Genomic DNA, 46291 nt, shown 5'->3' on the forward strand with positions numbered 1-46291 from the left:
TGGCCAGCACCGCACGCGGCGTGAAGCGCTGACGGCCCAGCAGCACCGACATCACCAGCACGATGGTCGGGCCGAGGTAGAGGATCAGCCGCTCCAGGCTGGCGCTGATGTAGGCCAGGCCCATGAAGTCCAGCAGGCTGGCCAAGTAGTAGCCGGAAAAACCCAGGCCAACGATGGACAGCCAGTCGCGCAGACCCAGCGCGGGTTTGCCGCGCCCGGCCCACCACGACAGCAACAGGAAAAATGGCAGCGCAAACAACATGCGCAGCATGATCAGCGTGACCGCGTCCACGCCGTGCCGATAGGCCAGCTTGACGATGATGGCCTTGCCGGAAAACGCGATGGCGCCGGCAAAGGCCAGCGGCAGGCCGGTGCGCAGCGGGTGCGGCTGGGCCACGCCCGCAGCTGAAGGGGTCGCCGCGCCGCTCATGCCGAAGCTCCTTCAAGGGCTGGCCCGCCGTCGTCCGGCGGCCGGCGCTGCAGCGCCCAATCCCGGTCGAAGCCCTGGAAGCCGACGGAGCGGTAGATGCCAATCGCCACATCGTCCGGGTCGGCCTTCATCAGCAGGCTCTGCAGTTGCCACTGCGCGAAACCCCATTCGCAGACCGCCGCGACCAGCGTGCGGCACAGGCCGCGGCGGCGCCAGTCGGGGTGCGTCTCGACGTGCTGGAAGCGGCCGACTTCGCCGTCGCGCAGCAAGCCGCAGTCGGCCGCCAAAACGCCATCGCACCAGGCGCCAAACCACTCGGCTTCGCCGCGGCGCTGCATCGCGGCGTAGCGCGCCATCTGGCGCTCGCGGAAGCGGCGGTAGCCGGCTGGCGCGTGGCCGTCGGTGTCGGCACATTGCAGGTTCACCAACGCCGGCAGGTCGCGGGCCCAGTCGATGGGCTGCACGACGACCTCGCCGCGCGGCGCCGTCGGCACCTGCAACTCACCGCGGTGCAGCGCCAGCACCTCGCTGTCGTAGCGCTCGAAGCCTGCGGTGCGCCAGCTCGGCAGCGCGTCTGGCGGCGGTGCGTCACTGTTGAAGGCGAAGGCCACATGGCGCACCTCGGGCCGGCCGGCCGCCACCTCCTGCTCGAAACGCTTCAGCCAATGCGCCAGGTCCGCATCGGCCGGTGTGTACGGCAGCGCGAGGAAATTGCCCCAGTAGAAATTGGGATTGGCGGAGGTGCGCACGACCAGGCAGTCGTCGCGTTCGATCAGTTCGGCGTCGAAGCGGTGGAGGATGAAGTCGGTGCGCCACGCAGGGCGCAAGTCGTCAAAAGTCATGGTGTCCTAGAAGCCGACCGCTGCGCCATCGCGGCGCGGGTCGCCGGCGGCCACAAAGCCGTCAACCGCGGGGTCGCCAAGCCGCCAGATGAACTGGCCGGCGCCGAAGTCCTGGTAGCTGTCGTTGATCTGCTCGATCTGGTGGCCGCGCTCGCGCAGGCCGGACAGCACGGCGGGCGCGATGTGCGCCTCGACGTTCAGCGACAGGCCCTGGTTGTAGCGCCAGCGCGGCGCGTCGCAGGCGGCCTGCGGGTTCTGGCCGTGGGCCAGCATGCGCACCAGCGTCTGCAAATGGCCTTGCGGCTGCATGTTGGCGCCCATCACGCCAAAGCTCATCACCGGCTGGCCGTCCTTCGTCAGGAAGGCCGGGATGATGGTGTGGAACGGGCGCTTGCCCGGCGCCACCACATTCGCGCTCGCTGGGTCCAGCGAAAAACCGTGGCCGCGGTTCTGCAGGCTGAGGCCCCATTCGGGCAGCACCACGCCGGAGCCGAAGCCCATGTAGTTGCTCTGGATGAAACTGACCATGCGGCCCTCTTCGTCGGCCGCGGTCAGGTAGATGGTGCCGCCCTTGACGGGATTGCCGGCGCCGAAGTCCTGCGCCTTCGCAGGGTCGATCAGCTTGGCGCGCTCCGCGAGGTAGGCCGGGTCCAACAGTTGCTCGGCGGTGACGGTCATCGCGGCCGGCTCGGCAACGAAGCGGTACACGTCCGCAAAGGCCAGCTTCATCGCCTCGATCTGCAGGTGCTGGGCCTCGGCGCTGTCGATGGGCAGCGATGCGTGGTCCCGCTGCTTCAGGATGCCCAGCGCGATCAGCGCGGCAATGCCCTGCCCGTTCGGCGGGATCTCGTGCAGCCGGTGGCCGAGGTAGTCCATGCCTATGGGCGTGACCCACTCGGGCTGGTAGCCGGCCAGGTCGGCCACCGTCATCGCGCCGCCTTGCGCCTTCGCTGCTGCGGCCAGCGCTTCGGCGACCTCGCCTTCATAGAACGCCCGGCCGCGGGTTTCGCCAATGGCGCGCAGGGTGCGGGCAGCGCCAGGCATGGCGAAACGTTCGCCGACCGCCGGCGCCCGGCCCTTGGGCAGGAAAACCTCGGCAAAGCCGGGCTGGCGGGTGAGTTCGGGCAGCGCGGCGGCGGCGGCCCATTTTTGTTGCACGACGACAGGCACCGCGTAGCCACGCTCGGCGATCTCGGCGGCCGGCGCCAGCGCCTGGGCCAACGGCAGGCGGCCGAAACGCTCGCTGAGTGCGACCCAGGCGGCCACCGCGCCGGGCACTGTCGCAGCATCCCAGCCGCGCACCGGCGGTGTGGTGCGGCCGTCGCCATATTTCTGCCGGAAGTAGCCGGGCGACCAGGCGGCAGGCGCGCGGCCCGAGGCGTTCAGGCCGTGCAGTTGCTGGCCGTCCCAGAGGATGCAGAACGCGTCGGAGCCCAGGCCGTTGCTGCAGGGCTCCAGCACCGTCATCGCGGCGGCGGCCGCAATGGCGGCGTCCACCGCATTGCCGCCCTGCGCCAGCAGCTTCAGCCCGGCCTGCCCGGCCAGCGGGTGCGAGGTGGCGACGACGTTGCGCGCGAACACCGGCAGGCGGACGCTGGGGTAAGGATTGGCGTAGTCAAACATGGCAGGGTGGGCGGGTGGCCGGTCAAGAGCCTGGATCTTCGCAGCCTGGCCGTGCCGATGCGCGCGCCGGGCTTCTCGGCTGTACAAGCCTGGCTTCGCGGCCGCGCCTAAAGCGTGGCCTGCTCGGCCACGTAGCGCCGCACTTCCGGGTCGCGCGAGCCGAGGTGAAAGGCCAGGCGCTGCGTGCGCAGGCCGGCATCGGCGGCCGTGAAACGTTCCTGCCGGCGCAAGTGCTCGAGCCAGCTTTCGTCGACGAAATATTCGACGTAGCGGCCCACCCGCTCGCTGTCACGGAACAAGCCCCAGGACAAGGCACCCTGCCGCAGCCGGGCCCGCTTGGTGTCCTGCATCACCCGCGCGAATTCGGCAGCGCGCGCAGGGTCGATCAGGTACTCGACCGTGACCATCACAGGGCCTTCGTCGGCGTCGATCTCGATGGCCGGGTTAGGGGCGCTGGATGGCTTCGCGCGGCTGTGGTCCTCGGCCGCGCTGGGCAGCTCGCGCTTGCGCACCACCGCCAGCACCGCCAGGCCGAACAGCGCCGAAGCGGTGAGGCTCCAGCGCACGCCCACATGCTCGGCCACCTGGCCCCACAGCGCCGAGCCGGCCGCAGTGCCGCCCATCAGCGCCATCTGGTAGATCGCCATGCCGCGGGCGCGCACCCAGTCGGGCAGTGCCATCTGGGCGGCCACCGTCAGCGTGTTGGCGGTCGAGATCCAGGCCATGCCGGCCACGAACATGGCCAGCATCGCCACCGCCGGGTGCGGCGCCACCACCACGAGCAAGGTGGCCCCGGCATGCGCGGCAGGGCCCCAGGTGATGAAGCGCGAGGCGTCGAAGCGGGCCCGCCAGCGCGGGAACAGCATCACCGCCGTGATCGCGCCCGCGCCCTGGCAGGCCAGCAACGCGGTGAACAAGTGCGCGCCGCCACCCAGCAGCCGGGCGATCAGCGGCAGCATGGACAGCAACGCGGCCGAATGCAGGAAGAACAGGAAGATGCGGGTGAGCACGCCGCGCAGCCGAGGCGACTGCCAGACGTGCTGCGCGCCCACGCGCATCGCGCCGACGAAGCGCTCGCCCGGCAGCGCGCTCTGGCGCTTCTGCTGTGACTGCCAGCGCAGGATGATGCCAAACGCCACCAGCGACAGCAGCGTGTTGGTGACGAACACCCAGGCGCTGCCGAACGAGGCCAGCAGCACCCCGGCGACGATGGGGCCGATGATGCGCGACAGGTTCATTGCCACGCCGTTGAGCGCCAGCGCACCGGCCAAGTGATGCGGCGGCACGACCTCCGGCACGATGGCCGCGAACACCGGCCAGCGCAGCGCCAGGCCAATGCCGTTGGTGAAGGTCAGCAGCAGCAGCAGGCCGGCGTTCATGCCGTCCGCCAGTGCCACCACGGCCAGCACCGCGGCGTTCAGTCCGACCCACAGCTGCGTGGCAGCGAAGTAGCGGCGGCGGTCCAGCAGGTCGGCCAGCGCACCGCTGGGCAGGCCCAGCAGGAAAACCGGCAAGGTGGACGCAGCCTGCACCAGCGCGACCATGGTGGTGCTGGTGCTCAGCGTGGTCATCAGCCAGCCCGCCGCCACGTCGTTCATCCACATGGTCACGTTGGCCGCCAGCCAGGCCAGCCACAGCATGCGGAAGACCGGCACCTCCAGCGGCGCCAGCGCCGAGTTGCGCATGGCCACCGGTGGCGCGGCTTGCTGCGGCAGCACCGGCCCGGATTCGCCTGTCGCGGCCTCGGCTTCCAACTCGGCTTCGAGTTCGGCCGGCACTGGCGAGGCCGCCACTTCAGGCGCAATCGCGGCGGCCTCCACGGCCGCTTCTACCGGGCCCGGCAACTCGGCCTCGGTGCCAAGCGGCAGCCTGGCCTGGGGATCGCCGTCATCTGGCGGAGGAACTTCACGCATGGGCACACGCAATCATCGCGGAACGACCGCCAGAACGAAAAAGCCCCGCCGAGCGTAAGGCTTGGCAGGGCTGTCAGAGGTACGTGTCATCACGCACCTCGGGGCGGCGTCAGTCCTCCTGGAAGGCTTCTTCGCGCTTGTTCTTGATGGACGGCAGCATCACCACCACGATCATCAGCGCCGCGGCGATCAGCAGGCCGGCCGACAGCGGACGCGTCATGAAGGTGGCCCAGTCGCCACGCGACAGCAGCAACGCACGGCGCAGGTTCTCTTCCATCATCGGTCCGAGGATGAAACCCAGCAGCAGCGGCGCAGGCTCGCAGCCCAGCTTGTAGAACAGGTAGCCGATGAAGCCGAACCCGACCGCCATGTAGACGTCGAAGGTGTTGTTGTTCAGCGTGTACAGGCCAATGCAGCAGAAGGTCAGGATGGCCGGGAACAGCAGGCGGTAAGGCACCGTCAGCAGCTTGATCCACATGCCGATCAGCGGCAGGTTCAGGATCACCAGCATCAGGTTGCCGATCCACATCGAGGCGATCAGGCCCCAGAACAACTCCGGGTTGCTGGTCATCACCTGCGGGCCGGGCTGGATGCCCTTGATGGTCATCGCACCGACCATCAGCGCCATCACCGCGTTGGGCGGAATGCCCAGCGTCAGCATCGGGATGAAGCTGGTCTGCGCGCCGGCGTTGTTGGCCGACTCGGGGCCTGCCACGCCGCGGATGTTGCCCTGGCCGAACGGCACTTCGCCCTTGCGGCCGCGGGTCTTCTTCTCCAGCGTGTAGGCCGCGAACGAGGCCAGCAAGGCACCACCACCCGGCAGCACGCCGAGGATGGAGCCCAGTGCCGTGCCGCGCAGCACGGCGGGCCAGGCGTCCATGAAGTCCTGCTTGGTCGGCCACAGGCCCTTCACGTCCTTGGTGAAGACCTCGCGGTGCTCGGCTGGCTGGCCGAGGTTGGCGATGATTTCACCGAAGCCGAACACGCCCATCGCGATGGTCACGAAGTTGATGCCGTCCGTCAGCTCGGCAATGTCGAAGCTGTAGCGCGGCGTGCCGGAGATCACGTCGGTGTTGATCTGGCCGAGCAGCAGGCCCAAGAGGATCATGCAGATCGCCTTGACCAGCGAGCCCGAGGCCAGCACCACCGCGCCGATCAGGCCCAGCACCATCAGCGAGAAGTACTCGGCCGGGCCGAACTTGAAGGCCAGCTCGGTCAAGGGCGGCGCGAAGGCCGCGATGATGACGGTGCCCACGCAACCGGCGAAGAACGAGCCCAGGCCTGCCGCGGCCAGTGCCGCGCCGGCGCGTCCCTTTCGGGCCATCTGGTAGCCGTCGATGGCGGTGACCACCGAGCTCGATTCACCCGGCACGTTGATCAGGATGGCAGTGGTCGAGCCACCGTACTGCGCGCCGTAGTAGATGCCGGCCAGCATGATCAGCGCCGGGGTGGCGTCCAGCGAATAGATGGACGGCAACAGCATCGCGATGGTCGCGACCGGGCCCAGGCCGGGCAGCACGCCGATCAGCGTGCCCAGGATCGCGCCGAAAAACGCGTAGGCCAGGTTCGTCAGCGTGAAGGCCGTGTGAAAGCCGATGCCGAGGTTTGAAATCAGGTCCATGACTGCAACTGCCCTTTCAGCCGCCCAGGCCGAACACGGTCGGCCACAGCGGAATGATCAACTTGAGGCCGAGCACGAAAACGGCCCAGGACATCGCGGTCAGCACCACGGCGTTCAGGATGGCGGCACGCCAGCTGAACTCTTCACTGGCCAGGCTGGAGATGATCACCAGCAGCGGCAGCGAGATGAACATGCCCAGGCGCTCCAGCGTCAGGCCGAAGACAAACACCGCGGCCAGGATGATGAGCAGCGGCCGCCAGGCGAAGCTGCCGACCGGATCGCCGTCGGCCGACTCGATGGTCAGCGCCTTGAACAGCACCACGCCGCCCAGCACTGCCATCAGGATGCCAAGGCCAAACGGGAAGTAGCCGGGGCCCGGGCGAGCCGAACTGCCGAAGCTGTATTCGGTGGCGCCCCAGGCGAAGGCAATGCCCACCGCCACGAACATCAGGCCGGACCAGAAGTCCTTCTGATTCTTTATCTTCACGAGATCTCCTCCAATGACAGGTTCTCGACAGATTCTAGGCAGCGCGCCATCGCAGGCCGCTGTGGAATACACGTAAGCCCAATGCCTAGACCGGGACCCTTCGACAAGCTCAGGGCGCACGGTGTGGCGGCGCCAGACGAGTCACTTTCCCCGTCCGGGCTGAGCCACCTTTCCCGTTCGGGCTGAGCTTGTCGAAGCCTTGTCAGGTCATCGCGTGCGGGCCCTTCGACAGGGCGAACGGATTCGCTGAGGGGCTCAATGCTCCCAGCGAGGCGTGGAGCGCAGTACTTCTTCCAGTGTGGTGACGCCCTGGGCGACCTTGTTCAGCCCAGCCAGCCGCAGCGGCTGCAGGCCTTTTTCCAGCGCACGCTGGCGCAGCAGCGAGGGCTCCAGGCGCGGATGGATGGCCTCCTGGTGGGCCTGCTCCATCACCATCAGTTCGTACAAGGACGAGCGGCCGCGGTAGCCGGTGCCGCGGCAGACCTGGCAGCCCACGGCCTTGTGCGGGCGCAGCGGGCCGGCCAGCTTGAAAGGCTTGGCCTGGTCCTGCAGCATCTCGGGCGTGACCAGCGGGTCCGGCACGGCGCAGGCCTTGCACAGCGTGCGCGCCAGGCGCTGGGCCAGCACGCCAACCACGGTGGCCGAGATCAGGTACGGCGGCACGCCGAGGTCCACCATGCGGGTGATGGCCGAGGGTGCGTCGTTGGTGTGCAGCGTCGAGAAGACCAGGTGGCCGGTGAGCGCGGCCTGGATCGCCATCTCGGCCGTTTCCAGGTCGCGGATTTCGCCGACCATGATGATGTCCGGGTCCTGCCGCATCAGCGCCCGCAGGCCTTCGGCAAAACCCAGGTCCACCGAGGGCTGCACCTGCGTCTGGTTGAAGCTGGGCTCGATCATTTCGATCGGGTCTTCGACGGTGCAGACGTTGACCTCGTCGGTCGCCAGCTTCTTCAGCGTGGCGTACAGCGTGGTCGTCTTGCCGGAGCCGGTCGGACCGGTGACCAGGATGATGCCGTGCGGCCGCTCGATCAGGCCGCGCCAGCGGCTGGCCTCGTCGGCCGAGAAGCCCAGTGCGTCGAAGGGCTTGTTGGCGGCGGTCGGGTCGAAGATCCGCATCACCACCTTCTCGCCGAAGGCCGTGGGCAGCGTCGACAGCCGCATTTCGACCTCGCCCTGCCCGTCCGGCCGGCGGGTCTTGATGCGGCCGTCCTGCGGGCGGCGGCGCTCGATCACGTCCATGCGGCCCAGCAGCTTGATGCGCGCGGTCATCGCCGCCATCACCGTCTGTGGCACCTGGTGCACCGTGTGCAACACACCGTCGATGCGAAAGCGCACCGCGCCGGTGTCGCGCCGCGGCTCCAGGTGGATGTCGCTGGCGCGCTGCTCGAAGGCGTATTGCCACAGCCAGTCGACGATCTGGATTACGCCCTGGTCGTTGGCGTCCAGCGTGTCCTTGGACTTGAGGTCGACCAGGGCCTCGAAGTTGTTCGAGGCGCCACTGTCTGCGCTGCTCTTGCGTGCCACGCGCACGCTTTGCGCGAGCTGGTAGAACTCGGCGGTGAAGCGTGCCACTTCGTCGGGCGAGGTCAGCACCAGGCGGATCTTGCGCTTGGTGTGGGCCTCGATCTCGGCCACCCAGTCGACCGCAAACGGCTCGCAGGTGGCGATGGTGATCTCGGTTGGCCCCACTGCCACCGGCAGTGCGCGCCGGCTCTCGGCATAGGCTTGCGACATGACCTCCTGCACCCGGCTGGCTTCGACGCGCAGCGGGTCGATCTTCAGCACCGGCAGGTTGAAACGCAGGCCCAGCCAGGCGGTGAGCGTCTCGACGGTCAGCTGCTGCTGGTTGCGCGCGTCCACCAGGCCGGCGCCGCCCAGGCGCAGCAGCGGATGCAGGCTGGAGCCTGCCTGGCCGAAGCGCCGCACCAGGCGCTCGGCCTCCTCGGTGCTGAGCGCGCCGTCGTCGCGCAACCACTTGAGCAGGTGGCGCATGTCCAGCGGGCCGCGCGGGGCGGCAGCGGGACGGTCAGCGGCGCGGATCGGAGCGTTCATCGATGGCTGGCGGGCAAGGACTTCATCATCAGCTGGCAGGCCCGGCCAGCACGGCCGGGTCGAGTGGCCGCACCATGCGCAGCCACTTGCGCGCCGGCAGGCCGAAACGGCTTTCGATGTTAGCGGCGCGCGCCGTCAGGGTCTCGCGGTCCGGCACCTTTACATGCCGCGCCGCGACGACCACCGTGTTGCCCTCCTGCGTGGGTCGCAGGCTCCAGACCTGGTCCAGCCCGAACACGCGGGCAATGCGCGCGGCGCTGCGCTGGAAGCTGGCGTGGCGGCCGAACAGGTTGACCGTCATCAGTCCGCCTTCGTCCAGCACGTCGCGGCAGGCGGCGTAGAAGGGCTCGTCGTCCAGCACCGGCTCGGCGGCGTCGTGGTCGTAGAGGTCCACGTTCAGCACCTGGGCGGTGTGGCGGTTGGCGGCGTCCAGCACCCAGCGAGCGGCGTTCTGGTTGACCACGCTGAGCTTGCCGTCGTCGTCCGGCAGGCGGAACCAGAGCCGGCAGGCCTGGATGACGGACGGGTTGATCTCCACCGCGGTCGTCTGCATGCGCAGCACCTTGTGCGTGAAACGGGTGATGGCTGCGGCGCCCAGGCCCAATTGCACACAGTGGCCGTCGGTCACCTCCTCTTCCGGCCGCCACAGCAGCCAGGCCATCATGCGCTGGATGTACTCCAGCTCCAGCTGGTTGGGCTTGGCAATGCGCATGGCGCCCTGGATCCAGATGGAATCCAGGTGCAGGAAGCGCACGCCGTCGTATTCGGACATCGTGGCGCCGACCATCTCGGGCTCGGCTGCAGTGTTGGTTTTCTTGGAGGGCATGGGAACTAAGGTTCGATCAGGCCGCATTCGGCAAACACCAGCCGCCAGGCGGCCAGCTTGCGTTCGAACGACCAGGAGGCATTCGCCGGGCTGGTGGACGGCAGCTTGAACACCGGCACGCCGAAGCTGGCAGTGAAGCGCCGCGCGCGGGCTGATTCGCCGCCGTTGTGCGCAATGCCACGCAGCAGCGGCAGCGTGGGAATGAGGCTGGCGAAGTCGTTGAACTCGGCTTGCTGGATCGCACTGTCCAGGCTGCCTTCGCGCTCGCAGGCGGCGTACACATCCCAGATGCCCAGCCCGCGCTCGCGCACCGCAGCCAGCCGGTCCTCATAGGCCATGGCCTTCAGGTCCAGCCCCAGCAACTGGCCAACGATGGGCCAGAAATGGTTGCGCGGATGGGCGTAGTACTGGGCCTCTTCCAGCGAGGCCACGCCGGGAAAGCTGCCCAGCACCAGCAAGCGGGTGCGGGCGTCGGTCACGGGAGCAAAGCCAGCCAGCATCGCGGCATTGTCCATGCTGTGGGCCGCGGCAACCTCAAGCTGCCATCAGGCGGGCCAGCCGGGGCAAGGCGGCAAAAGCGTTGGCACGGGTCTGTGCGGCGGTGTGCTCGTGCGACCAGCCACGCAGCTCGGCCAGCGTCTGCGCAATGCGCGGCAGCTCGGCCGGCTCGTTGCGGCCGGTGGTCTCACCTGCGGCGCGCTGCTCCGCGGTGCGGTAAAGCCAGTGCGGCGGAATGTCCGGCGCATCGGTTTCCATCACCGGTGCGGTCTCGGGCACGGCCACCAGCCGCTCGCGGATCTGGTGCGCGCGCTCGAAGGTCATCGCGCCGCCAAAGCCCAGCCGAAGGCCGCGTTTGACGAACTCGTCCGCCTGTTGGGCGCTGCCGTTGAACGCATGCGCAATGCCGCCCACGCCCTCGTGGCGCCGCAGGCCCTTGAGCACCGCGTCTGCCGAACGGCGCACATGCAGCAGCACCGGCAGGCCTGCCGCACGCGCCAGCTTCAGCTGCGCCCAGTAGAAGCGCTCCTGCTTCTCCCGGTCCAGGCCCGCCACGAAATGGTCCAGCCCGATCTCGCCCACGGCCACCAGCCGCGGGTCGTCAGCATGCGCCTTCAGCGCCGCGGCCAGCGTGTTCAGGTCCGCGTCAGCCGCCCCGTCCACGCACAGCGGGTGGATGCCCAGTGCGTAGCTCAGCTGGTGCTGGTGCGCCAACTCGCGCACGGTGTCGAAATTGAAGACCGCCACTGCCGGCAGCACCAGCATGTCGACCCCGGCCGCCTTGGCGCGGGCCACCACCGCGTCACGGTCCGCGTCGAATTCCGGTGCGTCCAGGTGGCAGTGGGTGTCGATCCACATCGCGGGCACGTCAGCCCCTCGTCCGATGAGTACGTCGGCCGATCCCCCGAGGGGATGCGGGCCGGCTTGGGAGCGGCCCGGCGCTCGGCCCGCGCAGGTGTCTCATGCGGCTTCGGTGGCAGGCACCAGCAAGCGCCCGGCTTCCATGCGCAGGCTGCGGTCGCAGCGCGCCGCGAGCGCCGCATCGTGCGTTACCAGCACAAAGGCCAGGCCACGTTCGCGGGCGCGTTGCAGCATCAGCGCAAAGACCTTGTCGGCTGTGTCGCGGTCCAGGTTGCCGGTGGGCTCGTCGGCCAGCACGCAGGCCGGCTGGCTCACCAGCGCCCGTGCCAGCGCCACGCGCTGCCGCTCGCCGCCAGACAGCTCCGAAGGCCGGTGCAGCACCCTCTCGCCCAGGCCCACCTCGGTGAGCGCCGCACGTGCCGCGTCCCGGGCTTCTGGTGTCGCCATGCGGCGGATGCGCAGCGGCATCGCCACGTTGTCCAGCGCGCTGAACTCGGGCAGCAGGTGGTGGAACTGGTAGACAAAGCCCAGGTGCTGGTTGCGCCAGCGGCCCTGCTGCGCGGCGTTCATCGCGTCGAAGCGCTCGCCCATCAGCGTCACGCTGCCGCCGGTCGGCGCATCCAGTCCGCCAAGCAAATGCAGCAGCGTGCTCTTGCCGGAACCGGAAGCGCCAACGATGGCCAGCGTCTCGCCGGCGCGCACCTGCAGGTCAACGCCGCGCAGCACCTGCACGTCCAGCGGGCCTTCGACAAAACGCTTCTTGAGGCCAGCGCACTGCAGCGCCACATCACCTGGCCGGACTGCCATCTTGGGTTCATTCATAACGCAGGGCCTCGGCAGGATTCACGCGGCTGGCGCGATAGCTCGGGTACAGCGTGGCCAGGAAGGACAGCACCAGCGAGATGGCACCGATGGGCATGATGTCGGCCCACTGCGGGTCGCTGGGCATGCGGCTGATCAGGTAGATGCTGCCGGGCAGGAAGCTCACGCCCAGCAGGTGCTCGATGAAGGGCACGATCACGTCGACGTTGAAGGCCACCAGCAACCCCAGGCTGACGCCGGCAAAGGTGCCGATCACGCCGGCCGCCGCGCCCTGCACGACGAAGATGCCCATGATGGATCCCGGGCTCGCGCCCAGCGTGCGCAGGATGGCGATGTCGGCCCGCTTGTCGGTCACCGTCATCACCAGCGTGGACACCAGGTTGAACGCCGCCACCGCAACGATCAGCGTCAGGATGATGGCCATCATGCGTTTCTCGATCTGCACCGCGTCGTACCAGGCGGCGTTGGTGCGCGTCCAGTCGCGCACCAGCACCTGCGGTCCCAGCAGGCTGGACAGCTGCACGCCGACTTCGCGGGCCTTGTGCACGTCGTTCAGCCGCAGCTGCACACCGGTCGGCCCGTCCCGGCGGTAGAGCTTGGCCGCATCGTCGAGGTGCACCAGCGCCAGCCCGCTGTCGTACTCGTAGTGGCCCACGCTGAACTCGCCCGCCACGGTGAACTGCTTGAACCGAGGCGCCACGCCAGCCGGCGTGACCTGGGCGCCCGGCGCGATCAGCGTCACCGAGTCGCCCACGCGCACGCCCAGCAAGCGCGCCAGTTCAGCCCCAAGGATGATGCGCCAGGCGCCCGGCTGCAGCTGGTCCAGCGTGCCGTCCTTTTTCAGCTGCGAGGCCAGGTCGGTCACGCCGCCCTCGTCGGCCGGCGACACACCACGCACCACCACGCCGCGCATGTCCTCGCCACGCGCCAGCAGCGACTGCGCAGCGATGAACGGTGCTGCAGCTTTCACCTCCGGCAGCGTCTTCGCCTTGTCGGCCAGCACATGCCAGTCCGGCAGCGCATTGTCAGTCGCCGAATTCAGCTCCACATGCGGAATGGCCGCCAGCATGCGGTCCCGCACCTCCTTCTGGAAGCCGTTCATCACGCTGAGCACGATGATCAACGCCGCCACGCCCAGCGCAATGCCGATGACGGAGACAAACGAGATGAAGGAAATGAAGCCATTGCGGCGCCCGGCACGCCCGGCCCGCGTGTAGCGCCAGCCAACCTGCCATTCATACGGCCAGGCCGACCCGGAAAAAGGTGAACTCATGGGGCGAATGCTACCCGGAGCCACCGTCGCTGGCCTGTAGGCCGGGGACCCAAGCCGAGCCGATCGACTCCCGGCGTTCAGGACGGCCGCCAGATCACCAAGCTGACGGGGATGTCGATCGGTGTCACCTGAGGTGCATCCAGCTTGACCGTGATGCTGGCTTGGTAGATCGTCAGCGGCAACAGCCCGGCGGTGTCCATCGTGAATTCGTAGTCGTCGTTGCCGACGGCATGCAATCCCTGGATCAGACCATCAGCACTGGGCGTCAGCACGGGGACCCCATCGGTCCACGTCGGTCGCTGAAGGTGAAATCTGTAGACCTGCCGGTCTCCCATGGCGAGCATGCCTCGAACCGAGCCCGGCTCCACCGCCATTCGTTTCTCGCCGCCCTCTGGTGGATCGACCACGTAGGTCACGTCAATCGCAGTGCGATAGCGCGCATCGCGGATGCTGCTGACTGTCGCAGTGACGTGGTAGCTGCCGGCCGGCAGTTGCAAGGTGCGGATCTCCAGCACGCCCGCAGCCAACGCCACGCTGAACAGTTCCGGGTTGGCGCCGGTCAGCTCCAAGGCAAGCTCTCCCGCGGCGGGGTCCGGGTTCAGTGCCAGGGACCGTACCGGGGCCGCTTCGCCGCCAGTCCGATGCAGCGTGACCGTCGCCTGAGCCTCGAGATTGGGCGCGACCACGAGATGCAAGGGATAGATGAATGGCCCGCCATCGACGGGCTGGGTGCATGCCTCGTCATGGCAAGCGTCGAGCTGCAAGTCGCTGTCGTAGGTGCCGGCGGTCAAGGTCGGGCGCGTCTTCAGTACCGCCGTCAAGGATTCGCCTGCGGCTTGCAAAGTGCCGGAAGAGATCAGATCTTTGTGGTCCGTCAGACGCAGGTAGAGCGTGTCGTGCCCGGTGTAGGTCAATTTCCCGTGCAGCGTGAACTCGGTTTCGTAACCTGCCAGCGCCTGTGCGTTGAGCTGCGGGGTGGCAAAAGTGACTGACACCTTGGCGCTCTCCTCGCTGCCACCGTCCCCGCCGCCGCCGCATGCGGCGACGAGCAAAGCCACCAGCCCTGCTGCGACGCCGTACATCCAGGCGTGCCTGTCCCACGGCCCACGCGCCGTCCCTCCCCTCGCTCCCATTCACCTCTCCTCGTTTGAAGCCGGCATTGTGCCGCTCACGTCACCGCGGCAGACCGACGAAGCTGCGACGCTTGGCGACTTGGCCGGCACCGCGATAATCCCGCCCATGCATCTCGTGCTTCCCTTCGCCAGCGCCCTGACGCCGCCAGCCCAGCACGCGATTTCCACGCTGGCCTTGCCGAACCTGGAGCGGCTGCTGGCGCGGCTGCAGCCCACCGGCCCGGCGCTCAGCGCCGAGCCCGGGGAAGACGAAGAGCTTTCGCTGAGTGCGCCGCACGAGCAGGTGCTGGCCGCCGCCTGGGGTTGGCCGGCCGGGCCGGCGCAGGACGGGTTGTTGCCGATGGCGGCAGTGGCTGCCCAGCGCGACGGGCTGGCGCCGGTGAGCGACGAACTCGGCTGGGGGCTGCTGAGCCCGACGCACTGGCATGTGGGCACCGATCAGGTGTCCCTGACCGACCCGGCCACGCTGGGGCTTGACGAGGCGATGTCGCGCACGCTGTTCGATGCGCTGCGCCCGCTGTTCGAGGAAGACGGCTGGCGGCTGCAGTGGGGCGCGCCCACGCGCTGGTACGCCACGCACCCCAGCCTGCGCAACCTGCCGACGGCGGCGCTGGACCGGGTGATCGGCCGCAACGTGGACCTGTGGCTGAACACACACCCGCAGGCCCGGCTGATCCGCCGGCTGCAGGCGGAGGTGCAGATGCTGCTCTACAACCATCCGGCCAACGACGAGCGCGAAGCCCGCGGCCTGCTGCCGGTCAACTCTTTCTGGCTCAGCGGCACCGGGCCGACGCAGCCGATGCCGCGCGTTGATGCCGGCATCGTGCACGACGACCGCTTGCGCGCACCCGCACTCGCTGGCGACTGGACCACATGGGCCGAGGCCTGGGCCGCGCTGGACGCCGGCCCGCTGGCCGAGGCGCTGGCCAACGTGACGGCCGGCCAGGCTTTCACGCTCAGCCTCTGCGGCGAACGCCGTGCGCAGACCTACACGCCGCGCCCGCTGGGCTGGTGGCAACGCGGCCCGCTGGCGCCCGGCCGCGTGCATGCGGCACCGCTGCTGGCCTCTCTTTGATTTCCTGCAGGACCCGATGACAAGCAGCCCTTCCCTGCACCTGCGCGACGTGCCACCGCGCGCCGCCTACGCGTTGGAGCAAAGCGGCGTGCATCCGCTGCTGGCGCGCCTGTACGCCGCCCGCGGCGTGCGCGAGCCCGCCGAGCTGGACGACGGCCTGGCGCACCTGCTGTCGCCCTCGCTGCTCAAGGGCACCGAAGCCGCGGCCAAGCTGCTGGCCGACACGATTGCCAGCGGCGCCCGCATCTGCGTGGTGGCCGACTACGACTGCGACGGCGCGACCGCCTGCGCCGTGGCGTTGCGCGGCCTGGCGATGCTGGGCGCACAGCCCCCGCAGCTGCACTACGTGGTGCCGGACCGCGCGGTGCACGGCTACGGCCTCACGCCCACCATCGTCGACCTGGCCATGGCGCAATGCCAGCCGCAGCTGCTGCTGACCGTGGACAACGGCATTGCCAGCCAGGCCGGCGTGGCCCATGCCCGCGCGCTGGGCATGCAGGTGCTGGTGACCGACCATCACTTGCCCGCATTGGTGGACGGCGAAGTGCTGCTGCCGGATGCCAACGTCATCGTGAACCCCAGCCAGCCCGGCTGCGAGTTCCCCAGCAAGGCGCTGGCCGGCGTGGGCGTGATGTTCTACACCCTGCTCGCGCTGCGCGCCGAACTGCGCCAGCGCGGCGTATACCAGGGCCCCGAGGCCGACGACAAGCGTCGTCCGCCCCCCGAGGGGGTGACAAAACTCGGGAGCGCCCCTTCGTTTTCTCATGAGCCGCCGCCGCAACCCAAGCTGGACGCGCTGCTGGACCTGGTGGCGCTGGGCACCGTGGCCGACGTGGTGAAGCTGGACGGCAACAACCGCCGCCTGGTGGCGCAAGGCCTGCGCCGCATCCGCGCCGGCCGCATGCAGCCGGGCGTGGCGGCGCTGTTTGCCGCGGCCTCGCGCCAGCCCGCCAAGGCCAGCGCCTTCGACTTCGGCTTCGCGCTGGGCCCACGCATCAATGCCGCGGGCCGGCTGTCGGACATGACGCTGGGCATCGAATGCCTGACCACCGACGACCCCGGCCGCGCCATCGAACTTGCGCAGCAGCTGGACGCGATCAACCGCGAGCGGCGCGACGTGGAAGCCGGCATGCGCGAACAGGCCGAGCTGCTGCTGGACTCCCTGATGCCCGAAGGCCAGCCGCCCACCGCCGTGGTGCTGTTCGACCCGGATTTCCACGAAGGCGTGGTCGGCATCGTGGCCGGCCGCATGAAGGACAGGCTGCACCGGCCGACCTTCGTCTTTGCGCTGGGCGCAGACGGCTTCCTCAAGGGCTCCGGCCGCTCCATCCCCGGTTTCCACCTGCGCGACGCGCTGGACCTGGTGACCAAGCGCCACCCCGGCGTGCTGAAGAAGTTCGGCGGCCATGCGATGGCCGCCGGCTGCACCTTGGCCGAAGAAGACTTCGAGACCTTCGACCAGGCGCTGCAGCAGGTCGCCCAGGAATGGCTGCTGCCCGAAGCGCTGGCCCGCAAACTGGCAACCGACGGGCCGCTGGCACCGGAATACTTCAACCCCGAAACCGTTGCCAAGCTGGACGCCGTGGTCTGGGGCCAGGGTTTTGAGGCACCTGTTTTCTGCGACGAGGTGACCATCGTGCAGCAAAAGCTGGTCGGCGAAAAACACCTGAAGCTGCGCGTGCGCCACGGCGGCCCCAAAGGCACGCTGCGCGACGCGATCTGGTTCGGCCACGCCGAGCCGGTGGCTGAAACGGTGCGACTGGCGTACCGGCTCAGCGTGGACGAGTTCCAGGGGCAGGTCCGCGTGCAGATGGTGGTGGAGGCGGCTGTCTGATGGCCCGCTGGATCGCCCTCTTCCGCGGCATCAACGTCGGCAAGGCCAAGCGCATTGCGATGGCGGAGCTGCGCACGCTGCTGGAAACCGAGCTGGGCCACAGCGAGGTGAGCACCTTGCTCAACAGCGGCAATGTCGTATTCAGCGCGAGCGGCCGGCCCACTGCGTCTAAGCTGGCCACGGCCATCGAGGCGGCCATTCATCAACACCTGGGCGTACAGAGCAAAACCACGGTGATCTCGGCCGCGCAGCTGGACGCGATGCTCGCGGCCATGCCCTGGGACGACGCGGACGAGATTGCCTCGCGCCTGCTGGTGGCGGTGCTGCGCGAGCCAGGCAGCGAGGCCACGGCCGCTGCGCTGAAGCAGCTGGGCGAGAAGGACTGGGCGCCCGATGGCTTTGCCGTCGGCCCCGGCGTGGCCTATCTGCGCTGCGAGCCAGGCATCCTGGACAGCAAGCTGGCGCCGGCCTTCGAGAAGCTGTTCAAGGACCGCGCGACCAGCCGCAACTGGGCGACGATGAAGAAGCTGCAGGCGCTGGCGAACGGGTAAGGCGATGGTGGGATCTCGTTTTGCCGCCTGCTGGTGCCTGGCCGCGCCGTTGGTGATGGCCAGCGCCCTGGCCGCCGAGCCGCCGCCGGCCGATGCCGAGCTGTTCCAGTTCCCTGCCGAGCGCAACGTGGCGGTCAACCTGCAGCTCTGGCCACTGGGCCTGAAGAGCGGGCGCGACAGCCCCGTCTTCCACAACTTCATGGCCCAGCTGCGCTTTTCCGGCGAGCCGGACGTGCTGACCTGCGCACTGCGGCTGTACGAGCCCGAGGGCCAGTTGAACCCTGGCCAGGCGCAGGACCTGGCGATCCGCTGCCTGCAGCCGTTCCGCGTGAAAGCCAAGCAGCCGGACTTCCAGGTCTTTGCCGCCGGACGCCCCATCGGCAAGGGCCAGCTGCGCTCGGCCGCGCTGGCGCAGGTGATGGGCGAATCGGGCATGAGCACCAACGCAGCCAGCGCACCGCCATGAGCGAAGCCGAGTATTTCGCCACGCCAGCCCAGCTGCGCGCGTGGTTCAAGCGCCACCATGCCACGGCGACCGAGCTGCTGCTGGGCTACTGGAAAGTCGGCAGCGGCCAGCCCAGCGTGACCTGGCCCGAGTCGGTGGACGAGGCGCTTTGCGTGGGCTGGATCGACGGTGTGCGCCGGCGCATCGACGACGAGCGCTACAGCATCCGCTTCACACCGCGCCGGCCCGGCAGCGTGTGGAGCATGGTCAACGTGCAGCGCGTGCCGCTGTTGCAAGCAGAGGGCCGCATGCGGCCGGAGGGGCTGGCGGTGTTCGAGGCGCGCAAGGCCGAGCACCAGACCGGCTACACCTTTGCCGCGCGGCCGGAGGAATTGCCGCCTGAAATGGCGGCGCAATTGCACGCGCTGCCCGAAGCCCTGGCCTTCTTCCTGGCCCAGCCGCCCGGCTACCGGCGCACGGCGGTGCACTGGGTCACCAGCCCCAAGCTGGCCGCCACGCAGGCGAAACGCCTGGCCGAGCTGCTGGCCTGCTGCGCCCGCGGTGAGCGGCTCGGGCATACGCAGAAATACCGCTAGCTGTCGCGTGCTTTGCGACGAACGGGGAGCCACGTTCAAGGGGATTGCGGACAGAAAAACGACAGCGCGGCTGGTGTCAAATCACCGTCACCATCGCTCCCTGTCCAGGACCGTTCATGTTGTTTTCGACTCCCTTGCGTGCGCTGGCCCATGCGGCCGCCATGCTGTGCCTGCTCACCGCTGCTACCTCAGCCTCAGCAGCCTCGGCCGCCACACCATCCGCGGCCAGCACCAACCCGGCCCTGGGCCCGCTGCAAGACCCGCTGTGGATGCGCTACCCGGCCATCTCACCCGACGGCAGCCAGATCGCCTTCAGCTTCCAGGGCAACCTCTTTGTCGTGCCGGCCGAGGGCGGCGTGGCGCGGCTGCTGGTGGCCAACGGCCAGAGCAACTCGCGCGCAGTGTGGTCGCCGGACGGCCGCAGCATCGCCTACGCGGCCAACCTCTATGGCAACTACGACGTGTTCCTGGTCTCGGCCGACGGCGGCCCTTCGCGCCGGCTGACGACACACTCGGCCAACGAGACGCCGCTGAGCTTCACGCCGGACGGCAAGGAAGTGCTGTTCTCCGGCACCCGCATGGATGCGCGCGGCAACCTGATGTTCCCCTCGGGTCAGGCCAGCGAGCTGTACAAGGTCGGCATCGAGGCCGGCCGGCGCCCGGTGCAGGTGCTGAGCACCCCTGCCCTGTCGGCCCAGCTGAACAAGGCTGGCACGCAGATGCTGTACGAGGACTGGAAGGGCTACGAGAACCTGTGGCGCAAGCACCATGTCTCGCCGGTGGCGCATGACATCTGGCTCTACGACACCAAGACCGGCCAGCACCGCCAGCTGACCACCTTCGGCGGCGAGGACCGCAACCCGGTCTGGTCGCCCGATGAGCAGACGGTGTATTTCCTCAGCGAGCGCAGCGGCTCGTTCAACGTCTGGAAGATGCCGCTGAACCAGCCCGAAGCGGCGGTGCAGGTCACCAGCTTCAAGACCAACCCGGTGCGCTTCCTCAGCATGGCGGGCAACGGCACGCTGAGCTTCGGCTACGACGGCGAGCTCTACCGCCTGGCCCCGGGCGCCAGCGCGCCAACCAAGGTCGCCGTGCAGATCGCTGCGGACACCCGCACCCGCGGCACCGAGCTGCAGCGCCTGTCGCAGGGCGCGACCGAGATGTCGCCCAGCCCCAGTGGCAACGAAGTGGCCTTCGTGATTCGCGGCGAGGTGTTTGTCGCCTCGTCCGAATTCGGCGACACCAAGCGCATCACCGACACGCCCACGCAGGAACGCTCGGTCAGCTTCAGCCCGGACGGGCGGCGGCTGCTGTTTGCCGGCGAGCGCGATGGCGCCTGGAGCCTCTACGAAGCCAGCCTGCCCGGCAACAAGAAGGAATCGCCGAACTTCTACAGCGCCGGCAAGGTGCAGATCAAGACGCTGCTGAGCAACGGCAAGGACAACTTCCAGCCGCGCTACTCGCCGGACGGCAAGGAAGTGGCCTACCTCGAAAACCGCAACACGCTGAAGGTGCTGAACCTGGCCAGCGGCCAGACACGCACCGTGCTGCCGGCCGAATGGAACTACTCCTACGCCGACGGCGACCAGTGGTTCGACTGGTCGCCAGATGGCCGCTCGCTGCTCACGCAATTCGTGGACCGCAACCGCTGGGGTGCCGAGGTCGGCCTGATCGACGCCCAGGGCAAGCACCCGCTGGTCAACCTGACCCAGAGCGGCTATGACGACTTCTCGCCACAGTGGGCACGCAACGGCCAGATGATGGTCTGGCTGACCGACCGCACCGGCATGCACGGTGCCTCGGGCTCGTCGCAGAAGGACGTCTACGCGATGTTCTTCACCCGCGAAGCCTTCGACCGCTTCAACCTCGACAAGGGCGAATACGCCGCGCTGCTGAAGAAGGAAGAAGAGGAAAAGAAGGAAAAGGACAAAGCGAAAGAAGCGAAGGAAACCAAGACCGACAAAAAAGGCGGCAAGGACAAGGACGATGACGCCATCACCCTGCCCGAGCCGGTCAAGCTGGAACTGGACCAGGTCGAGGACCGCGTCGTGCGGCTCACGCCAAACGCCGGCAATGTGCGCTCAGCCGTGCTGTCGGAAGATGGCGAAGCCCTGGTCTACCTGCTGGAAACGGCCGACGGCATCGAGCTGTGGGTGAACCGCCTGCGCAGCAAGGAGAACAAGAAGGTCGGCGGCTTCCCGGCCGGCAAGGGCGGCCACGGCGACCCGCTGCCGGTGGACCTGCAGCTGGACGCCAAGGGCGAAAACGTCTTCGTGCTGGCCGACGGCGGCATCCAGAAATTCAAGCTGCCCAAGGAAGACGGCCCCGTCAAGCCTGAGCCGGTCAAGTTCGCCGCCGAGCTGAACCTGGACCTGCGCGCCGAACGGACCTACATGTTCGACCACGTCTGGCGCCAGACCCAGGCCAAGCTTTACGTGGCCGACATGAACGGCGTGGACTGGGCCGGCTACCGCAAGGTCTACGAACGCCAGCTGCCCTACATCGCCAACGGCGAGGACTTTGCCGAGCTGCTGAGCGAGATGCTGGGCGAGTTGAACGTCTCGCACACCGGCTCGGGCTACACCGGCAAGCCTGGCGCAGGCGATGCCACCGCCCAGTTGGGCGTGTTCTTCGAACCTGCCTTCACCGGTGCCGGCCTGAAGGTGGCCGAGATCATCGACGGCAGCCCGCTGCAGGCCGGTGATGCGCGCATCCAGCCCGGCATGGTGATCGAGAAGATCGACGGCGTCGCGATTGCCGCCGGCGCTGAATTCGACTCGCTGCTGAACCAGAAGGCCGGCAAGCGCGTGCTGCTGTCGGTCTTAGACCCGGCCGCCAACAAGCGCTTCGACCAGACCGTCAAGCCCATCTCGCTGGGCGAACAGGGCGAGCTGCTCTACAGCCGCTGGATCAAGGCCGAGCGCGATGCGGTGGACAAGCTCTCCGGCGGACGCCTGGGCTATGTGCACGTGCGCGGCATGGACGACGAGAGCTACCGCGACGTCTACGCCGAGGTGCTGGGCCGCCACAGCGGCAAGGAGGCGCTGATCGTCGATACCCGCTTCAACGGCGGCGGCAACCTGCACGACGAACTGGCCACGCTGCTCAGCGGCCGCCGCTACCTGGAGTTCCTGCCGCGCGGCCAGTCGCTGGGCTGGGAGCCCACCGGCAAGTGGACCAAGCCCTCACTGGTGCTGATCAGCGAGAGCAACTACTCCGACGCCCACCTCTTCCCCTGGGTCTACCGCCATCAAGGCATAGGCAAGCTGCTGGGCATGCCGGTGGCCGGCACCGGCACGGCCGTCTGGTGGGAGAACCAGCAGGACACCACCATCACCTTCGGCATCCCCGAGGTCGGCTTCCGCGACGAGAAGGGCAACTTCATGGAGAAGGCCTTGATCGAGCCGGACATCCTGGTGCCCAACGATCCGGCCAAGGTGGGAGCAGGTGTGGATCAGCAGCTGGAGCGCGCGGTGCAGGAGCTGCTCAAGCGCTGACGCGCAGCCTACTGCGACGCGGCCAGCGCCGGCGCCGGCGCCGACGCCGCGTCGGCATGGCCGCCGCTGACGTCGTGCTTCTCGCCGCCCATGTCGATCTTGTCGCCGGCTTTGGACAGCAGCCACAAGCCGACGGCGGCGAAGAGGATGAATCCCACGAGCAGCTTCCACATGTTCAAGTCTCCTGTCATCGAGTTGGTGAAGTCGCGGCCGCTTTCGGCGGCGGTGGCGACACCATAGGAGACGTGGCTGACAGGGCCCCTACACGGCCTGGCCGAGACGAAAAAAAGCGGCCCGGAGGCCGCTTTTTTTCATCGGAGATGAACGAAGCGATCAGTCGTTCGCGTAGATGTTCACGTCCTTGGTTTCCTTCACGAATAGCAGGCCGATCACGAAGCACACCGCGGCGATCACGATCGGGTACCACAGGCCGTGGTACATGTTGCCGTTCTGCGCCACCATCGCGAAGGTGATGGACGGCAGCAGCCCGCCGAACCAGCCGTTGCCGATGTGGTACGGCAGGCTCATCGAGGTGTAGCGGATGCGCGTCGGGAAGAGCTCCACCAGCATCGCGGCGATCGGGCCGTAGACCATGGTGACGTAGATCACCAGGACGGTCAGCAGCGCGACCACGTTCCACCACTGGCCGCTCATGAAGCCGATGGGCTGCGCCTTGGGCGGGTAGCCCGCCGCCTTCAGCGACTCGCTCACGTCCTTCTTGAAGGCGGCCACCGAGGCGGCGGAAGCTTCGTCGAACTTGTGGCCGCCGGGCAGCACGGCCGCGGTCGGCGGCGTGATCTGCTTGTCACCGATCTTGATCGTGGTGGGCGTGCCGGCCGGTGCGGCGACGTTTTCATACGAAGCCGAGTTCTGCGTCAGTGCGCGCTTGGCGATGTCGCAGCCGGAGGTGAAGTCCACCTCGCGGGCCACCGGGCTGCCCTGGAACGAGCAGGTCGCCGGGTCGGCGCTGACGGTGATCTGGGCCGTCGCCTGGGCCTGGGCCAGCGCCGGGTTGGCGGCCTGGGTCAGCGCCTTGAAGATCGGGAAGTAGGTCAGCACCGCGAGCGCCAGGCCGGCCAGGATGATGGGCTTGCGGCCGATCTTGTCCGACAGCGTGCCGAAGATGACGAAGAACGGCGTGCCGATGATCAGCGAGACGGCGATCAGCACGTTGGCGGTGCCGGCATCGACCTTCAACACGCTGGTCAGGAAGAACAGCGCATAGAACTGCCCCGTGTACCAGACCACGCCCTGGCCCATCACCAGGCCGAACAGCGCCAGCAGCACGATCTTCAGGTTCTTCCACTGGCCGAAGGACTCGGACAGCGGGGCCTTGGAGGTCTTGCCTTCGTCCTTCATCTTCTTGAAGGCCGGCGATTCGTTCATCGACAGGCGAATCCACACGCTGATGGCCAGCAGGGCGATCGAGAGGATGAACGGCACGCGCCAGCCCCAGTCGGCAAAGGCCTGCTCGCCCAGCGCGGTGCGCACGCCCAGGATCACCATCAGCGAGAGCATCAGGCCCAGCGTGGCGGTGGTCTGAATCCACGAGGTGTAGGCACCGCGCTTGCCGTGCGGCGCGTGCTCGGCCACGTAGGTGGCGGCACCGCCGTACTCGCCGCCCAGCGCCAGGCCCTGCAGGATGCGCAGGCCCACCAGGATGATGGGCGCGGCCATGCCGATGGTGGCGTAGTTGGGCAGGATACCGACGATGAAGGTCGACAGGCCCATGATCAGGATGGTCACCAGGAAGGTGTACTTGCGCCCGATCATGTCGCCCAGCCGGCCGAACACCAGTGCGCCGAACGGCCGCACGATGAAGCCGGCGGCAAAGGCCAGCAGCGAGGCGATGAACTGCGCCGTCGGGTCCAGCGCCGCGAAGAACTGCTTGCCGATGATGGCGGCCAGCGAGCCGTAGAGATAAAAGTCGTACCACTCGAACACGGTGCCGAGCGAGGAGGCGAAGATGACCTTCTTCTCCTCTTTCGTCATCGACGTGCTCGCTGCCGGCATCGGTGCGCGTTTTGCTTCCGCCATGGCCATGGGATGTCTCCTGATTGAACCGCATCTCGCTGCCCCCTCGGCAGCGTGTGAGGCGGACTATCTGCCCCGGCTCTGACCGGGTTCTGACGCGAGCCTGAACCGAAGCTGACAACCCAAGGGGCAACCCGCAGAGTTGATTTCACGATGCGAGATGGCAGTCGTTACTGCGGGTAACTCCCGGGGCGCCACGGCGGCGCCGTCAGCCTGCCGGCCGGGCCGTCTGCAGGCGCCGTGCGGGCAAGAGGCGCCACACCCTGCGCTTGGCCTCGTCGTCCATCGTCGACCAGGCCGCGATCTCCTCCAGGCTGCGCTGGCAGCCCTCGCACCAGCCGGTGGCCGCGCCGATGCGGCACACGCTGGTGCAGGGCGAGGGCACGGGCGATGCCAGCCAAGCCGGCACGGGCGTGCTCACCCTTGCACCACGTCGGCCACCGGCGCGCCGGTCAGCCGCACCAGGTCGGCCGGGCTGAGGCAGAACACGCCCTTGGGGTGGCCGGCTGCCGCCCAGATCTCGGCAAAGCGGAACAGCTCGCGGTCGATCAGCGTGACGGGCGGTGTCGCGTGGCCCACAGGCGAGACGCCGCCGATGGAATAGCCGGTGCGCGCCTTGACGAAGTCGGCATCGGCGCGGCCAATCGCACCCACCAGCGCCGCGACCTTCTTTTCGTCGACCCGCTTGTCGCCCGAGGTCACCACCAGCACCGCCGCCTCGTCCGCCTTGCGGCGGAAGATCACGCTCTTGGCGATCTGCCCGACCACCACGCCCAGCGCATCGGCCGCCTCCTGCGCGGTGCGCGCCGAGACCGCGAGCCAGACGGGCACGTGCGCGTGGCCCAGCGACTGCAGCAGCCGCACGACGTTGACAAAGCTCTCGTGGGGGGCGTCGCCGTTCGCGGCGCCGTCTGCTGGGCTGGGTGTGGAAGATTCGGCCATGGCTCACCTGTGTGGAAGGCGAATTGTGATACGCCCGCAGCGGCGCAGTGCGCCAGCGGACAATCCGGCGCCATGCCCGCGCCCACCTCCCTGCCAGCCCCCTCCCCCGACCCCGACACGGTGATCGCCCAGACCCGCCGCTGGCTGGAGAAGGCCGTCATCGGCCTGAACCTCTGCCCCTTCGCGAAGGCGGTGCACGTCAAGGGCCAGATCCGCTACGTCGTGAGCGCCGCGACCGAGCCCGCCGCGCTGCGCGCCGAGCTGGCCGAGGCGATGCGGCACCTGGTCGTCGCCGACCCCGCGCGGACCGACACCACGCTGCTGATACACCCCGGCGTGCTGGGCGATTTCCTGGACTTCAACGACTTCCTCGGCGAGGCCGACGAGTTGCTGGAAGAGCTGGGCCTGGACGGCACGCTGCAAGTGGCCAGCTTCCACCCGCAGTTCCAGTTCGCCGGCACCCGGCCGGACGACCCGGGCAACAACAGCAACCGCGCCCCCTACCCCACGCTGCACCTGCTGCGCGAGGCCAGCGTGGACGCGGCCGTGCAGGCCTTCCCCGAGGCCGAGGCGATCTACGAACGCAACATCGAGACCCTGCAGGCGCTGGGCCAGGCCGGCTGGGCCCGGCTGTTCGAGACGCCCGCCGAGCCGCCGCCCGAGCAGCGGGGCTGAGCCGGCCGGCTCATTTGGCGCCGGGGCCGGCGCGGGCGCGCAACAGCAGCACCGCGTCCACCACGGCGCGGCTCAGTTCGTCGCACACCTCGGGGTCGGCCAGGCGCTTCGCGTCGGCCTCGCTGAGCTCGCTGTCGTCGCCGCCCAGCAGCGCGACGGGTACCAGCGCCGGGCCCAGCGCCGCGTCGTCGAACAACTCGCCCCAGGGCCCGGGCGCCAGCTCGACCGCCCGCAGGAAACCCGCGCACCAGTCCTCGGCGTCCACCCACTCGCGCTGGTCGACCTCGGCCACGCTGAACACCGGCTGCCAGGCCGAGGCGTCTTCGGAGGCATCCTGGAGCTGGCCGTCCAGGTGGCGCAGGTGGCGCAGCACCAGCAGCGTGGCGCGCTTGCGCTGCTTGCTGCTGGCAAAGGGCGCGTTGCCCTCGCCGTCGCCGCCCCACACCGCCGGCAGCCACTCGGCGCCGGGCCGGCTGGCCAGCCCGGGAGGGCCCACCAGCAGCGCGGTCAGGTAGCCATCGAGGTTCTCGATGTTCATCGTGGCACCGGGCAGTGCCTGCAGCATCTGGTCCAGCGCCTGCAACTCGTCGTCGCTGAGCGGCAGGTTGTCGGAGAGCGGGTTGTACTGGGGATATTCCACGGGGCGGCCTTCGATGTAGCAGAGCGATCAGCCCTGCATTGTCGTTGCACGCCCGCGTGGCCCCCGTCTCTCAGCCCTGCAGCGGCGGCGGCGGATCGACCGCCGGCGGCTCCTGCACCGGTGGTACGCCGCCGGGCAGCGGCGGGTCCTCGATGGTGGGCGGCGTGTCGTCCGGCCGCGGCGGCGTCGGCGGGTCTTGCGGCGACGGCACCGGGGGCATGTTGGGCGTGTGCATCAGGCGGGTGTCGTCGGTGTTCATGGGCTTGCCTTCAGGGCCAGGGCGTTGGGGGTCGCGGCCACGGCGCTCGGTGCAGCGGCGGTCACGCGCCAGATCACGTTGCCGACATCGTCGGCCACCAGCAGCGCGCCCTTGTGGTCTATCGCCACGCCCACCGGGCGGCCGCGGGCCTTGCCGTCGTCGCTGAGGAAGTCGGTCAGCACGTCCAGCGGCGGGCCGGCCGGCCTGCCGCCGGCGAAGGGCACGAAGATCACCTTGTACCCGCTGTGGGGCTTGCGGTTCCACGAGCCATGCTGGCCGATGAACATGCCGCTGGCGAAGATCGCCGGCAGCTTGTTGCCCTCGGCCGCAGCCAGCCCCAGCGAGGCGGTGTGGGGGCCGAGCGCGTAGTCGGGCGGAATCGCCTTGGCCACCAGGTCGGGGCGCGGCGGCTGCACGCGCTCGTCCACGTGCTGGCCGTAGTAGCTGTAGGGCCAGCCGTAGAAGCCGCCGTCCTTGACCGAGGTCAGGTAGTCGGGCACCAGGTCGCTGCCGATCTCGTCGCGCTCGTTGACCACCGTCCACAGCGTCCTCTGCGTGGGCTCCCAGGCCATGCCGTTGGGGTTGCGGATGCCGGAGGCGAAGATGCGGTGCCGGCCGGTCTGGCGGTCGACCTCCCAGATCGCCGCACGGCCGGCCTCGGCTTCCATGCCGCGCTCGCCGATGTTGCTGTTGGAGCCGACGCTCACATAGAGCTTGCTGCCGTCGGCGCTGGCGAGCACGTTCTTGGTCCAGTGGTGGTTGATGGGGCCGCCGGGCAGGTCCACCAGCTTGGTCGGCGCGGCCTTGATGCTCGTCTCGCCGGCGACGTACGGGAAGCGGACCACGGCATCGGCATTGGCGACATAAAAGTCGCTGCCCACCAGCGCCATGCCGAAGGGCGACATCAGGCCCTCGAGGAACGGCGTGCGCAACTCGGCGACGCCATCGCCATCGGCGTCGCGCAGCAGCGTGATGCGGTTGGCGCTGGGTACGCCGGCACCGGCCTTTTTCATCGCCTGCTTCATGAACCAGCCGCGGATGCCACCGCCATCGTCGGGCTTGGGCGGCGCGTTGGTCTCGGCCACCAGCACGTCGCCATTGGGCAGCACGAGCAGCCAGCGCGGGTGGTCCAGCCCCTCGGCAAACTTGGCCACGCGGGTACCGGCGGCCGAGCGCGGCAACTCGTGCTGGCCCCAGGGCTGCGCCGGGGCGACATTGACGGTGGGGATCAGGGTCTTGTTCGGCGGCGGCAACTGCGGGTTGCTGCCGGTGCCGGCCAACACCGGCAGCTTCGCCGTCTCGCCGCAGCCAGCGAGCACGGCCACCGCCGCCAGGCAGAGCGCGGCCTGCATCCGCCTGAAGGGGCTCAGCGGCCACCGCCTCGATCTCAACATGCAAACTCCTCGTCGGGACCGGAAGGTCGGCCACTCCAGCACCTTGGCGCGACCGCTGGCCCGGCGGTGTAGGCCATTGCCGCAAGCGCTTGTAGGGGCCTCCCGGGGAGTGCGATGCCTCAGGTCTTGGGCTCGAGCACACCGTCCTGGTCGCGGTCTTCGGGCGGCACCGCGCCCTCGTCGGGTTCCACCGGCTGCTGGCCCGGCGCCTCGGGCACGTCAGGCTCGTGGTGGTGCGTGTGGTGGGGGTGGGGCAGGCTGGCCATCGGGGTGCTCCTCGGCGGGTGGGACACCGCAGTCTGCCCCAAGCAGCCCCCGCTCCGCCATGGCCCTGCTGCAGTCACGGCAGTGGCCGACGGCGGTGCCCGCCGTCCGCCTACAAGCGATGTCCGGCAGGGGTGAGAGATTCAGCAGCCTGCCCGGGCCTGCCTTGTCCTGGGCGCCATGCCAGCCGCCGCGGCACCGCCGTGGGCCACCCATCACAGCTCCGGAGACCGCCATGAAGTCCAGCTCCTCCAAGCGCAGCAGCCCTGCCGCGAAGCCCGCTCCCCGCAACACCGGCGACGACCCGCTCGCCGCACAGGCCGAAGCCACGCAGGCGATGGTCGCGGCCATGCCCTACAACCGCAACAAGCCGCACGAGATCGGCCGCGACAACGCGCTCACGCCGCCGATAGGCGCAACCGTGCAACCCGGCTCCACCGACGTCGGCGCCAGCACGCTGAGCGAGCACAACGTGTCGCTGAAGACCGGCAACGGCGCACCCGCCACCGGCAGCCAGCCCGACCGCGGCTCGCTGGAGCGCTCGCGCAGCGACGCCACCGGCCAGGTGCTGACCACCAACCAGGGCGTGGCCATCGCCGACAACCAGAACTCGCTGAAGGCCGGCCTGCGCGGCCCGACGCTGCTGGAAGACTTCATCCTGCGCGAGAAGATCACCCACTTCGACCACGAGCGCATCCCGGAGCGCATCGTGCATGCCCGCGGCTCGGCGGCGCATGGCTACTTCGAGTGCTACCAGCCGCTCGCCGAGCACACCCGCGCGGCACCCTTCGCCGAGGCCGGCAAGATCACGCCGGTGTTCGTGCGCTTCTCCACCGTGGCCGGCGGCGCCGGCTCGGTCGACACGGCCCGCGACGTGCGCGGCTTCGCGATCAAGTTCTACACCGACGAAGGCAACTGGGACCTGGTGGGCAACAACATCCCGGTCTTCTTCATCCAGGACGCGATGAAGTTCCCCGACCTGGTCCACGCCGTCAAGCCCGAGCCGCACCACGGCATGCCGCAGGCGGCCTCGGCGCACGACACCTTCTGGGACTTCGTCTCGCTGATGCCCGAGAGCACCCACATGCTGATGTGGGCCATGTCGGACCGCGCCATCCCGCGCAGCCTGCGCATGATGCAGGGCTTCGGCGTGCACACCTTCCGGCTGGTCAACGAAGCCGGTGCGTCGGTCTTCTGCAAGTTCCACTTCAAGCCGCTGCTCGGCACCCACTCGCTGGTCTGGGACGAGGCCGCGAAGATCGCCGGCGCCGATGCCGACTTCCACCGCCGCGACCTCTGGGAGGCGATCGAGGCCGGCGAGTACCCCGAGTGGGAGATGGGGCTGCAGATCTTCAGCGAAGAGCAAGCGGAGGGCTTCAGCTTCGACGTGCTGGACGCTACCAAGCTGATCCCCGAGGAGCTGGTGCCGGTGATGCCGGTGGGCCGGCTGGTGCTCAACCGCAACCCGGACAACTTCTTCGCCGAGACCGAGCAGGTGGCCTTCTGCGCGGCCCATGTGATCCCGGGCATCGACTTCAGCAACGACCCGCTGCTGGCCGGCCGCATCCACTCCTACATCGACACGCAGATCTCGCGCCTGGGCGGCGCCAACTTCCACGAGCTGCCGATCAACGCGCCGCTGGCCGCCGTGCACAACAACCAGCGCGACGGCATGCACCGCCAGACCATCCCGCGCGGCCGCGTCGCCTACGAGCCCAACTCGCTGGGCGGCGGCTGCCCGTTCCAGGCCGGCGCCAAGGGCTTCGTCTCGTTCCCCGAGCCCCTGCAGCAGGACAAGCTGCGCGGCAAGCCCGAAAAGTTCGCCGACCACTACACCCAGGCCGCCCTGTTCTACAACAGCCAGACGCCGGTGGAGCAGGCCCACATCGCCGCAGCCTTCCGCTTCGAGCTGAGCAAGCTCACGGTGCCGGCCATCCGCGAGCGCATGGTGGCGTCGCTGGTCAACGCCTCACCCGAGCTGGCGCAGAAGGTGGCCGAGGGACTGGGCATGCCGTTGCCGGCCGCGCTGCCGCGGGCGCTGGACCAAGCCACGCCACCCGAGGTGACCGAGTCTCCGGCGCTGTCGTTGACGGCCCTGCCCGGCGATGGCGGCATACGCACCCGCAAGATCGCCTTGCTGATCGCCGACGGTGTAGCGGCTACGTCGCTGACGGCCCTGCACGCGGCTCTCAAGAAGGCCGGCGCCGTGCCGCAATGGGTCGCCCCGCGCCTGGGCCGAGTCGAGGCCGCGGACGGCGAGGCGCTGGCGGCGGACGCCACGCTGGAGAACTCGCCCGCGGTGCTGTTCGACGCCATCGTGCTGCCCGACGGCGACGAGGCGGTCAAAGCGCTGGCGGCCGATGGCCACACGATGGAGTTCATCGCCAACACCTACCGCCACGGCAAGACATTGATGGCGATGGGTGCCTCGAAGGCGCTGCTGGAGCGGGCCGGCGTCAGCGCCACCCTGCCCTCCGGCGAGGCCGACCCCGGCGTGCTGATCGCCCAGCCGGGCGAGATCAAGAGCACCGCCAAGGCCTTCATCGAGGCGGTGGGCAAACACCGCCACCCGCAGCGCGAGACCGATCCGCCGCGGGTCTGAGAAGCGCCAGCTTCAGGTCACGGCTGCTGCTGCTGCGACCACTGCCGTATCTGGTCGATGCTGGCCGTGGCGCCGCCGCAGACCACGACCAGCACGGTCTCGAAGCCTTCGAGCTCGGGCGCCGCTTCGTAAGCCAGCGCCAGGCTGGCGCCGCAGGCCGGCTCGACCAGCAGACGGTGGTCGGCGAGAAAGCGCTCGCAGGCGGCCAGCGCACTGGCGTCCGACACGACGACGCTGCGGATGGGGCGCTGCTGCCACCAGCGCACCGCCTGGTCGCAGACACGCTTGGCGCCCAGCGAGCTGGCGATGCTGGCCAGGCGGGCCAGCTCGACCGGCCGCCCGGCCTCGGTCGCCGCACGGAACGACGCGGCCCCCGCCGTCTCGACCGCGAGTATCGGTACGCCGGCCCAGCCGTTACGCTGCAGCCCCTCGGCGACGCCGGACAACAGCCCGCCGCCGCCGACCGAGAGCACCACCGCGTCGGGCTTCAGCCCCGCCTGGGCCACCTCGTCGATCATCGTGGCGTGGCCCTGCCAGAGCAGCGGGTCGTCGAAGGGGTGGACAAAGGCATCGTCCGCGCCCACCAGCGAGAGCGCCAGGCCGTTGGCCTCCTGCCAGGAGGCGCCGTGCACGAGCACCTCGGCGCCTTCCAGCCGCAGCAGCTCCTTCGCCGTCTCGGTCGCGGTCTCCGGCACCACGACCGTGACCGGAATGGCGAGCCTGCGGCCGGCGTAGGCGACCGCCAGGCCGGCATTGCCGCCGGACGACGACACGAAGCGGCGCGCGCCTCGCCGGGCGTGGGTCTCGCAGGCGAATCCGACGCCGCGGATCTTGAACGAACCTGGCACTTGCAGGGCATCGAGCTTCAGCCAGACCGAGCGGCCGGACAACAGGCTCAGGCGGTGCGATTCGACGAGGGGGGTCTGGATGTGGAGGGGCATGGTGGGAGCGATTCAGGGGCGGGTTCGGGTGGGCGTGTTCAGACCGGCTCCAACCCGCGGTGCGGTGGCGCAGGCAGCTGGATGGCGATGCGATCGCCGGCCTGCACCAAGCCGCCGGCCAGCACGACGCTCATCACGCCCGCCTTGCGAATGAGCTGACCCTCGGGTGAGCGGTCCAGCACGGCGGCCGTCAGGCCGGGCTGGAACTGGTCGAGCTGGGCGCAGGGATTGCGCAGCCCGGTCAGGCGCAGCACGACATCGGCGCCAATGCGCAGCTCGGTGCCCACGGGCAAGCTGAGCAGCGGCACACCCTGGGTGGTGAGGTTCTCGCCCAGTTGGCCGGGCCGAACGCTGAAGCCCTGGGCAGACAGCTCGGCGAACAGCTCTGCGTGGATCAGGTGGACCTGGCGCAGGTTGGGCTGCGTCGGGTCCCTCGCCACGCGCGAGCGATGCTGCACGGTCACCCCGCAGTGTGCATCGCCCTCGACGCCCAGCCCGGCAAGGACCGTGATCGAAGAGGACATCGGCTTGGTGAAGGCATGGGCTGCGCTGGCGCAGACGGCGACGACAACAGGGGGCTGGGTAGGCATGCTGCGGCGATGCTAACCGGCTACCGCCGGCGGCCGGCCGGCGCCGCGCATGCGGCATTGGCTGACGCTGCGCAGCGCGCTCGCCCTACGGCCCGTTGGGGCCGGCAGGCGCCCAATCGATTGAACGCCGCAGCCGCACGACGGCCCACCGGCGCATCGGCAAGGCGCGAAACCGCCGCGCCTTGTTTTTGCTCCGGAGAACCACCATGACCCTCGGAACCATCCTGCTGATCGTCTTGATACTGATACTGCTGGGCGCACTGCCCACCTGGCCCCACAGCCGAAATTGGGGCTATGGCCCCAGTGGTGGTCTCGGGCTGGTGCTGCTCGTCGTGATCGTGCTGCTGGTGATGGGGCGGATCTAGCGGTTCGCTCTCAGGCCCGCTTGGCCAGCAGGGCCCGCGCGACGCGCGAGCCATTGGGCTGGCCCAGCGCGGCGCGGATGGCGGCGCCGGCGTCGATCAGCGCCTCCAGGTCTATGCCGGTCTGCAGCCCCAAGCCGTGCAGCAGGTAGACCACGTCTTCGGTCGCGACATTGCCGGTCGCGCCCTTGGCATAGGGGCAGCCGCCCAGGCCCGAGACGCTGGTGTCGAAGCTGCTGATGCCGACCTCCAGGCTGGCGTAGACATTCGACAACGCCTGGCCGTAAGTGTCGTGGTAGTGGCCGCTCACCTCCTCCAGCGGATAGTGCTGGAGCGCCTGCGCCAGCGCCGCCTGCACCTTGCGCGGCGTGCCGACGCCTATGGTGTCGGCCACGCCCACGTGCTGCACGCCGATCTCCTTCATCAGCCTGGCAACCAGGCCGACACGCTCGGGCGCGATCTCGCCCTCATAGGGGCAGCCCACGGCGCAGGAGATCGCGCCGCGCACCTTGATGCCGGCCGCGCGCGCAGCGGCGGCGACGGGTGCAAAACGTTCGATGGATTCGGCGATGGAGCAATTGATGTTGCGCTGGCTGAAGGCCTCGCTGGCGGCGCCGAAGACGACGATCTCGTCGGCGCTCGTCAGCAGCGCCGCCTCCCAGCCCTTGAGGTTGGGCGTCAGCACCGAATAGCGCACGCCGGGCCGGCGCTGGATGCCGGCCATCACCTGCGCGTTGTCGGCCATCTGCGGCACCCACTTGGGGCTGACGAAGCTGGTCACTTCGATCTCGCGCAGGCCGGCGGCCTGCAGCGCGTGCACCAGCGCGATCTTGTCGGCCGCCGAGACGGCCTGCTTCTCGTTCTGCAGGCCGTCGCGCGGGCCGACCTCGACGATGCGGACGTGGCTGGGCAAGGTGCTCATGATGGTGTCCTCAGTCGGCCGCGAGGCGGAGCAGCTCGCCGCCTTCGCTAACCTGGTCGCCGATCGCGTACATCACCTCGGCCACCGTGCCGTCGCGCGGTGCGCTGATGGTGTGCTCCATCTTCATGGCCTCCATCACCGCCAGGGGCTGGCCCTTCTTGACGACGTCGCCGGCCTGCGCGAGGAAGGCGATGACCTTGCCGGGCATGGGCGCGGTCAGGCGGCCGGCGTCGGCCGCGCTGTCGCCGGCATGGGCGATCGGGTCGATCTCGCGCAGCTCCAGCGAGCCGGTGGCGCCGAAGACGGCGACGCGCTCGCCGACTGTGTGCACGGTGATCGTGAAACGCTGGTCGTCCAGCCGCACCTCGTGCCTGCCGGCACCCAGCGGGCGGGCGGCGAAGCGCCAGGTCTGGCTCCCCAGGCCCAGCAGCAGAGCGCCGTCGTGCAGGCGCGCCAGCGTCGCGACGTGGTGCGTGCTGCCCAGCTCGAGGTCGAAGTGGCGGCGCGCGCCGCCGTGGATGCGCCAGCCGTCGCGCCGGGACCACGGGTCGGGGGTCTCCAGCGCGGTCTCGCTCGCCAGCGCATGCGCCGCGACGCCCGCCGCGGCCAGCTCCAGCGGCAGGCCGGCGATGTCGAACAGCACCGCGCGCTCACGCTCGATCAGCGCGGTATCGAGGTCGGCGGTGGAAAAAGCGGTGGAGTGCACCACGCGGCGCAGGAAGGCGACGTTGCTGTGCGGGCCGACGATGTGGGTGTCGCGCAGCGCGCTGTCCAGCCGCGCCAGCGCCTGCGCACGGTCTTCGCCCCAGACGATCAGCTTGGCGATCATCGAGTCGTAATACGGGCTGATCGCGTCGCCCTCGCGCACGCCCGCATCGACCCGCACGGGCGCCGGGTCGTGAAAGCGCTCCGCGTCCGCGTTGCGGCGGAAGCTGACGTGCTCCGGCCAGCGCAGCACCTGCAGCGTGCCGGTGGCAGGCAGGAAGTTGGCGTCGGGGTTCTCGGCGCAGATGCGGGCTTCGATCGCATGGCCGTGTATCTTCAGCTCGGCCTGCCGGGCGGGCAGCGGCTCGCCGCCGGCCACGCGCAGCTGCCATTCGACCAGGTCGAAGCCGGTGATGGCCTCGGTGACCGGGTGCTCGACCTGCAGCCGCGTATTCATCTCCATGAAGTAGAAGCGCAGGTCACCGTCGTTGATTTCTTCGGCGATGAACTCCACCGTACCGGCACCGACGTAGCCGACGGCCTTCGCCGCCGCCACCGCCGCGGCGCCCATCTCGGCGCGGCGCTCGGCGCTCATGCCCGGCGCCGGGGCCTCTTCGAGCACCTTCTGGTGGCGGCGCTGCACCGAGCAGTCGCGCTCGAAGAGGTAGACGCAGTCGCCCTGCGAGTCTCCGAAGACCTGGATCTCGATGTGGCGTGGGCGGGTGACGTAGCGTTCGACCAGCACATGGTCGTTGCCGAAGCTCGCAGCGGCTTCACGCTGGCAAGAGGCTAGCGCGGCCTCGAAGTCCTCCGCGCGGTCGACCCGGCGCATGCCGCGGCCACCGCCGCCCGCACTGGCCTTGATCAGCACCGGGAAGTCGATGCGCTCGGCTTGCGCCTTCAGGAAGGCGGGCTCGTTGTTGTTGCCGTGGTAGCCGGGCACCAGCGGCACGTCGGCCGTCTCCATCAGGGACTTCGCCGCCGACTTGCTGCCCATCGCGGCGATCGCCGACGGCGGCGGGCCGATGAAGACCAGGCCAGCCTCGGCGCAGGCGCGCGCGAAGTCTTCGTTCTCCGACAGGAAACCGTAGCCCGGGTGCACGGCCTGCGCGCCGGTGGCCTGCGCCGCGGCGAGGATGCGCTGCCACTGCAGGTAGCTGTCCTTGGCCGCGCTGCCGCCGATGTGCACCGCCTCGTCGCAAGCCAGCACGTGCTGGGCCTGCGCGTCGGCGTCCGAATAGACCGCCACCGTCAGCACGCCCAGCCGCCTGGCCGTCTCGGCCACGCGGCAGGCGATCTCGCCGCGGTTGGCGATCAGGATCTTCTTGAACATTCGCTTGTCTCCATCAGGCCTGCATCGAGCCCGGGCGGTAGGTATTGCTGAGGCGGCGCCAGAGCGCACGCAGGAACTTGAACAGCAGCACGGTCGTCGTCACCATCACGACCAGCGCCAGCGCGAGCGCCGCGAAGAACCACAGCGGGTGCTCCCACGACAGCCACAGCATCACCGGCACGGCCGCATCGCCGAGCAGCGACAAGCCGATATTGGAGAAGGGCTCGGGCGAGGTGTTGGCCGCCGCACGGGTGGTCGCCTTGGCGGCGTGCGCGGTGGCGGCCAAGGTGCCGCCCATCAGCGCGGCGATGACCGTCCACTCGGCCGAGTTGCCGCCGAAAGCGCCGGCCGCCAGCGCAGCACCCGCCGGGATGCGTATCACCGTGTGCACGGCATCCCAGACCGAATCGACCGCCGGGATCTTGTCGGCCAGGAACTCCACCGCCACCATCAGGCCGGAGGCCCCCAGCACCAGCGGGTTCTGCAGCACCTGCAGGCCGCCGGGCAGCGGCACCCAGCCCAGCCAGCCGGCCAGGCCGGTCAGGAACACGACGGCATACAGGCGCAAGCCGCTGGCCCAGCCCAGCGCGGCGGCCACCGCGAACAGGTGCGTGGTGTCCAGCGCCGCGACGCCGTTCAGCATCGGCGCGGTGACGGCCGACGGCAGGCTCAGATCCATGCGGCCGGCCTCTTCTGCAGGAAGGACATCACGCCCTCCTTGCCCTCGTCGCTGGCGCGGATGTCGGCGATGCGGCGCGCGGTGTCCTCGCGCAGCGCGGGGTCGATGTCCTGCTGGGCGAGGTCTTGCACCAGGCGCTTGCAGGCCTTGACCGCAGCCGGGCCGTTGGCCACCAGCGCGGCCACCAGGGCGGCCACCCTGGCGTCGAGCTCGGCGGCGTCGCAGAGCTCGTGCACCATGCCCAGCCGGTGGGCCTCGGCCGCGCTGAAGCGCTCGGCCGTGACGAAATAGCGCCGCGCCGCCTGCTCGCCCATCGCCCGCAGCACATACGGCGCGATGGTGGCCGGCAGCAGGCCCAGCTTGGCCTCGCTGAGGCAGAAGTTCATGCCGTCCGCCGCGACCAGCACATCGCAGACGGCGGCCAGCCCGACGCCGCCGGCATAACAGTCGCCATGGAGGCGGCCCACCACCGGCAGCGGGCAGCTGTAGATGGTCCACAGCATCTCGGCCAGGCCGCGTGCGTCGGCGTGGTTCTGCTCCCAGCTGTAGTCGGCCATCGCCCGCATCCAGTTCAGGTCGGCGCCGGCGCAAAAGGCCTTGCCGTGGCCGCCCAGCACGATGGCGCGCAGCTCGGGCTCGGCACCCAGCGCGCGGAAGGCGCCGGTCAGCTCGACGATGACCTGGTCGTTGAAGGCGTTGCGCACCTCGGGCCGGTTGAGCCAGACCTCGGCGACATGGCGGGAGGGGCGGCGGATGTCCAGGGTTTGGGTCATGGTGAATTCTTGTCCAGCGGCTCGCGGCGATACGCACCTATGGCTTCCGCGGTGCGCCAGGCCGGAGGGGCTTCGAAGGTCGCCCAGTATTCGGTGATCTGGCGTATCAATCGGCCGGGGCCGGCGTCGAGCTGGAAGCGCGAGTTCGCGAAGAAGCGGCTCTCGCCGTGGCGCACCTCGACGATGCTGTGCACGTCGCCACTGCGCAGCTCGTCCACCGAGATCACGTGGAGGGACCAGCCCTCCGGGTAGATCGCGTTGACCTTGATGATGGCGTCGGCGTCGAGCAGGTGTTCGCCGGAGGCGACCCAATGCATCGTGGCGTCGTCGTGCAGCAGCGCGCGGGCGCCGGCCCAGTCGCGGGCCTGGAACAGCGCCCAGAGGCTGTGCACGGCGTCAACGGCAGTCGAGGTACTCATGGCCGCCTTTCAGTGTTGCCACACGCGGAGGCCACGCTGCGCCTGGAAGGCGTCGAAGTCGCGGTCGTTGTGCAGCAGCAGGTAGTCGTTCTCGATGCAGAAGGTGGCGATCAACACGTCGATGGCGCTGCGCACGGTGAAGCCGGCGCTGCGCAGCGAGCGGTAGTGCTGCGCGGCGGCACGGGCCAGGCCCTCGCCGCCGCAGGTTTCGAGGCTGAGCGCCTCCATCAGACGCAGCGCCTGGCGATGGTCGCGCTCGTCGCGAAAACCGCGCAGCACTTCGTAGAGCACGAGATCGGGCACCACGAGGCGGGTGTCGCCCTCGTTCAGCAGGCGGCGCAACTCGTCGCGCACCGGCGTGGGCCGGCCGTTGAAGAAGTCGATCCAGACACCGGAATCAACGACGAGCACGGCGGGGCCCCATGCTGGTGGGCGGAGACGGCTCCTGCACTTGCAGCGGCGCCACCGGTGCGCGCCAATCGGGCGCACCTTCACCCTCCTCGCCTTCCCAGCGAAGCTTGCCTTCCCACTTGAGGATCTCGCGATAGGCGGCTTGACGGGCCAGCAGCTTGAGCCCCGCCTCGACCGCGTCCTTCTTGGTCGTGTAGGGGCCCGCCTTCATCGCGGCTTCCATCAAGTCGGGGTCGATGACGATGTTCGTGCGCATGATGTGTATCAGGTGAGTTTTAGCATACACATCGTACATGGTCTGCACAAAATTTGAAGCACGCCCATCGTTCACATCCGGAAAACGCCAAATCTGGTCTCCGGGACCGGCGCATTCAAGCTCGCCGAGAGCGCCAGCGCCAGCACGCGGCGAGTGTCGGTCGGGTCGATCACGCCGTCGTCCCACAGGCGCGCGGAGGCGAAGTACGGGTGGCCCTGCACTTCGTACTGGTCGCGGATCGGTGCCTTGAAGGCCTCTTCTTCTGCCGCCGACCACTGGCCGCCCTTCCCCTCGATGCCGTCGCGCTTGACCGTTGCCAGCACGCTCGCAGCCTGCTCGCCGCCCATCACGCTGATGCGCGCGTTGGGCCACATCCAGAGAAAGCGCGGCGAGTAGGCCCGGCCGCACATGCCGTAGTTGCCGGCACCGAAGCTGCCGCCGATGATCACGGTGAACTTGGGCACCTGGGCGCAGGCGACGGCGGTGACCATCTTGGCGCCGGCCCGGGCGATGCCTTCGTTTTCGTACTTGCGGCCGACCATGAAGCCGGTGATGTTCTGCAGGAAGACCAGCGGGATCTTGCGCTGGCAGCAGAGCTCGATGAAGTGGGCGCCCTTGTTGGCGCTCTCGGCGAAGAGGATGCCGTTGTTGGCGACGATGCCGACCGGCAGGCCCTCGATGTGGGCGAAGCCGCAGACCAGCGTGCTGCCATAGCGCGACTTGAACTCGTCGAACTCGGAGCCATCGACCACGCGGGCGATGATCTCGCGCACGTCGAAGGGCTTGCGGGTGTCGGTCGGGATCACGCCCAGCAGTTCTTCGGCCGGGTAGGCAGGCGGCTTGGGCGCGCGGGTGGCGAGCGGCACCTCTTTGCGCCAGTTCAGGTTGGCCACGATCTGGCGGGCCAGCGCCAGCGCATGGGTGTCGTTGTGGGCCAGGTGGTCGGCCACGCCCGAGAGGCGGGTGTGCACGTCGCCGCCGCCCAGGTCTTCGGCGCTCACCACCTCGCCGGTGGCGGCCTTCACCAGCGGCGGGCCGCCGAGGAAGATGGTGCCCTGGTTCTTCACGATGATGGTTTCGTCGCTCATCGCCGGCACGTAGGCGCCGCCCGCCGTGCACGAACCCATCACCACAGCGACCTGCGGGATGCCTTGGGCCGAGAGATTGGCCTGGTTGTAGAAGATGCGGCCGAAGTGGTCGCGGTCGGGGAAGACCTCGTCCTGGTTGGGCAGGTTGGCGCCGCCGGAGTCGACCAGGTAGATGCAGGGCAGGCGGTTTTCGCGCGCGATCTCCTGCGCCCGCAAGTGCTTTTTCACCGTCAACGGGTAGTAGGTGCCGCCCTTGACGGTCGCGTCGTTGCAGACGATCACGCACTCGACGCCGCTGACGCGGCCGATGCCGGTGATCACACCGGCGCAGGGGGCGGCATCGCTGCCATCCTTCTCGGGGTACATGCCGAAGGCCGCCAGCGGGGCCAGCTCCAGGAAGGGCGCGTCCGGGTCCAGCAGCATCTCGACGCGGTCGCGCGGCAGCAGCTTGCCGCGGCCCAGGTGCTTGGCGCGGGCCGCCTCGCCGCCGCCGAGCGCGATCTTCTCGAGCTTGGCGTTGAGGTCGTCGACCAGCGCGCGCATCGCCGCGGCGTTGGCCTTGGCGTCTTCGGAGCGCGGGTTGAGCTTGGTGGCCAGCACCGCCATCACATCGTCTCCGAGAACAGCTCACGGCCGATCAGCATGCGGCGGATCTCCGACGTGCCAGCGCCGATTTCGTAGAGCTTCGCGTCACGCCACAGGCGGCCCACCGGGTACTCGTTGGTGTAGCCGACACCGCCCAGCGCCTGTATCGCCTCGCCGGCCATCCAGGTGGCCTTCTCGGCGGAGTACAGGATCGCCCCGGCGGCATCCTTGCGCAGCGTGCGGGCGTGGTCGGCGCGGTCGCAGGCCTGGCCCACGGCGTAGACGTAGGCGCGGCAGGCCTGGAAGGTGGTGTACATGTCGGCCAGCTTGCCCTGCATCAGCTGGAACTCGCCGATGCTCTGGCCGAACTGCTTGCGCTCGTGCAGGTAGGGCACCACCGCGTCCATGCAGGCGGCCATGATGCCCAGCGGGCCGCCGGAGAGCACGGCGCGCTCGTAGTCCAGCCCGCTCAACAGCACCTTGGTGCCGTTGCCCTCGCCGCCGATCACGTTCTCCTCCGGCACTTCGCAGTCCTCGAAAAAGAGGGGATAGGTGTTGGAGCCGCGCATGCCGAGCTTGTCGAGGTGGCTGCCGTGGCTGAAGCCCTTGAAGCCCTTCTCGACGATGAAGGCGGTCATGCCGCGGGCGCCCATGCCAGGGTCAGTCTTGGCGTACACGATCAGCGTGTCGGCGTCGCCACCGTTGGTGATCCACATCTTGGCGCCGTTGAACACATAGCGGTCGCCCTTTTTCTCGGCCTTCAGCTTCATGCTGACCACGTCGGAGCCGGCGTTGGGCTCGCTCATCGCCAGCGCGCCCACATGTTCGCCGCTGACCAGCTTGGGCAGGTATTTCTGCTTCTGCGCCTCGTTGCCGTTGCGGTGGATCTGGTTGACGCACAGGTTGGAGTGGGCGCCGTAGCTCAGGCCCACCGAGGCGCTGGCGCGGCTGATCTCTTCCATCACGACCATGTGGGCCAGGTAGCCCAGGCCGGTGCCGCCGTAGGGCTCGCCCACCGTCATGCCCATCACGCCGAGCTCGCCGAGCTTGCGCCAGAGGTCGGCGGGGAACTCGTTGTCGCGGTCGATCTGCGCAGCGCGGGGAGCGATCTCGTTCTGCGCGAAGTCGCGCACCGCCTCGCGCAGCGCGGCAATGTCGTCGCCGAGGGGGAAGTTGAAAGTCGATTCGAACATGTCGTCTCCTGTCTTTTGGCCCGGGATCGAGCAACATTTGAGAACAACTCAATACAAACCCTGAGTCGCCCGCATCCTGATTCTGTAAAGCGGCCTTCCGCGTCGCCAGCGGCGCAATCTACCAGCGGCCGGCTTGCGCATCAAGTCTTTTCTGAGTGATACTCAAATCATGCCGCACACCGCCCCCTCTCCAGCCACGGCCCCTGCGCAGGCTACGCCCAAGCCGCGGCCCGCGAAAGCCCGGGCAAGCCCCGCCGAGGCCCAGCCCGCGCAGCGCCGCGCGCCGGCCAGCGCCAAGTCCGAACAACGCATCAAGGACATCCTGCGCGCCGGCCGTGAGGTTTTTGCCCAGAAGGGCTACGAGCGCGCCACCACCACCGAGATCGCGCAGCGCCTGGGCGTCTCGGAGGCCACGGTCTTCACCTACTTCCGCGGCAAGCGCGAGCTCTGCGAGCGCGTCATCCACGACTGGTACGACGAGATCATTGCGGCGATAGAAACCGGCCTGCCGCGCGAGCAGGGCATACGCGCGCAGCTGCAGTTCATCGTGCACACCCACCTGCGGCTGTTCCTCGACCAGGGCACCGGCCTCTGCGCGCTGGTGCTCTCGGAGGGTCGGGCCAAGGGCCAGTCGCTGGGCGACAGCCTGCTGCCGCTGCAGCGCCGCTACACCGCGCCGCTGATGGACCTGCTGGCGCGCGGCCAGGCGAGCGGCGAGATCCGCGCCGACATGCCGCTGCGGCTGCTGCGGCCGCTGGTCTTCGGGCCGATGGAGCACCTGCTCTGGGAGGCCGTCGGGCAGGACAAGCCCATCGACATCGAGCCCACCGCCGACGCGCTGGTCACGCTGCTGTGGAGTGCGCTACAGGCGCCGGACGCGGAGTTGGCGGCGTTGCGGCGTCTGCGCGACGAGGTGAGCAGCGCGCTGCGGCGCTGACCGCGAGCCGGTCGCAGCGGTTGGCGGCCCGCGGCGTCAGACGCCGTTCGCTGGGCCATTGGCAATCGGCGGCTCCCCACGCACCCGGTATCACGCCGCGTGCGATTCAGCGGCTACCAGAGGCTCCGGCCGAACGCGCAGCGCCCAGGCCACGCCGGCGACCAGGAGCACAATGCCGAGCAAGGTGGTCGGCGCTGGCCATTGGCCGCGCAACAGGAAGGCGTAGGCCAGCGCCGAGAGTGTCTCGAACACGATGAGCTGTCCCACCAGCGTGGTGGGCAGCCGCTGGCTCGCCTCGTTCCAGCACAGCGTGCCCAGCCACGAAGCGAACAGGCCGATCGCGAGCATCAGCCCCAGAAATAGTGCCGGCGTAGGCCCGAAAGGCATCGCGAGCGCCTGGCCGGTGGCGGCGCTCCACGCCCAGAACGAGGCAAACCCCAAGGCCGCCAGGGGCAATGTGGCCAGGCCTTGCGCGGTAGCCCAGCTTCGCGGGCTTCGGTCGGCGTGCGCTCGGAGCCAGTCGGCATTGCGCAGGGGGTACCAGGTCCAGCAGGCGACCGCCGCCACCGCCAGCAACACGCCCGTGCCATAGCGCCCCAGATCGGCCGATGGGTCGGCGCGCAGGTGCTCGATCTCGACCTGGTTGACGCAGCCTATCCCCGTGCCGATCAACACCAGCGAAGGCACCAGCTTCAGCCAGGGCACGCGGCCATCGCGGGCCGTGTCACGCAGGTTGGAGCAGATCGCGATCACGACCGGCAGCGTGCCGATGAGCATGGTGGGCAAAGGCCCGCCTGCGCGCTGGATGGCACCGGCCAGGCAGAAGTAGTACAGCACGTTGCCCACCACCGAGAGCTTGCCCGCCTCTAGCCACTCCGCGCGGCTGAACTGCGCCATGCGACGGCGGTCCAGCCAGGCCAGGGGCAATGCGATCAGCCCGAACGCCAGGTAGCGAGCGAATGACAGCATCGTGGCCGGATAGTCCGGCAGCATGGTGGGGGCCACGAATACCAGGCCCCACATGAGTCCGGCCGCCAGCGCGAAAAGAGTTCCGATCAACATGGGACGAGAGTGTCGCTCTGTGCCGCGGTCCCGTCTTGAACGAGGTGGCGGACGGCGACCTCGATTCTTGACCTGGGTACCTTGTGCACGGCGCCGCGGCTCGCCTTTGGCGCGGAAGTTGCTGCGAACTGCGCTCCACACGGCAGGAGAGCGGCGATGAACACCCTCATCAAGGTCACCGAGGTCTGGCGGCCCAGCGCCGATGGCAGCTTGCTGGAGTTCGGCGGCGGCCTGTATGGCGATGCCGGCAACTTCGGCCGCATCAGCCGCCAGATGTGCTTCGGCAAGGGCGAGGGTCTACCGGGCCGGGCCTGGGACGCCGGCCAGCCCATCCTGCTGAAGCAGTTGCAGGGCTCATGGTTCCGGCGCAGCGAGGCGGCCGCCGCCGCCGGCCTGGCCTGCGCGATGGCACTGCCCATCTTCGTGCGCGGCCAGCTCACCGCCGTGCTGGTGTTCCTGCTTGGGGAGTTGCAGCCCCATGGCGGGGCGGTGGAGCTCTGGCGCAACGACCCGCGCGTCAGCACCGACCTGAAGCTGGTGGACGGCGCCTACGGCAGCGGCGAGGCCGATTTCGAAGCGCTGACGCGCGACACCTACCTCTCGCGCGGCGCCGGCCTGCCGGGCCTGGCTTGGCAGCGCGAGGGCGCCGTCTTCATGAACGACCTGGCAACCGCCCCCGGCTTCCTGCGCAGCGAGAGCGCGGTGGCCGCCGGGCTGGAGCAGGGGCTCGCGCTGCCCTGCGGCGCGGCCGGGCACGAAAACCACGTGCTCACCCTGCTCTCCGGCCTGCGCACGCCACTGGCCGGCCGCATCGAGAGCTGGCTGCCGGACGCCGACGAATTCACGCTGCGCCGGCAGTGGGGCCACTGCGAGCTGAAGGGCAGCCTGCCGCCCGCGCTGATGCCGCTGACCGACGACATGCCGGGCTGCCTGGTCAGCGCCCTGCGCAGCGGCGTGGCCTGCGTGAGCCACCGCGTGGCGGAGCAGCCCGAGCCGGTCAGCAACGCCGCCCGCGACGCCGGGCTGGCCAGCCTGGTCGCCCTGCCCATCGTCTGCGATGGGGAGATAGGCGGGGTGCTGGCCTTGTACTTCTGACCGCTGCGCGGCACCGGGCCGCGGGGGTGAGCCGCTCAGTTGAGCAGCGCAGTGGTGCCACTCAGGCCGCCTGCGAGTGCTCGCCGAAGAGGTCGATCTCGGTCCAGCCCAGCGCCTGCACGTCTTCGGTACGCACCCGCGCGTCGCTGGGCAGCAGGAAGTCGTCGAGCTGCGGCGGCTTGATGGAGGTGCCGGACAACATCGCGTGCACCTGGCCGCGGTGGTGGGTCTGGTGCATGAACAAATGCGCCAGCGTGCGGCCCAGCGGGTTCAGGTCGACCCGGTCGCCACGGTCCAGCCGCACCGGGCGCTCCAGATCGTCCATCGCCAAGCCGTCGCACAGGGCGATCAGGCGCTCGTCGTTGAGCTTCTGGCGCCGAGCCCAGGCGGTCACGTTGGCACAGGGGCGGAACTGCTGGTACTGCAGCACCATGTCGGCCTCGCCATGCAGGCAGGCGGTGTAATAAACATCGACCGCCAGCAGGTGATTGACCGTGGCAGCCAGGCTGGGGAAGAAGCTCACGCGGCGGGCATGGAAGTCTTCGCTGCCCAGGCACAGCATTGCCTGCTGCAGGCGGTAGTTCGCCAGCCGGTTGGCCCGCGCCGAGGTACGAAAGTGATCCGCCAGATCCATGCGCGGCATTGTCGGTCACCTGCGCATAACCCCACAGTTTTCGGGTGCCGGCCTCAGGGCGGCAGCGGCAGCGCGGTCTCGTACTTGACGTCGCGCAACACGACGTTGGTGCGTATGCTCGAGACGCCCTTGAGCTTGAACAAACGCTCCTGCAGGAAGCGGTCATAGGCCTTCATGTCGGGCACCACGACCTTGATCATGTAGTCGGCCTCGCCGGTGATGCTGGCGCACTCCATGATCTCGGGGCAGGCCAGCGCGAGCCGCTCGAAGTCCTCGACCGCGCCGTCGGTGTGGCGCACCAGCGAGACGTGGGCAAAGACGCAGATCGCCAGGCCCAGCTTCTCGCGGTCCATCAGGGCCACGTAGCGCAGGATGGTGCCGGACTGCTCCAGCTCCTTCACGCGCCGCCAGACCGGCGTGGGCGACATGCCGACGCCGTCGGCGAGCTGCTGCGCACTCTGCCGGCCGTCGCGCTGCAGGGCTTCGATGATGCGGCGCGTCACGCGGTCGAGGAGGTTCATTTCGATAGTCGCAGAGATTTGAAGTAGTTCTTGCGCAGACTAGCGAATCTGGCGAATGAAAGAAACGCTTGTTTCCACCAGCCTGCCTAGCATCGAGGCCAAACAGATTCGATGGAGACAAGCCGCCATGCCCCTTGACGCCCTGCCCGCAGCGCCCGCGCTGCGCCCCTACGCGCTGGCCGACAACCTGGCCGCCGAGCGCGGCGCGGTCTTCCTCACCGGCACCCAGGCCCTCGTGCGCCTGCCGCTGATGCAGCGCCGGCTCGACGACGCAGCCGGCCTCAAGACGGCCGGCTTCGTCTCGGGCTACCGCGGCAGCCCGCTGGGCATGGTCGACCAGCAGATGTGGAAGGCCAAGCCCTTCCTCGACGCCGCCGGCGTGCAGTTCCTGCCCGCCATCAACGAAGACCTCGCGGCCACTGCCTGCCTGGGCACGCAGCGGGTGGCGCTGGACCCCAAGCGCACGGTCGATGGCGTGTGCGCGATGTGGTACGGCAAGGGCCCCGGCGTCGATCGCGCGGGCGACGCGCTGAAGCACGGCCATGTCTACGGCAGCAGCGCGCTGGGCGGCGTGCTGGTGGTGGCGGGCGACGACC

General features: G+C 69.1%; 46 protein-coding genes and 2 pseudogenes (1 of these 48 only partly in view). 13 read left to right on the forward strand and 35 right to left on the reverse strand.

What is annotated here, in order from left to right; all coding sequences use genetic code 11:
• The 13 genes from ACAH41_RS28255 to ACAH41_RS28315 all read right to left on the reverse strand — a co-directional run.
• A protein-coding gene (locus ACAH41_RS28255; RefSeq protein ID WP_325654680.1) for a DMT family transporter crosses the window boundary here: on the reverse strand, positions 1-430 show its start. It extends 554 nt beyond the left edge of the window; 430 of the gene's 984 nt are visible here — the first part of the coding sequence; it begins with the start codon at positions 428-430; the stop codon falls past the left edge of the window.
• Complete coding sequence (locus ACAH41_RS28260; protein WP_325654679.1) at positions 427-1272, reverse strand: GNAT family N-acetyltransferase; 846 nt, start codon at positions 1270-1272, stop codon at positions 427-429. Before ACAH41_RS28260 ends, ACAH41_RS28255 begins: the two co-directional genes overlap by 4 nt.
• Positions 1273-1278: 6 nt before the next feature.
• On the reverse strand, positions 1279-2895 hold the full coding sequence (locus ACAH41_RS28265; RefSeq protein ID WP_325654678.1) for a gamma-glutamyltransferase family protein: 1617 nt from the start codon (positions 2893-2895) through the stop codon (positions 1279-1281).
• Positions 2896-3002: 107 nt separating this feature from the next.
• A complete protein-coding gene (locus ACAH41_RS28270) occupies positions 3003-4808 on the reverse strand; it encodes an MFS transporter (RefSeq protein ID WP_370538703.1) in 1806 nt (601 codons plus the stop codon).
• Between the two features lie 109 nt (positions 4809-4917).
• The gene (locus tag ACAH41_RS28275; RefSeq protein ID WP_325654676.1) at positions 4918-6429 is read right to left on the reverse strand and encodes a tripartite tricarboxylate transporter permease; all 1512 of its coding nucleotides are present in this window, start codon (positions 6427-6429) and stop codon (positions 4918-4920) included.
• 16 nt (positions 6430-6445) lie between these two features.
• Positions 6446-6916 carry a tripartite tricarboxylate transporter TctB family protein gene (locus tag ACAH41_RS28280; RefSeq protein ID WP_325654675.1) on the reverse strand — a complete coding sequence of 157 codons (471 nt, stop codon included), beginning with the start codon at positions 6914-6916 and terminating at the stop codon, positions 6446-6448.
• Between the two features lie 255 nt (positions 6917-7171).
• Positions 7172-8968, reverse strand: a complete 1797-nt coding sequence (locus ACAH41_RS28285; protein WP_325654674.1) for a GspE/PulE family protein — start codon at positions 8966-8968, stop codon at positions 7172-7174.
• A 28-nt stretch (positions 8969-8996) separates the two neighbouring features.
• Entirely contained in the window at positions 8997-9794 is a 798-nt protein-coding gene (locus ACAH41_RS28290) for a spermidine synthase (RefSeq protein ID WP_325654672.1), read from the reverse strand.
• Between the two features lie 5 nt (positions 9795-9799).
• Positions 9800-10309 (reverse strand): DNA-deoxyinosine glycosylase, encoded by a 510-nt coding sequence (locus ACAH41_RS28295; RefSeq protein ID WP_325654670.1) that lies wholly within the window; start codon positions 10307-10309, stop codon positions 9800-9802.
• Positions 10310-10328: 19 nt separating this feature from the next.
• On the reverse strand, positions 10329-11150 hold the full coding sequence (locus ACAH41_RS28300; protein WP_325654765.1) for a TatD family hydrolase: 822 nt from the start codon (positions 11148-11150) through the stop codon (positions 10329-10331).
• A gap of 102 nt (positions 11151-11252) precedes the next feature.
• Positions 11253-11960, reverse strand: coding sequence for a lipoprotein-releasing ABC transporter ATP-binding protein LolD (gene lolD, locus ACAH41_RS28305; RefSeq protein ID WP_370538704.1), 708 nt, complete (start codon positions 11958-11960; stop codon positions 11253-11255).
• A 7-nt stretch (positions 11961-11967) separates the two neighbouring features.
• On the reverse strand, positions 11968-13248 hold the full coding sequence (locus tag ACAH41_RS28310) for a lipoprotein-releasing ABC transporter permease subunit (protein WP_325654667.1): 1281 nt from the start codon (positions 13246-13248) through the stop codon (positions 11968-11970).
• 77 nt (positions 13249-13325) lie between these two features.
• The gene (locus ACAH41_RS28315; RefSeq protein ID WP_325654666.1) at positions 13326-14330 is read right to left on the reverse strand and encodes a hypothetical protein; all 1005 of its coding nucleotides are present in this window, start codon (positions 14328-14330) and stop codon (positions 13326-13328) included.
• A gap of 157 nt (positions 14331-14487) precedes the next feature.
• Between ACAH41_RS28315 and ACAH41_RS28320 the strand changes: the two genes are divergently transcribed.
• From ACAH41_RS28320 to ACAH41_RS28345, 6 genes and pseudogenes are all read left to right on the forward strand, one after another.
• Positions 14488-15456, forward strand: a complete 969-nt coding sequence (locus tag ACAH41_RS28320; protein ID WP_325654665.1) for a hypothetical protein — start codon at positions 14488-14490, stop codon at positions 15454-15456.
• Between the two features lie 16 nt (positions 15457-15472).
• Complete coding sequence (gene recJ / locus ACAH41_RS28325) at positions 15473-17290, forward strand: single-stranded-DNA-specific exonuclease RecJ (RefSeq protein ID WP_325654663.1); 1818 nt, start codon at positions 15473-15475, stop codon at positions 17288-17290.
• Between the two features lie 59 nt (positions 17291-17349).
• Positions 17350-17655 (forward strand): annotated as a pseudogene (locus ACAH41_RS28330) (DUF1697 domain-containing protein); the annotation flags it as partial.
• A 190-nt stretch (positions 17656-17845) separates the two neighbouring features.
• The gene (locus ACAH41_RS28335) at positions 17846-18307 is read left to right on the forward strand and encodes a hypothetical protein (RefSeq protein WP_325654660.1); all 462 of its coding nucleotides are present in this window, start codon (positions 17846-17848) and stop codon (positions 18305-18307) included.
• Positions 18304-18882: a YdeI/OmpD-associated family protein gene (locus tag ACAH41_RS28340; RefSeq protein ID WP_325654658.1), complete on the forward strand. Its 579-nt coding sequence runs from the start codon at positions 18304-18306 to the stop codon at positions 18880-18882. The genes ACAH41_RS28335 and ACAH41_RS28340 overlap by 4 nt, the downstream gene beginning before the upstream one ends.
• Before the next feature lie 116 nt (positions 18883-18998).
• Complete coding sequence (locus ACAH41_RS28345) at positions 18999-22379, forward strand: S41 family peptidase (protein WP_370538705.1); 3381 nt, start codon at positions 18999-19001, stop codon at positions 22377-22379.
• A gap of 8 nt (positions 22380-22387) precedes the next feature.
• On the opposite strand, the gene ACAH41_RS28350 is transcribed toward ACAH41_RS28345, so the two are convergent.
• Together ACAH41_RS28350 and ACAH41_RS28355 are read right to left on the reverse strand one after the other, a co-directional pair.
• A complete protein-coding gene (locus ACAH41_RS28350; RefSeq protein WP_370538706.1) occupies positions 22388-22552 on the reverse strand; it encodes a hypothetical protein in 165 nt (54 codons plus the stop codon).
• 160 nt (positions 22553-22712) lie between these two features.
• Positions 22713-24371 (reverse strand): MFS transporter, encoded by a 1659-nt coding sequence (locus ACAH41_RS28355; RefSeq protein WP_370538707.1) that lies wholly within the window; start codon positions 24369-24371, stop codon positions 22713-22715.
• Here ACAH41_RS28355 and ACAH41_RS28360 point away from each other — a divergent pair.
• A complete protein-coding gene (locus ACAH41_RS28360; protein ID WP_370538708.1) occupies positions 24346-24498 on the forward strand; it encodes a hypothetical protein in 153 nt (50 codons plus the stop codon). The two genes, ACAH41_RS28355 and ACAH41_RS28360, sit on opposite strands and share 26 nt — an antisense overlap.
• Positions 24499-24621: 123 nt before the next feature.
• Here the strand turns inward: ACAH41_RS28360 and ACAH41_RS28365 are convergent, their stop codons facing one another.
• Together ACAH41_RS28365 and ACAH41_RS28370 are read right to left on the reverse strand one after the other, a co-directional pair.
• Positions 24622-24834 carry a DUF1289 domain-containing protein gene (locus tag ACAH41_RS28365; RefSeq protein ID WP_370538709.1) on the reverse strand — a complete coding sequence of 71 codons (213 nt, stop codon included), beginning with the start codon at positions 24832-24834 and terminating at the stop codon, positions 24622-24624.
• Positions 24831-25355, reverse strand: coding sequence for a YbaK/EbsC family protein (locus ACAH41_RS28370; protein WP_370538710.1), 525 nt, complete (start codon positions 25353-25355; stop codon positions 24831-24833). Before ACAH41_RS28370 ends, ACAH41_RS28365 begins: the two co-directional genes overlap by 4 nt.
• A gap of 72 nt (positions 25356-25427) precedes the next feature.
• On the opposite strand from ACAH41_RS28370, the gene ACAH41_RS28375 reads away from it, so the two are divergent.
• A complete protein-coding gene (locus ACAH41_RS28375) occupies positions 25428-26030 on the forward strand; it encodes a DUF1415 domain-containing protein (protein ID WP_370538711.1) in 603 nt (200 codons plus the stop codon).
• 10 nt (positions 26031-26040) lie between these two features.
• Here the strand turns inward: ACAH41_RS28375 and ACAH41_RS28380 are convergent, their stop codons facing one another.
• The 4 genes from ACAH41_RS28380 to ACAH41_RS28395 all read right to left on the reverse strand — a co-directional run bounded on the left by ACAH41_RS28380 (position 26041) and on the right by ACAH41_RS28395 (position 28589).
• A complete protein-coding gene (locus tag ACAH41_RS28380) occupies positions 26041-26670 on the reverse strand; it encodes a UPF0149 family protein (protein WP_370538712.1) in 630 nt (209 codons plus the stop codon).
• 70 nt (positions 26671-26740) lie between these two features.
• Positions 26741-26929, reverse strand: coding sequence for a hypothetical protein (locus tag ACAH41_RS28385; RefSeq protein ID WP_370538713.1), 189 nt, complete (start codon positions 26927-26929; stop codon positions 26741-26743).
• Positions 26926-28281: a sorbosone dehydrogenase family protein gene (locus ACAH41_RS28390; RefSeq protein ID WP_370538736.1), complete on the reverse strand. Its 1356-nt coding sequence runs from the start codon at positions 28279-28281 to the stop codon at positions 26926-26928. The genes ACAH41_RS28385 and ACAH41_RS28390 overlap by 4 nt, the downstream gene beginning before the upstream one ends.
• 161 nt (positions 28282-28442) lie before the next feature.
• Complete coding sequence (locus tag ACAH41_RS28395; protein WP_370538714.1) at positions 28443-28589, reverse strand: hypothetical protein; 147 nt, start codon at positions 28587-28589, stop codon at positions 28443-28445.
• Between the two features lie 233 nt (positions 28590-28822).
• Between ACAH41_RS28395 and ACAH41_RS28400 the strand changes: the two genes are divergently transcribed.
• Positions 28823-31189 carry a catalase gene (locus ACAH41_RS28400; protein ID WP_370538715.1) on the forward strand — a complete coding sequence of 789 codons (2367 nt, stop codon included), beginning with the start codon at positions 28823-28825 and terminating at the stop codon, positions 31187-31189.
• A gap of 17 nt (positions 31190-31206) precedes the next feature.
• Here ACAH41_RS28400 and ACAH41_RS28405 read toward each other — a convergent pair whose 3' ends face one another.
• Positions 31207-32130 carry a pyridoxal-phosphate dependent enzyme gene (locus ACAH41_RS28405; RefSeq protein WP_370538716.1) on the reverse strand — a complete coding sequence of 308 codons (924 nt, stop codon included), beginning with the start codon at positions 32128-32130 and terminating at the stop codon, positions 31207-31209.
• Positions 32131-32168: 38 nt separating this feature from the next.
• Positions 32169-32720 carry an MOSC domain-containing protein gene (locus tag ACAH41_RS28410; RefSeq protein WP_370538717.1) on the reverse strand — a complete coding sequence of 184 codons (552 nt, stop codon included), beginning with the start codon at positions 32718-32720 and terminating at the stop codon, positions 32169-32171.
• 206 nt (positions 32721-32926) lie between these two features.
• On the opposite strand from ACAH41_RS28410, the gene ACAH41_RS28415 reads away from it, so the two are divergent.
• Positions 32927-33085 carry a DUF3309 family protein gene (locus ACAH41_RS28415; RefSeq protein WP_370538718.1) on the forward strand — a complete coding sequence of 53 codons (159 nt, stop codon included), beginning with the start codon at positions 32927-32929 and terminating at the stop codon, positions 33083-33085.
• Between the two features lie 10 nt (positions 33086-33095).
• Here the strand turns inward: ACAH41_RS28415 and ACAH41_RS28420 are convergent, their stop codons facing one another.
• From ACAH41_RS28420 to ACAH41_RS28460, 9 genes are all read right to left on the reverse strand, one after another.
• Positions 33096-34004, reverse strand: coding sequence for a hydroxymethylglutaryl-CoA lyase (locus ACAH41_RS28420; RefSeq protein ID WP_370538719.1), 909 nt, complete (start codon positions 34002-34004; stop codon positions 33096-33098).
• Positions 34005-34014: 10 nt separating this feature from the next.
• Positions 34015-36042 carry a biotin carboxylase N-terminal domain-containing protein gene (locus ACAH41_RS28425; RefSeq protein ID WP_370538720.1) on the reverse strand — a complete coding sequence of 676 codons (2028 nt, stop codon included), beginning with the start codon at positions 36040-36042 and terminating at the stop codon, positions 34015-34017.
• A 13-nt stretch (positions 36043-36055) separates the two neighbouring features.
• Positions 36056-36721: a DUF4126 domain-containing protein gene (locus ACAH41_RS28430; protein ID WP_370538721.1), complete on the reverse strand. Its 666-nt coding sequence runs from the start codon at positions 36719-36721 to the stop codon at positions 36056-36058.
• Complete coding sequence (locus ACAH41_RS28435; protein ID WP_370538722.1) at positions 36712-37494, reverse strand: enoyl-CoA hydratase/isomerase family protein; 783 nt, start codon at positions 37492-37494, stop codon at positions 36712-36714. The genes ACAH41_RS28430 and ACAH41_RS28435 overlap by 10 nt, the downstream gene beginning before the upstream one ends.
• On the reverse strand, positions 37491-37913 hold the full coding sequence (locus ACAH41_RS28440; protein WP_370538723.1) for a nuclear transport factor 2 family protein: 423 nt from the start codon (positions 37911-37913) through the stop codon (positions 37491-37493). Before ACAH41_RS28440 ends, ACAH41_RS28435 begins: the two co-directional genes overlap by 4 nt.
• 9 nt (positions 37914-37922) lie before the next feature.
• On the reverse strand, positions 37923-38324 hold the full coding sequence (locus ACAH41_RS28445) for a PIN domain nuclease (RefSeq protein WP_370538724.1): 402 nt from the start codon (positions 38322-38324) through the stop codon (positions 37923-37925).
• A complete protein-coding gene (locus tag ACAH41_RS28450; RefSeq protein ID WP_370538725.1) occupies positions 38311-38580 on the reverse strand; it encodes a type II toxin-antitoxin system VapB family antitoxin in 270 nt (89 codons plus the stop codon). The genes ACAH41_RS28445 and ACAH41_RS28450 overlap by 14 nt, the downstream gene beginning before the upstream one ends.
• 71 nt (positions 38581-38651) lie before the next feature.
• Positions 38652-40274 carry a carboxyl transferase domain-containing protein gene (locus ACAH41_RS28455; protein WP_370538726.1) on the reverse strand — a complete coding sequence of 541 codons (1623 nt, stop codon included), beginning with the start codon at positions 40272-40274 and terminating at the stop codon, positions 38652-38654.
• On the reverse strand, positions 40274-41446 hold the full coding sequence (locus ACAH41_RS28460; RefSeq protein WP_370538727.1) for an isovaleryl-CoA dehydrogenase: 1173 nt from the start codon (positions 41444-41446) through the stop codon (positions 40274-40276). The genes ACAH41_RS28455 and ACAH41_RS28460 overlap by 1 nt, the downstream gene beginning before the upstream one ends.
• A 169-nt stretch (positions 41447-41615) precedes the next feature.
• Here ACAH41_RS28460 and ACAH41_RS28465 point away from each other — a divergent pair, with 169 nt between their 5' ends.
• Positions 41616-42383: a TetR family transcriptional regulator gene (locus ACAH41_RS28465; protein ID WP_370538728.1), complete on the forward strand. Its 768-nt coding sequence runs from the start codon at positions 41616-41618 to the stop codon at positions 42381-42383.
• Between the two features lie 90 nt (positions 42384-42473).
• Here the strand turns inward: ACAH41_RS28465 and ACAH41_RS28470 are convergent, their stop codons facing one another.
• Positions 42474-43445: a DMT family transporter gene (locus ACAH41_RS28470; protein ID WP_370538729.1), complete on the reverse strand. Its 972-nt coding sequence runs from the start codon at positions 43443-43445 to the stop codon at positions 42474-42476.
• A gap of 156 nt (positions 43446-43601) precedes the next feature.
• On the opposite strand from ACAH41_RS28470, the gene ACAH41_RS28475 reads away from it, so the two are divergent.
• Complete coding sequence (locus ACAH41_RS28475; protein WP_370538730.1) at positions 43602-44540, forward strand: GAF domain-containing protein; 939 nt, start codon at positions 43602-43604, stop codon at positions 44538-44540.
• 61 nt (positions 44541-44601) lie between these two features.
• Here ACAH41_RS28475 and ACAH41_RS28480 read toward each other — a convergent pair whose 3' ends face one another.
• Positions 44602-45174, reverse strand: coding sequence for a DinB family protein (locus ACAH41_RS28480; protein WP_370538731.1), 573 nt, complete (start codon positions 45172-45174; stop codon positions 44602-44604).
• 53 nt (positions 45175-45227) lie between these two features.
• On the reverse strand, positions 45228-45695 hold the full coding sequence (locus ACAH41_RS28485; protein ID WP_370538732.1) for an Lrp/AsnC family transcriptional regulator: 468 nt from the start codon (positions 45693-45695) through the stop codon (positions 45228-45230).
• A gap of 127 nt (positions 45696-45822) precedes the next feature.
• Here ACAH41_RS28485 and ACAH41_RS28490 point away from each other — a divergent pair.
• Positions 45823-46291: pseudogene (locus ACAH41_RS28490) on the forward strand (pyruvate ferredoxin oxidoreductase); the annotation flags it as partial.

Origin of the sequence: Ideonella sp., from assembly GCF_041287625.1 — a bacterium.
In the GTDB taxonomy this organism is placed as follows: Bacteria; Pseudomonadota; Gammaproteobacteria; order Burkholderiales; family Burkholderiaceae_C; genus Ideonella.

Coding starts and splice junctions, on each gene's coding strand:
- ACAH41_RS28475 (WP_370538730.1), top strand. CDS start 43,602: ATGAACACCCTCATCAAGGTCACCGAGGTCTGGCGGCCCAGCGCCGAT.
- ACAH41_RS28355 (WP_370538707.1), bottom strand. CDS start 24,371: ATGACGAAAGAGGAGAAGAAGGTCATCTTCGCCTCCTCGCTCGGCACC.
- ACAH41_RS28265 (WP_325654678.1), bottom strand. CDS start 2,895: ATGTTTGACTACGCCAATCCTTACCCCAGCGTCCGCCTGCCGGTGTTC.
- ACAH41_RS28450 (WP_370538725.1), bottom strand. CDS start 38,580: ATGCGCACGAACATCGTCATCGACCCCGACTTGATGGAAGCCGCGATG.
- ACAH41_RS28480 (WP_370538731.1), bottom strand. CDS start 45,174: ATGGATCTGGCGGATCACTTTCGTACCTCGGCGCGGGCCAACCGGCTG.
- ACAH41_RS28310 (WP_325654667.1), bottom strand. CDS start 13,248: ATGAGTTCACCTTTTTCCGGGTCGGCCTGGCCGTATGAATGGCAGGTT.
- ACAH41_RS28385 (WP_370538713.1), bottom strand. CDS start 26,929: ATGAACACCGACGACACCCGCCTGATGCACACGCCCAACATGCCCCCG.
- ACAH41_RS28405 (WP_370538716.1), bottom strand. CDS start 32,130: ATGCCCCTCCACATCCAGACCCCCCTCGTCGAATCGCACCGCCTGAGC.
- ACAH41_RS28275 (WP_325654676.1), bottom strand. CDS start 6,429: ATGGACCTGATTTCAAACCTCGGCATCGGCTTTCACACGGCCTTCACG.
- ACAH41_RS28485 (WP_370538732.1), bottom strand. CDS start 45,695: ATGAACCTCCTCGACCGCGTGACGCGCCGCATCATCGAAGCCCTGCAG.
- ACAH41_RS28285 (WP_325654674.1), bottom strand. CDS start 8,968: ATGAACGCTCCGATCCGCGCCGCTGACCGTCCCGCTGCCGCCCCGCGC.
- ACAH41_RS28370 (WP_370538710.1), bottom strand. CDS start 25,355: ATGGCCGAATCTTCCACACCCAGCCCAGCAGACGGCGCCGCGAACGGC.
- ACAH41_RS28435 (WP_370538722.1), bottom strand. CDS start 37,494: ATGACCCAAACCCTGGACATCCGCCGCCCCTCCCGCCATGTCGCCGAG.
- ACAH41_RS28395 (WP_370538714.1), bottom strand. CDS start 28,589: ATGGCCAGCCTGCCCCACCCCCACCACACGCACCACCACGAGCCTGAC.
- ACAH41_RS28410 (WP_370538717.1), bottom strand. CDS start 32,720: ATGCCTACCCAGCCCCCTGTTGTCGTCGCCGTCTGCGCCAGCGCAGCC.
- ACAH41_RS28440 (WP_370538723.1), bottom strand. CDS start 37,913: ATGAGTACCTCGACTGCCGTTGACGCCGTGCACAGCCTCTGGGCGCTG.
- ACAH41_RS28470 (WP_370538729.1), bottom strand. CDS start 43,445: ATGTTGATCGGAACTCTTTTCGCGCTGGCGGCCGGACTCATGTGGGGC.
- recJ (WP_325654663.1), top strand. CDS start 15,473: ATGACAAGCAGCCCTTCCCTGCACCTGCGCGACGTGCCACCGCGCGCC.
- ACAH41_RS28415 (WP_370538718.1), top strand. CDS start 32,927: ATGACCCTCGGAACCATCCTGCTGATCGTCTTGATACTGATACTGCTG.
- lolD (WP_370538704.1), bottom strand. CDS start 11,960: ATGGCAGTCCGGCCAGGTGATGTGGCGCTGCAGTGCGCTGGCCTCAAG.
- ACAH41_RS28455 (WP_370538726.1), bottom strand. CDS start 40,274: ATGGCGGTGCTGGCCACCAAGCTCAACCCGCGCTCCGAAGACGCCAAG.
- ACAH41_RS28420 (WP_370538719.1), bottom strand. CDS start 34,004: ATGAGCACCTTGCCCAGCCACGTCCGCATCGTCGAGGTCGGCCCGCGC.
- ACAH41_RS28315 (WP_325654666.1), bottom strand. CDS start 14,330: ATGTACGGCGTCGCAGCAGGGCTGGTGGCTTTGCTCGTCGCCGCATGC.
- ACAH41_RS28300 (WP_325654765.1), bottom strand. CDS start 11,150: ATGTGGATCGACACCCACTGCCACCTGGACGCACCGGAATTCGACGCG.
- ACAH41_RS28430 (WP_370538721.1), bottom strand. CDS start 36,721: ATGGATCTGAGCCTGCCGTCGGCCGTCACCGCGCCGATGCTGAACGGC.
- ACAH41_RS28375 (WP_370538711.1), top strand. CDS start 25,428: ATGCCCGCGCCCACCTCCCTGCCAGCCCCCTCCCCCGACCCCGACACG.
- ACAH41_RS28320 (WP_325654665.1), top strand. CDS start 14,488: ATGCATCTCGTGCTTCCCTTCGCCAGCGCCCTGACGCCGCCAGCCCAG.
- ACAH41_RS28290 (WP_325654672.1), bottom strand. CDS start 9,794: ATGCCCTCCAAGAAAACCAACACTGCAGCCGAGCCCGAGATGGTCGGC.
- ACAH41_RS28270 (WP_370538703.1), bottom strand. CDS start 4,808: ATGCGTGAAGTTCCTCCGCCAGATGACGGCGATCCCCAGGCCAGGCTG.
- ACAH41_RS28295 (WP_325654670.1), bottom strand. CDS start 10,309: ATGGACAATGCCGCGATGCTGGCTGGCTTTGCTCCCGTGACCGACGCC.
- ACAH41_RS28425 (WP_370538720.1), bottom strand. CDS start 36,042: ATGTTCAAGAAGATCCTGATCGCCAACCGCGGCGAGATCGCCTGCCGC.
- ACAH41_RS28400 (WP_370538715.1), top strand. CDS start 28,823: ATGAAGTCCAGCTCCTCCAAGCGCAGCAGCCCTGCCGCGAAGCCCGCT.
- ACAH41_RS28460 (WP_370538727.1), bottom strand. CDS start 41,446: ATGTTCGAATCGACTTTCAACTTCCCCCTCGGCGACGACATTGCCGCG.
- ACAH41_RS28340 (WP_325654658.1), top strand. CDS start 18,304: ATGAGCGAAGCCGAGTATTTCGCCACGCCAGCCCAGCTGCGCGCGTGG.
- ACAH41_RS28465 (WP_370538728.1), top strand. CDS start 41,616: ATGCCGCACACCGCCCCCTCTCCAGCCACGGCCCCTGCGCAGGCTACG.
- ACAH41_RS28350 (WP_370538706.1), bottom strand. CDS start 22,552: ATGTGGAAGCTGCTCGTGGGATTCATCCTCTTCGCCGCCGTCGGCTTG.
- ACAH41_RS28260 (WP_325654679.1), bottom strand. CDS start 1,272: ATGACTTTTGACGACTTGCGCCCTGCGTGGCGCACCGACTTCATCCTC.
- ACAH41_RS28345 (WP_370538705.1), top strand. CDS start 18,999: ATGTTGTTTTCGACTCCCTTGCGTGCGCTGGCCCATGCGGCCGCCATG.
- ACAH41_RS28335 (WP_325654660.1), top strand. CDS start 17,846: ATGGTGGGATCTCGTTTTGCCGCCTGCTGGTGCCTGGCCGCGCCGTTG.
- ACAH41_RS28390 (WP_370538736.1), bottom strand. CDS start 28,281: ATGCAGGCCGCGCTCTGCCTGGCGGCGGTGGCCGTGCTCGCTGGCTGC.
- ACAH41_RS28360 (WP_370538708.1), top strand. CDS start 24,346: ATGACCTTCTTCTCCTCTTTCGTCATCGACGTGCTCGCTGCCGGCATC.